This is a genomic window from Nocardia sp. CA-135953 (genome assembly GCF_050955735.1).
GTDB lineage: Bacteria > Actinomycetota > Actinomycetes > Mycobacteriales > Mycobacteriaceae > Nocardia.
Genome location: NZ_CP192082.1, coordinates 3,261,678 through 3,319,348 on the forward strand (window position 1 = coordinate 3,261,678; position 57,671 = coordinate 3,319,348).

Consider the following 57,671-nt stretch of genomic DNA (forward strand, 5'->3'; position numbering starts at 1 on the left):
CCGAGGGGCCGGTGCTGGTACTCGGGGGCCGCAGCGAGATCGGGCTCGAGGTGGCGCGACGGCTGGCGCCGGGGCGTGTGGCGATACTCGCGGCGCGACGCAGCGCGGAGTTGACGCAGGAGAGTGCGGCGGTTGCGGCAGCCGGGGCGACGGCAGTGCATACCGTCGAATTCGATGCGGACGATACAGCGAGTCATCCCGCGCTGCTGGAGAAGATCGCGGCTGAGCACGGAGGGATCGGGGTCGCTGTGGTCGCATTCGGAGTGCTCGGGGATCAGGCGCGGGCCGAACGGGATCCGGCACATGCGATCGCGGTCGTGCACACCGATTACGTCGCGCAGATCAGCGTGCTCACCATCCTCGCGAATATGCTCCGGGCGCAGGGCAGCGGGCATCTCGTCGTCTTCAGCTCGTTCGCGGGCGCGCGGGTGCGGCGAGCCAACTACGTCTACGGTTCGGCGAAGGCGGGTCTCGACGGATTCGCCGGCGGTCTCGCGGATGCGTTGCACGGCAGCGGTGTTCACCTGCTGCTGCTGCGTTGCGGGTTCGTCATCGGCCGGATGACCGTTGGCATGGACCCGGCACCGATGTCCAGCACCCCCGACCAGGTGGCGGATGCGGTCGTGCGCGGCCTGCATCGTCGCGCCGGTCGGGTGTGGGTCCCCGGCATTCTGCGTCCGCTCATCTTCGCGATCCGCCTACTGCCCCAACCCATCTGGCGTCGGATGCCGCGGTGAACGGCGGTGCGCGGTGGAGTGGGCCGCCGATCGCTGTCATCGGTATCGGTGCCGACGGGTGGAGCGGTCTCGGCGAGGTTGCGCGCGAAGCGGTCTCGGATGCCGAAGTGGTATTCGGATCGGTGCGGCAACTCGAGCTGATTCCACAGGATGTCGCTGTGGCGCGGCGGGAGTGGCCTTCGCCGTTGGTCCCTGCACTACCCAGTTTGTTCGCCGGCCACACCGGTCGGCAGGTATGTGTGCTGGCCAGTGGTGATCCGATGTTCTACGGCATCGGAGTGACGTTGGCGCGGCTGTTCGGCGCGGATCACCTGCGGGTATTTCCGCAGGCATCATCGGCATCGCTGGCATGTGCACGGCTGGGTTGGGCATTGGCGGAAACTCCGGTGGTCAGCGCGGTGGGGCGGCCGGTCGAGTCGGTGTTGCCCGAGTTGGCGGACCGGCGGCGGGTCCTGGTGCTGAGCGCGGACGAGCACACCCCGGGACAGCTCGCGGGACTGTTGCGGGACAATGGTTTCGGGGAGTCGGCATTGACCGTGCTCGAGCAGTTGGGCGGCCCGCGCGAAAGGGTCGCGCGCGATCGCGCGACGGGGTGGGAACTCGCGGCGGGGGACCCACTCAATATCGTCGCGATCGACTGCGTCGCCGACCCGAAGCATCTGCGGGCGACGCGTGTGCCCGGACTGGCGGATGAGTTCTTCGGCGGTGACGGTCAACTCACCAAATCCGAGGTCAGGGCACTGACACTGGCCGCGCTGGCACCCGCGCCCGGGGAATTGCTGTGGGACGTCGGCGGCGGTTCCGGCAGTATCGCGATCGAATGGTGCCGCACGCATCAGAGCTGTCGGGCGGTCAGCTTCGAGCGACTCGAACACCGGCGGCGGCAGATCGCCGACAACGCCGCCGCCCTTGGTGTTCCATACATCGGTGTTTTTGGAGAGATACGCACCGATGTCGAAAAATCTACCGAATTGTCACCTCCGGACGCAATATTTATCGGCGGCGGGCTCACTCAGGATGGCGTACTCGAGACATGCTGGTCGCATCTACGCCAGGGCGGCCGCTTGGTGGCGAATGCGGTGACAGCGGAATCCGAAGCATTGCTACTGAATTGGGCCGCTGCGCACGGCGGTGAACTGCGGAAGTTTCAGATTTACCGGGCCGAAGCCCTCGGCAAGTTCACGACCTGGCGTCCGCAATTGCCGGTCGCCCAGTGGGCAGTTGTGAAACGCGGCTCGGTCTGAAAACCTCGCGTCGCGGGTGAAGTGGACTGTAGGGTCGGTGCCCGAGATCCGGACGTTATCGCCGGATCCGCGTCCTATTGGGGAGATATATGAAGTACAAGAAGTTTGCCGCCACCGCGATTATGGCCATTGCGGCCACCGGTATCGCGGCGGGTACGTCCGGCGCCGCTCCGCTGGCACCCGCGCCTGTCGTGCAGAACCAGGCCGTGCCCGCCGTGCAAGGCGAGGACCACGGTGTGAACTACGCGGTGCAACTCGTCGACAAGTCGATCGTCGCGGCGGTCACCGGCGGCGCGTTCAGTCTGGATGCCGACCAGAAGTACGTCACGGTGAAGAACACCGAGGGTGCGGCCGTCACCTCGATTCCGCTGCAGGCGCAGGTCGGGGACCAACTGATCCTGATCGCGGCCACCATCGACCCTGCCGGCGGGCAGCTGACCCTGACCCCGCAAGTCGAGCCGACCGCCGCGATCAGCGCCGAGGCCATCTCCTCGCAGGAGTGGTTCTTCAGCGAACTGCAGCGTGCCTCGCTCGGTGCCGTGATCGGCGGCATCATCGGATTCTTCTTCTTCGGCATCGGTCTGCCGGTGGGTGCGTTGATCGGACTCCTCATCGCGGGTGGTCCGAACCTGATCAATGCGGGCATCGCCTACTTCAGCGGGCAGCCCTGAAAACTCTGATTCTGGGCGGCACTCGGGAAGCCAGGGAAATCGCCCACATCGCTTCCGGCGAGCGAGGATTCGATATCGTCTCCTCGCTCGCCGGTCGTGTTCGCGACCCGCTGCTGCCGGAGGGGCCGGTGCGGATCGGCGGCTTCGGCGGTGTCGAGGGTCTACGGAAGTGGTTGGCGGACAACGAAATCGCTGCCGTCATCGATGCCACACATCCGTTCGCGGGCACGATCAGTTCGAACGCGGCCGCTGCCGCAACGGATCTCGGTTTGCCGCTGGTGCATGTGCGGCGGCCGGGTTGGTCCGAACAGCCGGGTGATCGGTGGATCCGGGTGCCGGATCTCGACGCGGCCGCGCAGGCGATTTCGCAGCTGGGGGAGCGCGTCTTCCTGACCATCGGTCGCCAAGGTGTCGCCGCCTTCGCGGGCTTGACCGACCAGTGGTTCTTGATCCGTGCCATCGATCCGCCCACCGGCGCGCTGCCGCCCCATCACGAATTGCTGCTCGCGCGTGGGCCTTTCGCACCCGCGGACGAGCAGCGCCTGTTGACGCAACACCGGATCGACGTGCTGGTCACCAAGGACAGTGGCGGCGATCAGACCGCCGCCAAACTGGATGCCGCTCGCTCGGCGGGCCTTCCTGTGGTCGTCGTAGACCGCCCCGAGCCGCCGCCCGGCGCGGTGGTCGTGGAATCCGTCGACGCGGCGTGGAAGTGGTTGCGGGAGATCACATCCCGCTGATTCAGCGGCCGAGCAGTTCTGGCAGGCGGTCGAACCAGGCGAGTACGGTGCGCTCGTAGCCGATGCCGAATTCGAGGGTGGCGCGTTGATACGCGGACATGTCGGTGTGGTCGTCGGTGAGGTAGCGGTCGAGGCGCTGCTGGTGAATGTCCTTGTTGGCGGCAATGATTCGATCGAGATGGTCGGGATCGACGTGCTTGCCGAAGGATAGGGTCAGTAGTAGCGGGACCCGAATGGTCTCCGCGCCGGGGTCACGGGCGATCCATTCGAGGAATGCCTCGCGACCGGCGTCGGTGATCTGATACGGCGTGCGTTCGCGTGCCCCGATCTCACCTTTTTCGACGAGTCCGGCCGCGTCCATGGCGGCCAGTTCCCGGTAGACCTGGCTTTGGGTAATGGTCCAGAAATCGCCGATCCGGTCCTGGGCCTCGGTCGCCAGATCCCAGCCCGACATCGGACCGTCGTGCAGAAATCCGAGCAGCGACGCCGCCGTGGAATTCAGCGATTTGCGTTGTGTCGAGGTGTTCGCCAAGGTACTGCTCCTCTCACTCTCAACGTTCCATAGTGGAATGTTATACGACTCCTGCCCACACCTGTTGGGGCTCCCACGACGTGTCGCTGAGATTCGACTTGTCCTAAGACGTACGCATCTGCCGAACTCGCCTGTCGCGAGGTCAAGGAACGCATCCTGACCGGCGCGTTACCGATATGGGATCGGGCTGGTCGCCGGACTACAGGAGATCGAGCGGATTGCTCGCGACGACCTCGCTGGACTGACTGCGGTGTTCTACTCCGTCAGCTACTCGGCTTCGGTATTCCCGCGCTGCTGGCATTCCTGCATCAATCTATCAACCTGGAATACCCGATGTTCGCGGCCGCCGCTGTTGGGGCGGCCGGATGCTTGGCGCTCGTCGTCGGGAATTACCGCGCCTGAGAATTGTCGGGAATGCCGATCCGCATCCCCGACGAGGCCGCGGTCAGACGCTCTTCGGCCGGTAGTGCAGCTCGGTCACCCCGCACTCGAAGCCGGTGGCGGAGACGAGGTCGAGCCGGGTGGTGCCGCGGAAGACCGGCAGGCCCGCGCCGATCGCGGTCGGATTGACGAACAGGTGCAGGTCGTCGATGAGGTCCCCGGCGATCAGATTCGCGACGAGGGTGCCGCCGCCGTAGACGATGATGTCGCCCCCCGGTTGGGCCTCGAGGTTGTCGATTGTCTCGGCGAGGTCGCCGCCCGCGGCGACGGTATTCTCCCAGGGCGATTCGGTGAGGCTGTTGGAGATCACGACCTTGGGCGTGTTGTTCATCTTGTCGATGGCAACCTGGGGCTCGTGTTCCGGCTTGGAGGCCCAGTGCGGAATGAAGCCTTCGGCGAGTTTGCGGCCGAGCACGATGGTCTCGAATTCGGCGGAAATGGCGGTGACGCGGGCGGCGAGGTCATCGGACCACTGGAATGTGATCCAGTCCATCTCACCGTTCGGGCCGGGACATGTAGCCGTCGATGGTGGTCTGCACCTGGAGTTTGAGCTTGCGCATCGGGGTTGCCCTTCCGAAATCAACGCTGGTAGCGCCGCGAAGTGTAAACCTTGGTGCCCTGCTCGGACTCGATTACGGCGGTGGTGGAGGCACCGATGATCAGCAGCGTGCGCATATCGACCTCGGCCGGCTCGAGCTCGGCAAGGGTGACCACACGGATGGATTCGGTGGGCCCGCCGACATCGCGACCGAGCACCACCGGGGTGTCGGGCTTGCGATGCTCGAGCAGCACGTCACGCATCGCCGCGACCTGCCAGGTGCGCTGACTGGAGGCGGGGTTGTAGATCGCGATTGCCATATCGGCCGCCGCGACCGCCGAAAGTCGTTGTGCGACAATCTCCCACGGCTTGAGTCGATCCGAGAGCGAAATCATTGCGTAGTCGTGGCCGAGCGGCGCACCGACCCGGCTGGCGACCGCATTGGCCGCGGTGAGCCCGGGCAGCACGCGCACCGGCACCCCTTGCCACTGCGGATCGGTGGATTCCTCGAGTACCGCAGCGGCCATCGCGAAAACCCCGGGGTCGCCAGAGGACACGACAACCACCTTGGCCCCCTGTTTCGCTAGATCCAATGCCATGGCGGCACGTTCGGATTCCACCCGGTTATCGCTGGCATGCCTGTGCTGCCCGGGCCGCGACGGCACCCGATTGATATAGGTCGTGTAGCCGACCAGATCGGTGGCCTCGGCGAGTGCGCGTTCGACTTCGGGTGTGGTCCAGTCGGGTGAGCCCGGGCCGAGCCCGACCACCACGACCTCACCGAAATTACTCGAGGTTTCCTCGACTCGTGAGCTGTCGAAAGGAACTGTCTGCACAGTGCGGGATTCGCCGCCCGCAGCCTCGGGCGCTGGCCTGGAGAACTCGGTGTCACCCCGCGCGCCGATCATCTGCGACTGCCCCTGGCCCGGATTCGTAAGCGACAGTGGGGTTGTCGGCTGCGGGCCGGGAACGAGGGTGATGGCGAAGTACGGTACATCCGCATCCTCGACGTCGTCGGCGGCGAGTACGCGCTGGCGGGTGCTGCTCGCGCGTTCGATGTAGTAGGCGTCGGCGAGGCGGCCGGAGTCCGAGAGGGCTTGGCGCACACCGGGATAGGTGCGGCCGAGCTTCATGATGGCGGCGGCGTCGGTATCGCGGAGGCGGCGGGTGAGCTCGTCGGTGGGCATGGTGCCGGGCAGGACGGTCAGTACCTGCTCACCCTCGACGAGCGGGGTGCCGAGGGCCGCTGAGGCCGCGCTCACCGAGGTTATGCCGGGGATGATCTCGGCCTCGAACCGGTCGGCCAACCTGCGGTGCATATGCATGTACGAGCTGTAGAAGAGCGGATCGCCCGCGGCGAGCAGTGCGACGGACCGGCCCGCCCCCAGATGGGTTGCCAGGCGTTCGGCGGCCTGTTCGTAGAACTCGTCGATGGCGCCCTGATAGCCGCCGGGATGATCGGTCGTCTCGGTGGTCACCGGATAGATCAGGTGTTCCTCGAGTTGGCCCGCGCGCATATACGGCGCGGCGATGCCACGAGAGATGCTGCGACCGTGGCGTGCGCTGTGGAAGGCGATGACATCGGCCTCGGCTATCACCCGCGCCGCCTTCACCGTCACCAGCTCCGGATCACCGGGGCCGAGTCCGACGCCCCACAACTTGCCGTTGCTCACTCCTGTTCGCTCGCAATCGCATTCAGTGCCGACGCGGTAATGGCGCTGCCACCGCGCCGCCCACGCACCGTCAGATATTCGACCCCGCCGAATTCGATCAGCGCTTCCTTGGATTCGGCAGCGCCCACGAAGCCGACCGGAATGCCGAGGATGGCGGCGGGCCGCGGCGCCCCCGCATTGATCATGTCGAGCAGATGGAACAGTGCGGTCGGTGCGTTCCCGATGGCGACCACCGCGCCCTCGAGGCGATCGCGCCACAACTCCAGCGCCGCGGCCGACCGCGTATTGCCCATCGCCGCAGCCAGTTCCGGCACTCGCGGATCAGCGAGGGTGCAGGTCACGTCATTGTCGGCGGGCAACCGCTTGCGCGTCACGCCGGACGCGACCATCTGCGCATCACAGAGAATAGGAGCCCCCGCCCGCAGCGCGCCCCGCGCCGCCGCCACCACTCCGGGCGAAAACGCCACGTCCCCGGCCAGATCCACCTGCCCGCACCCGTGAATCATCCGCACCACGACCTGCGCCACATCCTGCGGAAACCCACTCAGATCCGCCTCCGCCCGAATCATCGCGAACGACCGCCGATAAATCTCGGCCCCATCACTGACATAACGAACGTCGGACATGCCCCCCACCATATGAGCCCTCCCTCCCCACGCCCGCCGCGGGTCGAGAATGCGAGTGGCGGCAAACATCGAGAGGACACCTAGCTGAATGCATTCTCGGCGGATCAGGTTCGGGGGCGTTCGAGGATTCGGGACATGACTATGGAGCTGCGGGTGCGGCCTACTCGGGTGTTTTCGCGGATGCGTTCTACGGTGGATTCGATTTCGGCCATGTCTGTTGCCATGACGTGGACGAGGGCGTCGGCTTCGCCCGCGATGGTCCAGACGCCGACTACCTGAGGGATCGGTTCGAGGCTGCGGCGGAGTTCGGCGGGGGTGATGTTGTCGCGGTAGTAGACCTCGACGTAGGCCTCGGTGGTCCAGCCGAGTGCGGCGGGATTGACCAGTGCGGTGAAGCCGGTGATCTGCCGGCTGGCGACCATCTTGTCGACGCGGCGCTTGACCGCGGGTGCGGACAGTCCGACCTTCGCGCCGATCTCTTGGAACGAGGCGCGCGCCGATTTGAGCAGATGCGCCAGAATCTGCCGGTCGATGTCGTCCACGCCACACCCACTCCCGATCAGCGCAATGATTCGCTGAATTGGCTCGATCATGCGCAATGAATCGTTGTTTCTAGCGCAATACTAGGCGAATTACCTTCGTGTCAGTGGAATGATCCGCGCCTACCTCCGGGAGACACGTTGACCTCTGTAGCCACCCTCCGTATCGAGCCTGCGCGGCAGCCGTCGCCACGTCAGTTCGTGATGTGCCGACCGGATCACTTCGACGTCTGCTACTCGATCAATCCGTGGATGAATCCGCAGGAACCTGTCGATCGGGCGCTGGCGCTATCACAGTGGGAGACGCTTCGCGCGACATTCGAGCACTACGGCCACCGCATCGACGTGGTGCCGGGGGAGCCGGGTCTGCCCGATATGGTTTTCGCCGCGAACAGTGGCCTGATCGTGGGTGATCGGGCGATGTCGGCGCGGTTCACCCATGCCGAGCGGGCCGCGGAAGGTCCGGCATATCACCGCTGGTTCGCGCAGTTGGGTCTGGTGGAATTGGTCGGGGCGCAGGAAACCAATGAGGGCGAAGGCGATTTCCTGCTCGTCGGTGCGCGCATGCTGGCCGCGACCGGGTTCCGGAGTTCGATCGCCGCGCACCGTGAGGTCGAGCGGTACTTCGATCTGCCGGTGGTCTCGCTCGAACTGGTCGATCCGCGTTTCTATCACCTGGATACGGCGCTGATGGCCCTCGATGACACGAACGTCGCGTATTTCGCGCCCGCCTTCAGTGCCGCGAGTCAGGCGATACTGGCCGAGCTCTATCCGGACGCCATCCTCGCCACCGATGCCGATGCGGTGGTTCTGGGACTGAACGGTGTCTCCGACGGGCTGAATGTCTTCATCAGCGGTCGCGCCGACAACCTGGCTTCGGAATTGCGTGCGCAGGGGTACAACCCGGTGGGCGTCGATCTGTCGGAGTTGTTGAAGGCCGGTGGTGGCGTGAAGTGCTGCACCTTGGAGATTCACGAGGATCCGCGGAGTGCACCGACCGCGGTTGCTTCCTAAGGGCGAGCACCGCTGTCAGAACAGGATCGTCGGTCTGTGGACTGCGGCGCGATATGGTGCGTCGGGATTCCCCGCGATCGCTCGCTGGGCAGTGTCAGCCGATGCGGTAACCGTTTTCGGTGGCGACGATGTCGGTGACCGGGCCGCGGGGGCGGCCGCAGCGGCGTTCGCAGCCGGACCAGTGTTGGCGGCCGGCGACTGCGACTTCGTCGGCTGAGCGGAGTGTCGGGCCGGGTTCTGTTGCGTGGCCGTCGGCATCGCTGTCCGCGGCGGGCTGGTCGGTGGGGAGTACGCGATCGGTGTGGACGGCGGCTGCGGCGTCTGCGCGGACGTCGGTGAGCGCCTGTGCGCACCCGGGTTGGCCCGCGCAGGCGCTGACCTGGAGCCAAGGGGAGTTGGCGTCGAAGATCAGGCCCATGGGGGCTAGTACGCGGACAACCTGTTCGGCGGGCCATTCCGCTAGGTCCGTGATTACCAGGCTGCGCCAAGGGGTGATGAAGATGGGGCGTTCGATGGCGGCGATGAATTCGGCGATGCGGGCGGGCAGGGCGCCGAGGCGAACGGCCGCGCCGAGGCTGACCAGGCCATTGTCCTGGTCGAGCCAGCCGATCGGAATATCATGGGCGGCACCGAATTCCAGGCTTTCAGAGCCCGGGGACAGGCCGAGGATATCGATTACTCGCCGCACGCCGTCATCGACTTCGTGCAGTCGCCATTGCCCCGAGCCGAGATCGAGGAAGGCGTGCGCGGCGGCGAGCATCACTTCGACCGCGTCGGCCGCGGATACCCGGATGCCGGAGTCACCACCGGCCAGCACGAGCGCGAATTCCGTTGCGCCCGTCGCGTGTACGCCGATATCGCCACCGAGGCCGCTGATATCGCCGCGACCGTCGTCGAGGGTGAACAGCACGCGGCCGGGCAGCTCGGCCAACCGCGGTGCGGCGCGCAAACCTGTGTCGAGCGCCGCAACGAGCGCATGGACGTCCGCCCGGCCCCCGATTCGACCCGACAGCGGTGACGCGACGATATTGCGCACCCGCTCATGCGTATCGCTCGGCAACAGCCCGGCATCCGCCAACCGCTCACTCAGCGCGGCCGCATCACGCACCTGCCGCAACTGCACATTGCCCCGCGAGGTCAGCTCGACATTCCCATCGCCGAGTTCGGCGGCCGCCTCGGCCAGCACCTGCAACTGCCCCGGATCCAACCGCCCACCGGGCAGGCGGATCCGAGCCAACGGGCCATCGGCCGCTTCATGCAGCCGCAGCACGCCGGGGCAGGAATCGGGATTCGTACGCGTCATGACCCATCCAGCCTACGACCGAGCCGCCGCGCGATCAGCGACGGCTGCAACGCGACGGCCGACGGGCCCACTTGTCGGAACATCATCGAGCCCAGGTCCGGGAGCCCGAAGCGCTAGCCCCGGTCATGAATGTCAGCCGACGAGACGGCGCTGACCCGCACTGCGGCGTGGGTGAAACCGTCTCGGATAACGCGGAAACCGACACCGAACCACCTCGGTGGCGATGGGGTAGGACGCCCGAAAAGGGTGGTGTCACCCAATCATCCGATTGGAAGGACACGCTGTAGCATCTGGTTGCTCGGCGGGCGATGAGGAAACCGGTGGAACTCCGGTGCGGTCGCGCCACTGTCGAAAGCCAGACCCTCTCCGGCGAGCACCGTAACCGATGGGCGCGTCACCCGAGGAAGGCTGCCACCTGTGATTTTGCTGCTGTCGACATCCGACACCGATCTATTGAGCGCGCGTGCGAGTGGTGCCGAATATCGGTGGGGGAATCCGGCTCGGCTGTTGGTCGACGACCTGCCCGCGCTGCTCGACGGCGTCGATCTGGTGATCGTGCGGATCCTCGGCGGCAAGCGCGCCTGGGAGGACGGGCTCGCGGCCGTGCGCGCGAGCGGGGTGCCGATGGTGGCGCTCGGCGGTGAGATCGCACCTGACGCCGAGCTGATGGAATGCTCGACGGTGCCCGGTGGTGTGGCCGCCGACGCGCACAACTACCTTGCCGCCGGCGGTGCGGAAAATCTCCGTCAGCTGTACAACTTCCTTTCGGATACGGTGCTGCTCACCGGCCACGGCTTCGAGCCGCCGGTGCAACTGCCGAGTTGGGGCGAGTTGGAGCGCACGCCGAGCACTGATCTGGGCACAACTGCCGAGCGCCCTCCGACAGTGGCCGTAATCTATTACCGCGCACAACATCTCGCCGGAAACACCGCCTACATCGATGCCCTCTGCACGGCAATCGAGAACGCCGGTGCGAAGGCCATGCCGCTGTACTGCGCGTCCCTGCGCACCGCCGAGCCGGAACTCCTCGACACTTTGCGCACCGCAGACGCACTGGTGGTAACCGTGCTCGCGGCGGGCGGCACCAAGCCCGCCAACGCATCGGCCGGTGGCGACGACGAGGCCTGGGATGTCGCCGCCCTCGCCGAACTCGATGTGCCCATCCTGCAGGGTTTGTGTCTCACCAGCGGCCGCGCCCAATGGGAGGCCAATGACGACGGGCTCTCCCCGCTGGATGTCGCCACCCAGGTGGCCGTCCCGGAATTCGACGGCCGCATCATCACGGTTCCGTTCTCCTTCAAGGAATTCGACGCCGACGGACTGTCCGCCTACGTGCCGGATCCCGAGCGCGCGGCTCGCGTCGCCGGTATCGCGGTCCGGCACGCACGGTTGCGCCACATCCCGGTCGAACGGCGACGCATCGCCATCATGATGTCGGCCTACCCGACCAAACACGCGCGCATCGGCAACGCCGTCGGCCTGGATACGCCTGCCAGCGCGATCCGCCTCCTCACCGAGATGCGCACTGCCGGTTACGATCTCGGCGACGAGAGCGAGGTACCAGGACTCAGCGAACGCGACGGAGACGCGCTGATTCACGCGCTGATCGCCGCGGGCGGTCAGGATCCGGACTGGCTCACCGCCGAACAGCTCGAAGGCAACCCGATCCGCATCAGCGCCGACCGGTACACCGGCTGGTTCGACACCCTGCCCGATGATCTGCGTGAAGCCGTGGTCGAGGCGTGGGGACCGCCACCCGGCGAACTCTACGTCGACCGCTCCGCCGATCCGAAGGGCGAAATCGTCATCGCCGCACTGCGTTTCGGCAATATCGTATTGATGGTGCAGCCGCCGCGCGGCTTCGGCGAGAACCCGGTCGCCATCTACCACGACCCGGACCTGCCGCCCAGTCACCACTATCTCGCCGCGTATCGATGGATCGCCGCGCCGGACGGTTTCGCCGCCGACGCCTTGGTGCATCTCGGCAAGCACGGCAATCTGGAATGGCTGCCCGGCAAGACCCTCGGCATGTCCGCCTCCTGCGGCACCGACGCCGCACTCGGTGAGCTGCCGCTGATCTATCCGTTCCTGGTCAACGACCCAGGCGAGGGGACCCAGGCCAAGCGGCGCGCCCACGCGACCCTCGTCGACCACCTCATTCCGCCCATGGCCCGCGCCGAAAGCTACGGCGATATCTCGCGTTTGGAACAGTTGCTCGACGAACACGCCAATATCTCGACCCTCGACCCGGCCAAACTGCCCGCCATCCGTCAGCAGATCTGGACGCTCATGCGCGCGGCCGAAATGGACCACGACCTCGGCCTCGCCGAGCGCCCTGACGAGGATGTCTTCGACGATATGCTGCTGCACGTCGACGGCTGGCTGTGCGAGATCAAGGATGTACAGATCCGCGACGGTCTGCACGTCCTCGGCCAGGCGCCAGTGGGGGAGACCGAACTCGACCTGGTCCTCGCCATGCTGCGCGCGCGCCAACTGTGGGGTGGCGAACGGAATGTGCCGGGTCTGCGGGAGGCTTTGGGGCTGAACGAATCCGGAACCGAAATGCGCGAACGAGTCGACGCAGTGGAGACCCAAGCGCGTGAGCTGCTGGCCGCACTGCAAGCTGCCGACTGGTCCGTAGACGCCGTCGACGGAATTGTCGATTCACTGGACGCCCCCGCCTCGACGTCTGCCGCGGTGCGAACTGTGCTGCGCTTCGCCGCGACCGAGGTCGTGCCCCGCCTGCGCCAGACCGGCATCGAGATCGACCGAATCCTGCACGCGCTCAACGGCGGTTTCATCCCGGCCGGGCCCAGCGGATCCCCATTGCGCGGCCTGATCAATGTCCTGCCGACCGGTCGGAACTTCTACTCGGTCGACCCGAAGGCCGTTCCGTCCAGACTGGCCTGGGAGACCGGGCAGGCCATGGCGGATTCGCTGCTCGATCGCTACAAGACCGATCACGGTGAGTATCCGCGCTCGGTCGGGCTGTCGGTGTGGGGCACCTCCGCCATGCGCACCTCCGGCGACGACATCGCGGAAGTCCTTGCGCTGCTGGGCGTCCGCCCGGTCTGGGACGAGGCGAGCCGCCGGGTCGCCACCTTGGAGGTGATACCGCTCGCGGAACTGGACCGTCCACGCATCGACGTGACGGTCCGCATCAGCGGCTTCTTCCGCGACGCTTTCCCGCATGTGCTCGCGCTGCTCGATGACGCGGTCCGCCTCGTCGCCGACCTCGACGAGCCCGCCGAGTCGAATTACGTTCGCGCCCACGCCCAGAACGACCTCGCCGAACACGGCGACAAGCGCCGCGCCACCACCCGCATCTTCGGCTCCAAACCCGGCACCTACGGCGCGGGCCTGCTGCAATTGATCGACTCCAAGAGTTGGCGCACCGACGACGACCTCGCGCAGGTGTACACCGCATGGGGCGGCTTCGCCTACGGTCGCGACCTCGACGGCGCACCCGCCGCCGACGATATGCGCACCGCGTACCGCCGGATCACGGTGGCCGCCAAGAACACCGACACCCGCGAACACGATATCGCCGACTCCGACGACTACTTCCAGTACCACGGCGGCATGGTCGCCACCGTGCGCGCGCTGACCGGCAAGAACCCCGAGGCCTACGTCGGCGACAGCACCCGCCCCGACGCCGTGCGCACCCGCTCGCTCTCGGAGGAGACCGCACGCGTCTTCCGTGCCCGAGTGGTGAATCCGCGCTGGCTCGAAGCGATGCGCCGCCATGGCTATAAGGGTGCATTCGAAATGGCCGCCACCGTCGACTACCTCTTCGGCTACGACGCCACGACCGATGTCGTGGCCGACTGGATGTACGAAAAGCTCGCGGAGAGTTACGTTTTCGATGACGTGAATCGAAAGTTCATGGAACAGTCCAACCCGTGGGCGCTGCACGGCATTGCCGAGCGTCTGCTGGAGGCGGCGCAACGGGAGTTGTGGGAGCATCCGGAGCAGGCAACACTGGACCGATTGCGTCAGATCTACCTGGAGACCGAGGGTGAACTGGAATAGCTGGAAAAGCAATACCCCAGTTCCTCGGGTATTTTCAATTATTTGATCTTGCAACGTAATTCGATTTCCTGATTCCCGCGACGCCGAGTGTGTCGAGGGCGCATGATGATTGATGTCCGATGTCCGTTTCTCGGGAACATCGATCGAATCGGCTGGATGATTGGAAATCATAATGAAGATCAAAAAGTTGGTAGCGACAACGGTTTTGACTGTTGCCGCGACAGGTATCACCGCGGCCACCGCCTACGGCTCGCCCGAAGTATCGTCGGAAACAGTTCTCAACGGCGTTGATCGCGGCGTCCAATACACGGCTGCGGTGGCGACGGACCGCTCCGACGCCACCATCACACTGGCGGCGGGCAAATTCGTCCTGACGCCCGATGCGGGCATCACGGTGCTCGCACCCGACGGCTCCGTGGTCGCCACCGTACCGACCACGCTGCAGACGGTGGCGGGTCAGCAGGTGCAGGTCACGCCCGAAGTCGATGCCACGGCAACGACATTGACGCTGACGCCGGTCAACGCGCCGCAATCGGCCCCGTTGCAGTTCATCGGTGATGCGGGCACCACAGTCGCCGGTGTGTTGATCGGATGCGCCGTCGGTGCGCTGATCGGGCTGCTGTTCTTCTTCGTCGGATTCTTGCCGGGATGCGTCATCGGGGGAATCATCGGCGGTATCGCCGGCGCCAATCAGTAATGAGGTAATTCGAGCTGTTCGAGTAAGTCTCGAACGGGTACTCCCGGCCGGGCGTTCCGTCGAATTCGCCCGGCCGGGGTTGCCGCTCACCGAAATTCAGGACACATCGCATTTCAATTCTCGCCCGCCGCTTTCCGAAAACGTTCGGCAGTTGCTCGGAGATGCGTGGCGAGTTCCGGAGCGTCCAGGACCTCGAAATCGACATCGAGCAGGCCGAGATACAACGTCAACGAATGGGGCGTGTCCGAACCGACCTGGATCACACAGTGGTTCGGGCCATCGGGTTCTACCGTCACGGCGGCGGGCAGACGCGTGCGCACGGCGGTAGCCGGGGCCGCTACCCGCACCGTGGCGCGGTAGCGCCACGTCGCGGCGCCTACGCCGCGCTGTATACGTTCGGCCACGTCGGTTTCCGGAACACTGCGCGGGGTGAAGCGCGCACCGTTCGGTGTCCGCGGCGTCATCCGGTCGACCCGGAACGTGCGCCAGTCCGCGCGCACGACATCCCACGCCACCAGATACCAGCGGCCGTTCCAATGCGCGAGCCGATGCGGCTCCACCTCACGCCGCGACGGCGATCGTTGCTCGATTGCGTCCGAATAGGTTTCGTAATCGAACCGCAGCCGCTCGCTCGCCCGGATCGCCGCGGCGACGGCGGTCAGCACTGCCGCATCCACATTCGTCTGACCCGGATGCGGCACATGCACGGTGGCGGCGGTCAGCGCACGCACCCGGTGCCGCAGCCGCGATGGCAGCACCTGCTCCAGCTTGGCCAGCGCCCGCACCGACGTCTCCTCGATCCCGGTCACCGCCCCATTGGCCGCGGTCGCCAACCCCACCGCCACCGCCACGGCCTCCTCGTCATCCAAAAGCAATGGCGGCAGCGAAGATCCGGCCCCCAGCCGATACCCACCCGCAACCCCCGGCGTCGCATCCACCGGATACCCGAGCCTGCGCAACCGCTCGATATCCGTACGAATAGTCCGCGTCGAAACCTCGAGCCGCTCAGCCAACGCGGGCCCGGTCCAATCCCGGTGCATCTGCAGCAACGACAACAACCGCAATAACCGCGCCGAAGTCTCCAACATCCTTTGATCATCTCAGCGATTGCGGAAGAAATTCTTCCGTAATCGCTCTGGCTGAGCTATCGGTCTGTTGGCTACCGGGCTCGGCGGGCGGTCCGCATCATGTGCTGCTCATGTCCGGGTCGATCCGGCGTAGCGCGGAGGCCAGCCACTCACTCTCGCGGTGCTCGGTTGGCATCGCGGCCAGCCCGTGTGTTGCCTCTTCGACTGCTTCGGCCGTTTGGCCGAGTAGGGCCAGCACACCGCCGCGTTGCACGGCTCCGAATCCGGTGCTCCACCAGTACATCGACGCCGGGGGTTCGATGCCGTCGGCTGCTTGCGCCACCGCGTCGGCCATGGCCAGTGCGTGCTGTGCTCCGCGCATCTCTCCTTGTGCGGCCAGTAGTTCAGCTCGCCGCATTCGCCCGTAGGCGCTGACGATGGGGTGCGCGCCCGGTACCGCCAAGGCGGCGTCGGACAGGGCGACGACCTCGCCATAGTTCCCCGCGCTCACCGACACGTAGCAGATTTTCAGTCGAATCCTGGTAATGCGGAAGCAAGTCTTCCGCAATGGGGTCGAGAGTGGTTCTCATGACGAAGACAGAGCCTATTCGCCCCTTCCGGATCGACATTCCGCAGGCCGAGCTCGACGAGTTGCGCGCGCGGCTCACGAGCGCGCGGTTGCCTCAATCGGTGCCAGGCACCGAATCCGATTGGGGCCGTGGCATTGCGCCGGATTATCTGCGGGAGCTGGCGCAGTATTGGCGGGACCGGTTCGATTGGCGGGCGCAGGAGGCCAAGCTCAATGCGTATGACCAGTTCACGACCGAGATCGATGGGCAGACCGTGCATTTCTTCCATGTGCGGTCGCCCGAGCCGGACGCGGTGCCGCTGCTGATCACGCACGGGTACCCGAGTTCGGTCGTCGAGTTCCTGGAGCTGATCGGGCCGTTGACCGATCCGCGTGCGCATGGTGGGGATCCGGCGGACGCGTTCCATGTCGTGATTCCGTCGCTGCCGGGTTTCGGGTTCTCCACGCCGCTCGCATCGACCGGATGGGAACTGGCGCGCACCACCGAGGCTTTCGCCGAGCTGATGGCTCGGCTCGGCTACGAGAAGTTCGTCGCTCAGGGTGGTGATATCGGTGCGGGTGTGACCGGGCGCTTGGCCGCCACGCATCCGGAGCGGGTCATCGCGACGCATGTGAACAGTGACCGGGGCTCACTCGGTCTGGTGGGCGAGCAGCTGCCGATGCCCGAGGGTTTGACCGAGGACGAACTGGCCGCCATCCAGGCCGCGCAGGCCAGGTGGAATCAGCAGAAGGGCTATCTGGTCCTGCAGTCCACTCAGCCCAGCGCCATTGCCGCCGCACTGACCGATTCGCCGATCGCGCAACTGGCGTGGATCGCGGAGAAGTTCCAGGTCTGGACCGATCCGTCTCGCGCAACCGGCGAGGCGGTCGATCGCGACCTGCTGCTGACCAATATCAGCATCTACTGGTTCACCCGCAGTGGCGCTTCGGCCGCGCAATTCCTCTGGGAGACAGCGCATTCCGGTATGGACTGGGTGGCGTCGTCGGGTGTGCCGCAAGGGTGGGCGGTATTCAATACCGATCCATTGATGCGTCGGGTGATGAATCCGGACGGGTATATCGAGCACTTCAGCGAATACACCGAGGGCGGTCATTTCGCCGCGCTGGAGCAGCCGCAACTCCTCGTGGACGATATCCGTACGTTCTTCCGCGCCTATCGCGGCTGATCAGGTGGAATGGGGCGGGCTTCGGCTCGCCCCATTACGTCGTCAGGCGTAGGCGCGAGTCTGTCCGCATACGGATGTCGCGGCTGTCGCCCCGGCCTACCGTTTCAGGTATGACTTGGAACGAAGTGAGCACGAGCAGTTTCGCCCTGCTGACCACCTACAAGAAGGACGGCACGCCAGTCGGCGCCCCCGTATGGGTGGCTCCGGACGGCGAGCGGATCGTGGTGTGGACCAATTCGAAGACCTGGAAGGTCAAGCGTATTCGCCGCAATCCGGCGGTGACCCTGCGGATATGCGACGGTCGTGGCCGCCCGAAGAGCGAAGAGCAGGTCGCTGGCAAGGCCGAGTTGCTGGACGCTGCGGGAACGCAGCGAGTGCGCGATCTCGTCTCGCGCAAATACGGGATCATCGGCACGGTGCTGATCCGTCTGCACAAGCTGTTCAAGGGCGCGGACGGATCCATCGGCATCGCGATTACACCGGCGTAGGTCAGGCCGATTCCGCGAGGCCCGCCGAGCGCCAGGTATCGGCGAGTTCCTGCAGCGGAATGTCCAGGGCGGCCGCCAGGGACACGATCGTGCCGAATGCGGGCGTCGGCAGCCGTCCGGTCTCGATCTTGCGTAGCGTCTCCGGTGAAATTCCGGCGGCCTGGGCGATAAGGGCCGGGTCGCGATCGGCGCGCGCGGCCCGCAGCCGGGCTCCGAGGCGGCGACCGGCCTCGACCTGGGCGGGAGTCAGCGGAAGTCGGACCATGTGCCCAGACTATGGACGGTATTTAAATACCGCAAGTTCAACCGTTGTACTTCACCCGGAACGGTCCGCCGACACTGTTGAACAGCAGATCCCCATTCGGAAAGAACTGGATCAGCGCGTACGCGCCGTTGCCGAGATTGCTCTGCCCGAAGATGGTACGGTGCACCGTCTTTCCGGATTTCCAGTCCAGACCCGTCACCTCCCAGCCGTCGGTATTGGTGTAGCCGTTGACGAAAACCACTCCGGATTTGCTGCTCTCCGTGGGCACCATGCTCGTGGAGACCACATCGGCGCGCGACCACACCGATGACCAGCTGTGGTTGGCCGGATCCCATTGGAACCGCTCGATACCCGACGGCGGCGCGAATACCGGGCCGCCGGCGAGTACATCGATGAGCCGGTCCGGCGCGCCTTGCGGCCGGGCATTGTTGACCACGAATGCGCCGTAGCCGTCCACCACGACCGACTGCTCGCTCTGGATGAATTCGGGCTGCGGATTCAGCCCGGCCGTCACCTGGATCTGGTCGGCGATCCGGTTGGACGTGGTGCCCGGCTTCGGTTGGAACCCGTCCGGAATGGCGTCGCGCCAGAAAGCGACCAGTTTCATCCGATCGGCGCCGTCGGTGATCACCACGAGCCGGTCGTCTTTGCCGTAGCCCATCAGAGTGGGTGTCGAGCCGGTGCCGATGCCGAACTTCACCGCGGGTGGCTGTTGTCCGAAATCGTAGGGTGATGCCCATGCGCCGTCGGTTGCGGCGGTCGAGAGTTTGGATCCGGTCCAGACGATCTTGCGCATGATCTTGTCCGAGGCGGCGTAGATCCCGCCCTTGTCGTCCACGGCCATCGCGTTGGAGACCACCTCGTCCGCGCCGAAATGGACCTGCTGCGGTTCGCCCTGCAGGCTGCGGTCGATGATCGACAGTCCGCGGGTGCTGAGCACGGCCAATTTGCCGTCATAGGTCATATTCAGGCCGACGATGGACTCGGGTTGACCGCTCAGACCAGGGCCGCTGCCGAGCCAGGGTTTGAAGTCGAGAGTGCGCAGAACCCGTACACCCGCTTCGGGATTGTTCGCATTCGTCAAGCCGAACACGACGATCTGCGCGTTCTGCGTGACGTAGTAGACCCGATTGTCCTTGTCCACCAGGCTGTAGACGCCATTGGCGATGCGCGTCCAATCGATGCCCCAGTCGTTGCGTACGGCGGCCTCCACCTGACCCGGGTCGGTGAAGTTCTGGCCGAGCACCTGGTCCAACGCTTGCGACGGTATCGGTTTCACGCCCGGTGCGTCCGCACGTGCGATTTCGTGGAACATGCCATTGCCGACCTGGACATAGACCACGCCCTGGGTGGAGGAGACCCACATGTGGTCCGGATCGGTGGCGGCGAGCGTCATTATGTTGACCGGTCCCGAGGTGATGCGCTGCTGCTGCTTCGGGTCGATATGGAATTCGCCCTGCGGCGTTTGGTACGGGAAGGTGTCGGACTGGCCGGGATCGATATGGGTGAGCCCATAGGTCGCGGCGGCGAGGTAGGGATTGCGGGCGGGGCCTGCGGCAGTGCCCGACTGGGTTTCCTTCTTCGCCGAACCGCCGCCGCAGGCGGGGATTGCCAGGGCCACGGCCAGCGCGACGGCGACGACGAGTGCCTTGTGGCGCGGGCGCATCGCTTGCTCCTCTACGTTCGCTATCGGGGGAGTCGATCGGGCGGAACGCATGCCGCTCGGAGCGGCGAACAACCAAACAAACCAGTGCTTTCGCGTTCGCGAACATAACACATCGCCTGGTCACGCGAGGTGATTGGTATTTTTATACCGATCGGCGCTATCCTCGGTATAAAAATACCGAGGTGGAGGTTCGGGCATGGTGGAGTTGAAGTCGCCGGGAGAGATCGAACGCATGCGGGTGGCGGGGCGCTTCGTCGCCGCGATCTTGGCGGAACTGCGTGCGCTGGCCCGGGTCGGAGTGAATCTGCTGGAGCTGGAACAGCATGTGCGACAGCGGATTCAGGAGCGCGGCGCGGTGTCGTGCTACTGGGACTATGCGCCGTCGTTCGGGCGCGGGCCATTTCGGAACACGATCTGCCTCTCGGTGAATGATGCTGTCCTGCACGGACTTCCGTTCGACTATGCGCTGCGCGACGGAGATGTCCTCAGCATGGATCTGGCGCTGGGCATCGATGGGTGGGTCGCCGATTCGGCCACCAGCATGATCGTCGGCACCGCCGATGCGGAGGATCTGCGGCTGATCAAGGCCACCGAGGATGCGCTGGCGGCTGCCGTCGCGGTTGCGTTGCCCGGCAACCGGATCGGCGACATCTCTGCCGCCATCGCGGCGGTCGCGCGGGCGAATAGCTTCCCGGTGAATACCGAATTCGGCGGGCACGGACTCGGGCGGACGATGCACGAGGATCCACATGTGCCGAATGTGGGACGCGCCGGTCGCGGGTATCCGCTGCGACCCGGTTTGACCATTGCGATCGAGCCGTGGTTCGCGCGCACCACCGACCGGATCTACACGGATCCGGATGGTTGGACGATCCGCTCGGCGGATGGCTCGCGGACCGCGCACTCCGAACACACGGTCGCGATCACCGCGGACGGACCGCAGGTTTTGACCGCCGCCGCCTGACCCGTCTCAATCCGTTTCGGCGCGCCGATCCGCGAGATCGGTGGCGGCACGTAACTCCGCCGCGACGTTCGCGCGCTCGGCTTTCGAAAGCGATATGCCCCTGAGTTCGGCGCGTACCTTCTCGGCCCGCTCGGAATCGCCGGTGGCGACGGCCAATTCGGCCAGCGCCGCAAGTGCCCGAGCCTTGTCGACGGCCGACGCTTCCGCGCCGTAGCGACGGAGACCGACATCGAGCACCGGATGCCGGACTGATGGCAGGGGCGCCCGCCGGTCCGATCGCGGATAGGCTGCCCACATGACGAACACGCTGGGTGCGATCGGCAAGGCCGACTATGTGCTGCTGACGACCTTCCGTAAGGACGGCACACCGGTCGGCACCGCCGTATGGGCCGCCGAGGACGACGGCAAGCTGTATGTATGGACCGAAACCAACAGTTGGAAGGTCAAGCGGCTGCGTAAGAATCCCGCCGTCACACTCCAACCGTGCAACCCGTCGGGCAAGCCACGCGGTGAGGTCATCGAAGGCATCGGCCGGGTGCTCGATGCCGCCGACACCGAACGGGTGCGCAAGCTGATCAAGAAGAAGTACTGGCTCCTCGGCCCGATTCTGGTCACCGCGAGCAGTATTCGCCGCGGCAAGTCCGGCACCATCGGCCTCGAGATCACCCCGGCCGCATAGTCAGGTCGCCTGGCTCACCGAGGACATGTGGAAGTCCGGGATGCGCAAGGGCGGCATGGCGGTTCGGGTGAACCAGTCCTTCCATTCCCGGGGGAGGGTGGTCTCGGTGGCGCCGGCCTCGGTGGTGCGGCGCAGCAGGTCGATCGGGCTTTCGTTGAAGCGGAAGTTGTTGACCGCCGCGGTGACTTCGCCGTTTTCGACCAGGTAGACGCCGTCGCGGGTGAGACCGGTGAGCAGCAAGGTCGCGGGATCGACCTCGCGGATGTACCAGAGCGTGGTCAGCAGTAGGCCGCGCTCGGTATTCGCGATCATCGTGTCGATACTCGCGCCCGAGCCGCCGGTCAGCAGTAGGTTATCGCCGGGAACCGTGGTGGGAGCGTCGAATTCGGCGGCGGTGGCACGCGGGTAGACCAGCGATTCGATGACCCCGTTACGCAGCCAGTCCACGCGCCGGGCGGCAAGACCGTTGTCGAAGACCGACAGCGATTCCGAGGACGACGAAGTCACCACGAACGGACGATATTCGAGTCCGCCCGCGCTCGGATCGGAGTAGAGCGTCAATGGAATGTCGCTGAGCCGCTCACCGATTCGAGTGCCGCCCGCCTTTGCGAAGGCGCTGTGTCCTTCGTGCGCGCCCCGGCCCTCCATGGACCAGGCCAGGTAGATCATCAGGTCCGCGACCGCCGAGGGCGGCAGCAGGGTTTCGTAGCGACCCGCGGGCAGCTCGACCCGGCGTTCGGACCAATCCAGCCGCCGCGACAATTCGGTCAGCAGTCCGGGTACGTCGACATCAGTGAAGTCCGCGCTGCCGACACCGACCCACGCGCTCGCGAGATCCGCACCCTCGCCGCGCTTTCCGTTGATCTCCACCGAGCCGGTGGGCTGTACGAAGCGGCGGCGAATACCGGTGGAGGTGCCGAGCCATGTCGTATGCATCTGGTGGTAGGCGAAACCATAGAGCCGATCGGCGCCGTCGAATCCACCCGCCAAGTCGCGTGCGAGGTCGGTAAAGACTTCGATCCCAGTGCTGCCCGATGCGGACGCCCACTCACTCCCAGCGTCGGGCAGATCATCCGAATCCGGAGTCAGCAGCGGCATCGCATCTTTCGCCGGTTCGGCGGTGCGGGCCGCCGCCTCGCTGGCGCGGACCACCTGCTCGATCTCGGCCGGGTCGACGCTGGTGGAGCTGATGCTGCCGACGCGCGCGGAGTTCGGGCCGTCGCGGAAGATCGAAATGACCGCCCAGTCCCGGGAAATCGAGGAACCATTGGTGGTCATCGAGTTGCCCGCCCAGCGCAGCGACGCCTCGTGCGCATCGGTGACGATGACCATCGCCTCGTCCGCATGCGAGAGCGCCAGCGCCTGCTCGACGACCGCACCAGCGGGCATCATCACCTCGATCACTGACCTGCCTCCGTCCGGGTGTTGAGAACGTTGATGCCGCGCACCAGGATCGACGGGCAGCCGTGGCTGACCGCGGCAACCTGGCCGGGTTGCGCCTTACCACAGTTGAACGCGCCGCCGAGGCGCCAAGTGGACGGTCCGCCGACCGACTCCATCGCACCCCAGAAGTCGGTGGTGGTGGCCTGATACGCGACATCGCGCAGCTGGCCGTCGAGCTGGCCGTCGCGAATGCGGAAGAACCGCTGGCCGGTGAACTGGAAGTTGTAGCGCTGCATATCGATCGACCACGACTTGTCGCCGACGATATAGATGCCGTTCTCGACCCGGGAGATGAGTTCGGCAGTAGTGGTGTCGTTTTCGGGATCCGGTTGCAGCGAGACATTGGCCATGCGCTGGATCGGTACATGGTGCGGTGAGTCGGCGTAGGAGCAGCCGTTGGAGCGTTCCAGGCCCAGGCGCGGGGCGAAGACACGGTCGAGCTGATAGCCGACCAGAACGCCGTCGCGCACCAGATCCCAGCGCTGTCCGGCGACGCCCTCGTCGTCATAGCCGACCGAGGCCAGACCGTGCACCTCGGTGCGGTCGCCGGTGACGTGCATGATCGGCGTTCCGTACTTCAGCGTGCCGAGCTTGTCCGGGGTTGCGAACGAGGTACCCGCATAGGCGGATTCGTAGCCGATGGCGCGGTCGTATTCGGTGGCGTGGCCGATGGATTCGTGGATGGTCAGCCACAGATTGGTCGGGTCGATCACCAGGTCGGTGGGTCCCGCGTCGACGCTGGGCGCCTTCACCTTCTCAGCCAGCCAATCCGGTATGTGCGCGAGTTCCTCGCTCCAGTCCCAGATTCCGTCCGCACCGGTGACGTACTCCCACCCGCGTCCGGCCGGTGCGGCGAGGGTACGCATGGTCTCGAAGACACCCGCCGCCGCGTCCACGGTGATCGCCTCCAACTGCGGGTGCAGGCGCACGCGCTGCTGAGTGATCGCGGAGCCTGCGGTATCGGCGTAGAAGGTCTGCTCCTTGACCTGCAGCATCGAGGCGGTGACGTGATCGACGCCGTCGGCGGCGGACAGGCGGCCGGAATAATCCTGCAGCACAGCGACCTTGTCGGCGGTCGGCACCGTGAACGGGTCCAGGTCGTAGGCCGAAACCCAGTGCGCATTGTCGTATCGCGGCTCGTCGGCGAGTTCGACGCGCTCACGATTGAGCGCGCGCAGGGTCGTCGCCACCGTGACCGCCCGCCGCGCCACCTCGGCCGCGGTCTCGGGAGTGAGCGCGGCATGCGAGGCGAAACCCCAGGTACCGTCGACGATCACGCGCACGGCGAAGCCGAGGTCGGTGGCATTGCTGATCGCCTCGACCCGGCCGTCGCGCAGCCGGATCGACTGGGTGACCAACCGGTGCACTCGCAGATCGGCATGCTGCGCGCCCGCCGCGCGTGCCGCCGACAGTGCGGCGTCGGCGAGCGTGTGCAGTGGTAACGCAAGGAACTCGGCGTCCATATCTTTGGAAGTCGCGATGCTCACCCGCTCCAACCTACAGCGTCTCGCTAAACGTGTTCTGCACTGGAATGCCACTCGGGTAACCCGTTTTCGTTGCCGCGCACCAGTGGGATGGTCGCGTATACCCGCCAGGCGCCATCGGAGGTGCGGCCGGCTTCCAGCGTGCCGCTGAGGACGGCGATGCGTTCGCGCATGCCGACCAGTCCCATACCGCCGCCGACGATCGGGCTCGCGGCCTGCTCCTGCACCGGAACTCCGCCGGTATCGGTGACTTCGATGACCACATCGGTTTCGCGGCGCTGCACCCGCACCCAGGCCTTGGGATGCGAACCCGCGTGCCGCAGCGTGTTGGTCAGTGATTCGGCCACGATGCGGTGCATGCCGAGACTCACCTCGGGGGCGATATCGTCGAGTTCACCGGTCATTTCGAGTTCGACCGCGAGCCCGGTATCGCGCATCATCTCGACCACCTTCGCCAGGCCCGCGGTTCCGTGCTGCGGCAACTGATCCGGGGCGTGCTCGATACGCAGCAGGGCCACGGTTCGGCGCAATTCCCGCAGGGCCTCGCGGCCGGTGCTCGCGATCGTGGACAATGCACGCTCGGCCGCGTCCGGATCGCGCCGCAGCGCGTACTTCGCGCCGTCGGCCTGCACGATGATCACGCTCACCGCGTGGGCGACGACGTCGTGCAATTCGCGGGCGATACGGGTGCGTTCGGCGGAGACGGCATCGTGCGCGCGACGTTCCCGGTCGTAGTCGGCGACCGCGAGCCGTGCCGCCACCTCTTGGTCGTAGGCGTGGCGCGCGCCGATGAACTCGGCCAGTGTCCAGCACAGCGCATAGAACATCGCGGTGAAGATCAGATCCGAACCGGCCGGCTTGTGCAGCAACAGAAATGAGCTGGTGCAGTCGGCGATAAGGCCGAGCGCGTACCAAACTCCTTCTTTGCGACCGACATACGCGACCAGCGTGTACAACATGATGCCGAGCCCGAACAGCGCGATATGGTCGGCCTTGTCCTCGGATGCGTAGCTCACCAGCGTCGAGGCGATCGAGAGTCCGAGCACCGCGGCCGACATCGCCCGCGGATAGAGCCGGCGAAACGCGACCGGTACCGGCAACAACACTCCGATTCCCAGATATGGCAACTTGCTGTCGGAATTGCCGACCCCGAGAATCTCGAGCAGCAGCAGGGCGGCGGCCAGCATCGAATCCGAAACGAGGGGCTTGCCGCGAAGCCACAGACTGAACCGGCGCACGAATATCAGCCTAGGTGCGGGCGGCCCCGATCCAACCATCTGGTTGGCTGGCCGGGTGGATTTTGCAGACTGGGCGGCCTTGTTGACAGCCGCGACCGCCGCGGGCTGGGTGGATGCGGTGGTCGGCGGCGGCGGATTGATCATCCTGCCGACACTGTTCCTCGTCGCACCAGGCATCACGCCACAAACCGCACTCGGCACCAACAAGCTCGCCGCCGTCGCGGGCACCAGCGCATCGGTGATGACATTCGCGCGCAAAGTTCCCATACAGTGGCGCACGCTGCTGCCCGCGGCGGCGATCGCGGCGGTCACCGCGGCGACCGGTGCGGCGGCGGTGTCGCTCATCGATCGCGATCTGTTCATCCCGGTCGTGCTGGTCGTGCTGGTCGGCGTCGCCGTCTTCGTCACGCTGCGCCCATCGATCGGCATCACCCTGGCCACGCACCCGCCTACCCGGCGCAAGTTCGTGCTCGTGATCGCCCTGGCTGCCGGATTGATCGGCTTCTACGACGGACTGCTCGGCCCCGGCACGGGCACCTTCCTGATCATCACTTTCGCCACCCTGCTCGGCACCGAATTCGTGCGCGCGGCCGCGATGGCGAAGGTGATCAACTGCGGGTCCAATTTCGGTGCGCTGCTCTACTTCGGTGTCACCGGCCACATCATGTTCGCGCTGGGCGCGGCCATGGCGGTCGGCAATGTGTCGGGCGCGATCATCGGCTCGCACACGGCATTACGCAAGGGCGCGGAGTTCGTACGTGTCGTACTGCTGGTCGTCGTCATCGGCATGGTGATCCGTTTGGGCTGGCAGCGATTCGGCTGAGGCGATCAGTGCACGGGTCCGACATGCATCTTGGAATTCGAGGCGAGCCAGGGCTGCAGCACCCGTGACGTCGTTTCGTGGATCTGGCGATGCAACCGCTCGCCGTCCACGCCCGCCACCGGACTCTGGAACAGCACCGTCAACGCACCGGAAACCGCGCCTACCACGGCACCGACCAACGCGGCGGCGCCGACATCGTCCAATTCGGCGGGAAATGCCATATGCAACTGTCGCGCGATCTCGCGCTGCGCGACCAACTGCGCATGCGCGGCCCGCCCGCTCACCGCGGGCACGGTGCGCGAAACCTGTGCGCGCAGTGCGGCAATGCGCGCACTCAGATCATCGACGAGGTGTTCGCCCGGATTATCGCCCGCCGCCCGCAACCCGCGCAGCAGCACTTCCACGGGCCGCTCGCCGGGCCGACGGCTCGCGATGGCAGCCACCGCGGCGCGCACCCGCTCGTCCTGTTCCGGGAAGAGCAAATCTTCCTTGCTGGCAAAGTAGTTGAAGAAAGTCCGGGTGCCGACCTCGGCCGCGGCGGCGATATCGGCCACCGTGGTTTCCTCATAGCCTCTGTTCTCGAAAAGCTCGACGGCTGCCTCGAGGAGGGCACGGCGGGTACGTTCTCGTTTGCGATCGCGGAGGGCGGATGGCGGCACGCGGGCACAGTACGGCATAACCCGACTTGGGTACGGTAACCACGACTTTCGCGCGCGCCATGCGGCCGAACCGTGATCAAGTTCGGGTCACGGGCGACTGCTCCCGGCGGGCTGCATCGATCACCGAATCCAGCAAACCCGGGAACCGCGCATCGAGATCGTTACGGCGTAACGACTGCAAGGTTTCCCTTACGGACGGCCGCTGCCGGATGATCCCGACATCGCGCAGCACCCGATAGTGGTGCGTCACATTGGATTTGGGCACACCGTCAACGATCGAACCGCAGGTGTGCTACTGCCCACGAGTGCCATGCAAGATCGCATCCGCTGCGGCCGTGCACACGGTGCGGAAAACACGCTGGACGGGACCGATAGATTAGGGACGTGCCGATTACCGTTCTCGTTGTCGACGATCAAGAACTCATGCGTATGGGATTGAAAATGGTGCTCGGTGCGCACCCGGACATCGAGGTGATCGGAGAGGCCGAGAACGGCGCCGCCGCGATATCCCGGGCCAAGGAGTTGCGGCCGGATGTGGTGCTGATGGATGTGCGGATGCCGGTCGTCGACGGGGTATCCGCCACGCAGCGCATCGTCGAGGCCGGTGACGGCTGCAAGGTGCTCGTGATGACGACCTTCGACCTCGACGAACACGCATTGGGCGCGCTGCGAGCGGGTGCGAGCGGATTCCTGTTGAAGGACACGCCGCCCGAGGATCTGGTCTCGGCGATCCGCAGTGTGGCAGGCGGTGATGCAGTGGTTTCGCCCAAGGTGACCAAGCGACTGCTGGACCGGCTCATCGCCGACGACCCGGGTGGTGTGCAGGATCCGGCGGTACTCGAGGTGCTGACCGCGCGTGAGCGTGAGGTGCTCGAGCAGATCGCGGCGGGGCGGTCCAATGCCGAGATCGCCGAGCAGTTGTACCTGTCCGAGGCCACCGTGAAGACGCACGTCGGGCGGGTGCTGACGAAACTCGGTCTGCGCGACCGGGTTCAAGCGGTCGTGCTGGCCTACGAGACCGGGTTGGTGCGACCCGGCGGGTGAGATCTCAGCGACCTATCAGGCTGGATCGGGAGAAAATTCGGGCCGTGCGACGTTGAACCGGGTAGATCGTCCGAAAGGATCGCCATGCCCGCCGTACTGTTCGTGCTCTACGTCGTCGTCGAGATCGCCGCGCTGATCGGCGTCGGCCAGCTCATCGGTGTGATGCCGACCATCCTTCTGCTCATCGCCGGGTCCGCCGCGGGCATGCTGCTCATCGGCTCCCAAGGCCGTCGCGTCTTCGAACAATTCCGACGCGCCGGACGCGGGGAGATCAACCCGGGCACCGCGGTCGCGGACGGCGCGCTCGTCGCTGCGGGCGGGTTCCTGATGTTCATCCCGGGCCTGGTCACCTCGTTCTTCGGGCTGCTCCTGCTGCTGCCACCGACCCGCTTCCTGGTCCGTCCGCTGGTCGCCGCGTTCGCCGCGCGCCGCTTCAGCCGTCTGGCCGCCGCGATGCCATATCGCGGCGTGATCATCGACGGTGACGATGTGGTCGACGGCGCGGTCGTCAGCGAGTGGTACGACGACCCCCGGCCCTCGACTCGCCCGGCTCTTCCGTAGCGATTGCTTGCAGGTCTCGCCAAAGGGTCAGCCGGCTGATCGGGTTCACCTCTGGCCGCTTCCGCAAACCGTGCCATCTATCACCCTCGTGCCCTTTTCGTCAGACGGATCAAAGGACTAGGGTGGCCGGATGGCGACCGAAGAGCTCACCGTCACGGTGAGTGAGGAGCTGGCAGCGGCGGTGCGGCAGGCCGCGGCGGCTGCGGGACAGTCGATTTCCGGATTCACGGCCGCGGCACTGCGGCTGGAACTGATCGCGGTGGAGGCGGGTATGCGAGCCGCACCCGGCGGTGCGCCGCCGAGATACGCGGAGGTCATGGCAGTGCTGGCACAACCCGCGGACGTTTCGCCACCGACCATCTAGCGCGGCCTGCAAGCAGCCGCTACGCAGCGGAGGCTGTCCGACTCGACGGACTGAAATACCCATGCGGCAGACTGGTGTCTCGTGAGTACCCAGTTGCTGATCGGCGGTCGTTTCTACAGTTCGAGTTCACCCGACGCGACGGCAATGGCCGTGACCGATGGCACCGTGGTGTGGCTGGGCGCCGAGCAACCGGGACGCGCGCTGCATCCGGATGCGGAGATCATCGACCTCGATGGTGCTTTCGTGGCACCGGCATTCGTCGATCCGCACGTGCATGTGACGGCGCTGGGCTTGAAACTGACCGGCCTCGATCTGTCGGTGGCGCATTCACTCGAACACTGCCTGGAGCTGCTGCGCGCGTTCGCGGCGGCGCATCCCGACGGCGCGATTCTCGGTGACGGCTGGGACGAGACCGGATGGCCGGAACGTCGGCCGCCGACGGTCGAGGAGCTCGACGCGGCGGTGCAGCCGGGGCGGCGGGTCTATCTGTCACGGGTGGACGCGCATTCGGCGGTGGTGTCGTCGGGGTTATCGACTGCGGAAGTCACTGCCGCGGTAGGTTTCACCCCCGGTGCGCCCCTGCGCGCCGACGCGCACCATCTGGTGCGCACCGCGGTTCTCTCGGGATTGGATCGCGCACAACGGGATCGGGCACGCAAGGCCGCACTGGATACGGCGGCCGCGCACGGTGTCGTGGCGGTGCACGAATGCGGGGGACCGGAGATCGCCGGGCGCGCCGATATTCGTGAGTTGATCGACTTCGAGCACGGCGTGGAAGTCCGGACCTATTGGGGTGAGGCGGTGCGCACCGCGGACGAGGCGCGGGCACTGGTCGCCGAACTCGGGGTGCACGCGCTCGGCGGCGATCTGTTCGTGGACGGCTCGATCGGCTCGCACAGCGCCCGTTTGCGCGCGTCTTACGCCGATGACGCCGGAACTGGTCTCGGCTACCTCGACGCCGAGACGATCGCCGCACATGTTCGTGCCTGCACCGAGGCGGGCATTCAGGCCGGATTCCACGTTATCGGCGATGCTGCGATGGATGCTGTCGTCGCCGGATTCGGACGGGTGGTCGACGAACTCGGCGGCCCGGCCGTCGCATCCCGCGCACACCGCGTCGAGCATGCGGAGATGATCGATGCCGATCAGATCGCGAAACTGGCCGCGTGGGGCGTAATCGCCAGTGTCCAACCGGGTTTCGACGCGACCTGGGGCGGCCCGGACGGCATGTACGTCGCTCGTCTCGGCTCCGAACGCGCCGCCACCCTGAATCCCTTCGCGGCCATGGCCGTGGCGGGCATCGCCCTCGCCATCGGCTCGGACGCACCGGTTACCGCACTCGATCCCTGGTCGGCGGTCCGCGCCGCGGTCAACCACCGCACCCCCGGCCACGGTCTCTCCCCTCGTGCTGCCTTTGCCGCTGCCACCCGGGGGGCCTGGCGCGCGGGCGGCATCCGCGACGGCGTCGCCGGCACCTTGGTCCCAGGGGCGCCCGCCTCCTACGCGATCTGGGACGCCGCCGACCTCGTCGTCGCAGCAGCCGCCGATACCGTCCAGCGCTGGTCCACCGATCCGCGCTCTCGAGTCCCCGGCCTACCCCCGCTCGACCCCGACGCGTCCCTGCCCACCTGCCTGCGCACCGTCCACCGCGGAGTCACCATCCATGAAGCCTGAAACACCCGGCGCGGTTCTGCGCCGCGTGGCCGTCGCGCTCGGTCGGTATCCGGTGCTGAGTCGGTCGGTCGCGGCGGTGCTGTCGGGGTTGTTGATTTTCGGGAGTTTTCCGCCGCGGCCGTTCTGGTTTCTCGCGCCTATCGGGATCGTGGTGCTGACGCTGACCATACGCGGCGCTGCGCGGATGCGTGGGGGGTTCGGGTACGGGTTCCTGGCGGGGCTGGCGTTCTTCGTGCCGCTGTTGCCGTGGACCGGGATCTACGTCGGACCGGTGCCGTGGCTCGCGTTGTCGACGGTGTGTGCCTTATATATAGGACTGTTCGGGCTACTGGCGCGTTTGTTGTTTTCGCTGCCGGGGTGGCCGGTCTGGGTGGCGTTGACGTGGACGGCCACCGAGTGGCTGCGATCGAGCTTCCCGTTCGGCGGATTCCCGTGGGGGCGTTTGGCGTTCGGCCAGGCCGACGGGTGGTACCTCTCGCTGGCCATGGTAGGGGGCGCGCCGCTCATCGGATTCGCGGTGGCGCTCACCGGAACCGCGGCGGCGGCAGTACTGGTGTATGTGTGGAACCGCGTGACGATCGTGCCGACAGACGATCGGCCGCCCGCCGAGTCGGGTCGTACCACCACGACCCGCATCGGAATTATCGCCGCGGCGGCGACTTTGGTTACTATCCCGGTCACCGGAGCGATCCTCCGGACCGCGCTGCCCGGTCCGGAGGAAGGCGACCGAACGATCACGGTCGCTGCCATCCAGGGCAGCGTGCCGCGGCTCGGGCTGGACTTCAATGCCCAGCGACGCGCTGTACTCGACAACCATGTCCGGCGCACCGAGGAATTGGCTCGAGCCGTCGCGCAGGGGCAGGCGCGCAAGCCGGACGTGGTGATCTGGCCGGAGAACTCATCGGATATCGACCCGCTGCGCAATGCCGACGCGGCCGCGGAGATCACCGAGGCGTCCGAGCAGATCGGCGCGCCGATACTCGTCGGCGCGGTACTGGTGAACGGCGATCGCACGACGACGAACTCGGTCATCGTCTGGAACGGTGCGGCCGGTCCGGGGGAGCGGCACGACAAGAAGATCATCCAGCCGTTCGGTGAATACCTGCCGATGCGCAGCTTCTTCCGCCTGTTCTCCGAGTACGCCGACCGCGCCGGATACTTCGTTCCGGGCCACGGCGACGGCACCGTCCGCGCCGATCCGTTCGAGCGACCTGCAAGCAGTCGCGACGGCGGCATCGATATCGGCGTCGCGACCTGCTACGAGGTCGCCTTCGACCGCGCTTTCCGCGATTCCATGCACGCGGGCGCGCAATTGCTGACCGTGCCCACCAACAACGCCACCTTCGGCGACAGCGAGATGACCTATCAGCAGCTGGCCATGTCCCGGGTCCGTGCCGTCGAACACGGCCGCGCCCTCGTGGTCGCCGCCACCTCCGGTGTCAGCGCCATCATCACCGCGGACGGCGCAGTCCAGCAGCAGACACCCAAGTTCGTTCCCGCCGCGCTGGTCGCCGAACTGCCGTTGCGGAGCAATACGACGCTCGCGACCCGATTCGGCGCCGAAGCGGAACTGCTCTCGGTTATCCTGTCCGGTGCTGCCGTCGTGGTGGCGGTTATCCGGCGGCGAAAGACCCGCGGTAGGTATGTGAACGACCAGGCCACCATGGACCAGCCGGTCGGCTGAGCTCGCCAGATCGGTTGAGCGCGATGAATAGGGCGTTCCCCTAACCAAACAACCGGTATGTTTCGGGGCTTCGAAACCATCGTTCGGTCTGCCCTGAGCGTTAGCGTGCAGTTCGCCAGATCGCAACAGATCTGGCGTTAGGTGCAATTTTCCGGTGTTTCTGCCGCTAAATCCGCAAATTTGGAGAGTTTGCGGGAATGTTGCTCATGAAAGTGCCTTACTGCCAACGTCGTTCGAAGTGAAACAAATCCGCAACGCTGGCCATCCGTTGCATTCGATGCTCCGAATCTATGGGCGTGGATCACGTCCTACGGCTGGCGCGTGCGCGCCTGCGGTGGCGGTGCTCGGGAGTTGTGCATCAACAGCGGCAGAAGGAGTGATTGATGAAGTCATTGGCCACGGATCGCGTCGACCAATGCTCTTCCGGTGAATTCTCGGCACAACCATTCACACTGTCGCCGGCGCAAACAGCCCTCTGGTACGCCCAACGTATCCGCCCGGATGTCCCGCTGACCATTGCGCAGTATGTCGAGATCCACGGCGACTTGGACGTCGGACGCCTGCTGTACTCGATCGAACGATTCGGTGTCGAAACGCAGGTCGGACATGTGCGTCTGATCGAGATCGACAGTGTCCCGCATCAGGTGATCGACCACAGCCGCCGCCCCGGCTGGGGCCGGATCGATCTGCGCGACGAGCCTGATCCGCACGCTGCCGCGCTGCGCTGGATGAATGAGCACGCCAGCTCGCCGATCGACTTCGAACGGGATCCGCTCACCACGAACATAGTGTTGCGGACCGGCGAGTCCGACTACATCTGGTACGCACGCGGCCATCACATCGTGATCGACGGCTACGGCGCGATGAACGCACTCACCCGCACCGCGGAGATCTATACGGCGGTGGAGAATCGCACCGAACCGGAGGCATCCCGAGCTACACCGCTGGCGAAAATCTATGCGGACGAATCCACATACCGCGACTCCGGCCGGTTCCGCAACGACCGCGACTATTGGCTCGAGCAATTAGCAGGCGCGGGTGGACCGATGACTCTGTCCAACGTGAACGGCCTCACCGCCGCCCCGGATGCGGGGCGGCGGCGTGCTTGCGCGGTCCTCGACGAACGCGCCGAGGCAGCCATGAACGCGGCCACGGCCGAACTCGAGACCCAGAGCTCTACGATGTTCGTCGCCGCGCTGGCCGCCTATGTGCGCTCGGTGACCGGCAATCCCGACGTGGTGCTGAGCCTGCCGGTATCGGCGCGGACCACGGTCGCGCTGCGCCGCGCCGCCGGCGTGGTATCGAATGTGGTGCCGATCCGGGTGCGCTTCGATGCCGATACCACCGTCCGCGATGTGGTGCGCGCGGCCGAATTGCAGATCACCGGCGCGCTGCGGCACCAGCTCTACCGGCACGACGACATCCGCCGCGACTGCGGCTACTCCCGCGATGCGCGCGGATTCTTCGGCCCGATGGTCAACATCATGCTGTTCCACGACGAGCTGAAGTTCGGCAGTCTGCTCGGCTCGCTGCATGTGCTCGCCACCGGCCCGGTCGAGGACCTATCCATCAATCTGTACAACGGCGAGGGCGGTCGCATCCATGTCGACTTCGAGGCCAATCCGCGGCTCTACGCGGAGTCCGAGGTCACGGCGCACCACGGCCGGTTCCTGAACTTCCTGACCCGGTTCCTCGCCGCCGATCCCGATATGCACGCCGAGAGTCTGATCGCCATCACCGATGACGAGCGCGAGCGCGTGCTGCACACCTGGAATGCCACCGAGACCGCGCCGCAGCAGGGGACCTTGTCCGGCCTGTTCGCCGATCGCGCGATGATCTGCCCGGATGCGGCCGCGCTCGAATTCGGTGACGAGACACTGACTTACCGTGAACTCGACGAGCGTGCCAACCAGTTGGCCCGACTGCTCATCGCACGTGGCGCGGGGCCCGAGCAGGTTGTCGGGCTGTACCTGCGGCGCAGCCTCGAACTCGTCGTGGGCATCTACGCGATCATCAAGGCGGGCGCGGCGTACCTGCCGCTGGATTCCGATCATCCGGTAGAGCGGATCGAACAGATCCTCGAACGGGCCGATCCGGTCTGTGTATTGACCACGGCCCGAGACGAACTCGCGCTGCCCGCGGGCGCGGACACGGTCGCGATCGATACCGCAGACCTCACGGATTTCGACGCCCACCCGATCGCCGACACCGACCGCCTCGCTCCACTGCGTGCCGAGCATCTCGCGTACGTGATCTTCACCTCGGGATCGACCGGAAAACCCAAGGGCGTCGGCGTAACTCACGCCGCGATCGTCAACCGGCTGCGCTGGATGCAGCACGAATATCCGCTGGACGGCACCGACGCGGTGCTGCAGAAGACCCCGGACACCTTCGACGTCTCGATCTGGGAATTCTTCTGGCCCCTACAGATCGGAGCGCGACTCGTCGTCGCGGCGCCCGACGGACACCGCGATCCCGGCTACCTCGCCCGGACGATCGCCGAAAAGTCCATCACTGTAGCCCATTTCGTGCCGTCCATGCTTTCGGTATTCGTCTCCGATACCGATGTACGCGGCTGCACCACGCTGCGCCGGGTGTTCTGCAGCGGTGAGGCGTTGCCCGCGGCCACCGTCCGTGATTTCCACGCCGCCCTGCCCGGGCCGGAACTGCACAATCTGTACGGGCCGACCGAGGCCGCCGTCGATGTCACCTACTGGCCGTGCCCGGCCGACCCGGATACCGTGCCGATCGGCTCGCCGGTGTGGAACACCCAGACCTACGTCTTGGACGCACGCCTGCGGCCGGTGCCTCCGGGGGTCGTCGGCGAGCTGTATCTCGCGGGTGTCCAACTGGCGCGCGGCTACCTCGGCCAACCTCGGTTGACCGCTGATCGTTTCGTGGCCAACCCGTTCACTCCGGGCGCCCGGATGTACCGCACCGGCGATCTGGCGCGCTGGCAGGGCGAGCCGGATCTCGGCGGCCACAAGGGTAATTCGGCGCGAGGGATCCTCGAATACCTGGGTCGCAGCGACTTCCAGGTGAAGATCCGCGGTCTGCGCATCGAACTCGGTGAGATCGAGGCGGCGCTGCTGGCCGACGAGCGGGTCGCCCGCGCGGTCTGCGTCGCCCATCACGGCCGCACCGGCGACGAACTCGTAGCCTATGTCGTTGCCACCCCGGCCTTTTCGGACCACTTGGACAGCACCGCGTTGCTGAATGCCTTGCGTCGCACGCTGCCCAGCTACATGGTGCCTGCAGTGCTGATGGTGCTCGCCGAACTACCGTTGAGCGCGAACGGCAAGATCGACCGCAAGGCGCTGCCCGAACCCGATGCCACCCGCCCGTCCGGCCATCTCACGTCCGAGCCCCGCACCGAGGTGGAGCGGGTACTTGCCGGTGTCTTCGGCGAAGTCCTCGGCATCGACGGAATCGGTGTCGAGGACGGCTTTTTCGATCTCGGCGGCAATTCGCTGATCGCCGCCCGCGCGGTCGCGCGGATCAATGCCGCCCTCGGTACCGGGCTGACTATCCGCGACCTGTTCGAGGCCTCGACCATCGCCGCGTTGATCGAGCGCTTCGCCGCCCACAACCCGGACGCATCCTCCCCGAAGCTGGTACCTGTCGAACGGCCGCAACGGATTCCGTTGTCGCTGGCTCAGCAGCGGCTGTGGATCCTCAATCGCTTCGCCGAACACGCCGCCGCCTACAACATGCCGCTTGCCGTCGAGATCGATGGACCCATCGATCTCGTGGCGCTGCGTGCCGGACTCATCGATGTAATCGAGCGGCACGAATCCCTGCGCACCACCTTCCCGGATGCACCGGAAGGTCCGTACCAGCTCGTGCATCCGGCCACCGATATCCCGCTCACGCTGGACCCGATCGACGCGACCGGCGCCGATGTGCGGGAATTGGCCGAGGAGTTCGCCGGATACGGCTTCGATCTGCGCAGTCAGGCCCCGATCCGGGTGGCCCTGTGGACCACCGGAGCGGATCGGCACGTATTCCTCATCGTGCTGCACCACATCTGCGGCGACGGCTGGTCGATCGCACCGCTGGCCAGGGATCTGATGGCCGCGGTGGCCATGCGTGCGAAGGGCATCGCACCGCAGTGGACTCCGCTGCCGGTGCAGTACGCTGATTTCTCCCTGTGGCAGCGCGAACTGCTCGGCGACGAAGCCGATCCGGCGAGTGCGCTGAGCCGTCAGCTCGCCTACTGGCGCGCGGCCCTCACTGGTCTGCCGGATCAGCTCGACCTGCCGCTGGATCGTCCGCGTCCGCTGCGTCGCTCGATCGAGGGCGGGCGGGTCGAGTTCACTATTGCACCCGAGATCCGCCGCGCCGCAGGCGAACTCGCGGCCAGCCAGGGTGTCAGCATGTTCATGGTGCTGCACGCCGTACTGGCCACGCTGCTCGCGCGGCTGTGCACGAGCACCGATATCGCCATCGGCACCCCGATCGCGGGCCGTTCGGATCCGGCGCTCGACGATCTGGTCGGCATGTTCGTCAACACGCTGGTGTTGCGGACCGAGGTCGATCCGGCCGCCGGATTCGACCAGATGCTCGATGTGGTTCGCGAAACCGATCTGAACGCCTTCGCCAATGCGGATGTGCCGTTCGAGCGGCTGGTCGAACTCGTCAATCCGGAGCGCTCCGCCGCCAGGCATCCGCTGTTCCAGGTGATGCTGTCGTATGACCGCGCACCGGATCTGAACATCGATCTGCCCGGGGTGCGGGCGCAGGTGCTGCCGATCGCCGCCGATATCGCCAAATTCGATCTGCAGCTGGAACTGCACGACGGTATCGCCGATGGCCCGCTGCACGCCGAATTCGGCTATGCCACCGATGTTTTCGACAAGCGCACGGTCGAATCGCTCGCCCGCCGGTTCATCGCCGTGCTCAATGCCGTCGTCGCCGAGCCGAATCGACCGGTCGGCGATCTGCAGATCCTGGACCGGCGCGAGGCGGCGAAGCTCGCGCCGATCGCCGGTGCTCCGGGTGAGCCCTCGATCACCTTGGCGCAGCTGTTCACCGACATCGCCGAGCGGCTGCCGGATGCGACCGCCGTGCGGTACGAGGGCGTCGACACCAGCTACCGCGAACTCGACGAAATGTCGAATCGCCTGGCGCGCACGCTGATCGAACACGGCGCCGGACCCGAGGTCGTAGTGGCGATCGCATTGCCGCGCAGCCTCGATTCCATCGCGGCCATCTGGGCCGTGGCGAAAACCGGTGCGGCATATGTGCCGATCGATCCGAGCTACCCGGCCGAGCGGATCGGGCATATGATCGCCGATTCCGGTGCCATGCTCGGGCTGACCGTGCCGGAATCCCTGGCCACCATGCCCGCCTGGCCCGCCGCAGGCGGTAAGCACCGCAAGCACTATGTCGATTGGCTGGTACTCGGCTCGGATGAACTGGCCACCGAATCCGCTCGCTACTCAACCGATCCCGTCACCGATGCGGACCGCCACTATCCGATGCGCACCGGGTATCCGGCCTACCTGATCTACACCTCGGGTTCCACCGGAAAGCCCAAGGCAGTCGTCGTCACCCACGCCGGTATCGCATCGCTGGCACAGGAGCAGATGCATCTGTTCGGTGTCACGGATTCGGCACGCACGCTGCACTTCTCCTCGCCCAGCTTCGACGCGTCGGTGCTGGAGATCCTGCTCGGGTTCGCGGCGGGCGCCACCATCGTCGTCGCACCCGCGGGCATGTACGGCGGTACGGAACTCGCCGATCTGCTGCGCACGGAGCGGGTCACCCATGCATTCATCACGCCGGCCGCGCTGGCCACCGTGCCGGAGGAGGGGCTCGACGAGCTCGAGGCCGTCATCGTCGGCGGTGAGGCGTGCTCGGAGGAACTCGTCGAACGATGGTCGGCCGGGCACCGTATCCACAATATGTACGGCCCTTCCGAGGCGACCGTCGCCGCCACCGCCAGCGGTCCGATGCAGGCGGGTCGCCCGGTGCCGCTCGGCAGACCGGTGCGCGGTATGCGACTGTTCGTGCTGGACGGTCGACTGCATCCGGTGCCACCGGGCACTCCGGGCGAGCTCTACCTGTCCGGCCCGGGGCTGGCCCGCGGCTACCTGGACCGATACGGCCTTACCGCACAGGGCTTCCCGGCCAACCCGCACGGTCGGCGCGGTGAAAGGATGTACCGCACCGGCGATCTCGTGGTCTCGGATCCCACCGGACAGCTGCGCTTCCTCGGCCGCGCCGACGACCAGATCAAGATTCGCGGCTTCCGCATCGAACTACGCGAAATCGACCATGTGTTGCGCGCCCATCCGGGTGTGCGCGCCGCGCTCACCGTCGTGCACACCGACGAACACGGCCAGCCTCGCCTGGTCGCCTATGTGACCGCGGACGAACCGATCGAGGCCGCCGCTATCGCCGATACCGCGCGTCAGCGGCTGCCCGGCTACATGGTGCCTGCCTCGATCGCCGTACTCGACGAGATGCCGGTCACCCAGGCCGGCAAGCTGGACCGAAAGGCCCTGCCCGCACCGGTTTTCGCGGCCGCGGGTACCTCGCGAGCGCCGAGCACGTTGCTGGAGCAGCGCGTCGCCGCCGCGTTCGGTGAAATCCTCGGCCATCCGATGACGGGCGCGGAGGACAGCTTCTTCGAGGTGGGCGGCAACTCGCTGCTCGCCACCCGCCTCGCCGCCGCACTGCACGCGGAATTCGGCGTCGACCTGCCGGTGCGGCTGATCTTCGAGGCGCCGACGGTGGCCGGTGTCGCGGAACGGATAACGGAAGCGCCCCGGACGCAACGGGTGGCGCTGGCTGTGCATACCCCACGTCCGGGACGCATTCCATTGTCGCTGCCCCAGCAGCGACTGTGGTTCCTCAATCGATTCTCACCCGAATCGAGCGCCTATAACATCGCATTCGTCATTCGGATCGACGGCGATCTGGATGCGGCGGCCCTGCGCTCGGCGCTGACCGATCTGGTCGAGCGGCACGAGATACTGCGCACGGTGTTCCCGGAGGATAATCTCGGCGCCCGGCAGTCGGTGCTGCCGACCGCCAAGGCCATGCCGGTGGTCGAGCCGGTGGCGACCGATGAAGGCGCCGCCGAGCAGACACTGCGCGTTATGGCCCGCGCCGGATTCGATCTCACCAAGGACATTCCGCTGCGGATCAGCTTGCTGCGCACCGACTCTCGGCGTCATCTGCTCGGCATCGTGTTGCATCACATCGCCGCCGACGGTTGGTCGCTCGGCCCGCTGACCCGGGATCTGGCCGCTGCTTACGTGGCAAGGCGTGCAGGTGGTGCACCCGATTGGACACCACTTCCGGTGCAGTACGCCGATTTCGGGCTGTGGCAGCGCGCCTACCTCGGTGACGAGGCCGATCCGGAAAGTCTCGCAGCCGAGCAACTCGCGTACTGGCGCAGCGCACTGGCGGATCTGCACGACGAGCTGCCGCTGCCCTACGATCGGCTGCGGCCGGCCGCGCCGACGCAGGAGGCGGGTTCGCTGCGCTTCAGCGTGCCCGAGCCGGTGCAGCGGGCACTTGCCGAACTTGCGCGCGAACAGGGCGTCAGCATGTTCATGGTGCTGCGCTCGGCCCTCGCGGTCATGCTGCGGTTCATTACCGGCGGTCGGGATATCGTGATCGGCACGCCGGTCGCGGGGCGCACCGATACCAAACTCGACGAGCTGGTCGGCATGTTCGTCAACACGCTGGTGCTGCGCTCGGATGTCGACCCGGATATTCCGTTCGCGACGCTGCTGCGCGCGGATCGCGATAACGAGCTGGCCGCCATGGCGCACACGGATATCCCCTTCGAGCGCATCGTCAACGAGTTGGGCAGCGACGGGCGCGGCAGCGGTCGCCATCCGCTGTTCCAGGTGGCGCTGACGGTGCAGGACGGTCCGGTTCCCGCGCTCGAACTGCCCGGCCTCGCCTTGCATGCCGAGGAATTGGATATCGCGCTGGCCAAATTCGATCTGGAACTGCGGGTCGGTACCGTCGCCCGCGGCGCCGGACCGGACGCGTCGGCGCGTATCTTCGAATTCGCCTATGCCGCAGAGCTTTTCGATGCAGCGACGGTCAAAACGATGGCCGATCGGTTCCAGGCGGTGTTGGCGGCCGTTGCCGCGGCACCCCAGGTGCTGGTCCGCGATATCGACGTGCGCACCGAATTCGAGCGACGACAACTCACCCCGGCCAGCGGCGGCGCGACCACGCCCCAGTGCACGCTGGCCGCCTACTTCACCGCCACCGCGCATATGCATCCGCAGCGCACGGCGATCCGCTCGAATGGCACCTCGCTGACCTACACCGCGGTCGACGCGCGCTCGAATCGGCTGGCACGGGCGCTGATCGAGCGCGGGCTCGGTCCGGGTGACCGAGTGGCACTCGGCCTGACCCGATCGATCGACTCGGTCATCACGATGCTCGCGGTCACCAAGTCCGGTGCCGCATTCGTGCCGGTGGATCCGAACTATCCGGCCGACCGCGTGCGGCACATGCTGGTCGACTCCGGGTGCGAAGTGGGCGTCACGCTGGCCGAGCACGCCGATCGGCTGCCCGCGACCGCGGCCACCGACTGGCTGCTGCTCGACGCGCCTGAATTCATCGAGGAACTGGACGAATTCGACGACTGCCTGGTCGACGACTACGAACGCCATCGTCCCATCGAGATCGCCGATCTGGCCTATGTGATCTACACCTCGGGTTCGACCGGCAAACCCAAGGGCGTGGGCGTCACGCACAGCGGGCTGTCGAACTTCGGCGACGAACTCCGCGAGCGGATGCGGGTCGACAAGGATTCGCGCACGCTGCACTTCTCCTCCCCGAGCTTCGACGCGGCGATTCTGGATCTGCTGCTCGCGATCGGCTCCGGCGCGACCATGGTGATCGTCCCGACCGATATCTACGGCGGCGATGAACTGGCCGCGCTGATGGAGCGCGAGCGTGTCACCCACACGTTCATCACACCGGCCGCATTGGCCACCATCGATCGGGAGCGGTGGTCATTGCCGTGCCTGCGTGGGCTCATGGTGGGTGGCGAGGCCCTGAGTCCAGGGTTGGTGACCCGCTGGGCCCCGGGACGGCAGATGCACAACGTCTACGGGCCGACCGAGACCACCATCGTCACCACGATCTCGGCGCCGCTGGCGATCGGCGAACCGATCACCATCGGAACCCCGGTGCGTGGTGCGCGGGCGCTGGTACTCGATGAGCGGCTGCGTCCGGTGCCGGTCGGGGTTCCCGGCGATCTATACCTCAGCGGATTCGGTGTCTCGCGTGGGTATCTCGACAGGTTCGAACTCACCACTACACGATTCGTCGCCGACCCTTTCGGACCGGCGGGGTCGCGGATGTACCGCAGTGGTGATGTGGTGCGCTGGAATGCCGCGGGCGAGATCGTCTACCTCGGACGCAGTGACCATCAGGTCAAAGTGCGCGGATTCCGCATCGAACTCGGCGAGATCACCAACGCGCTCGCCGCACATGAGCACGTGCGGTTCGCGCACACCGAGGTGCGCCATATCGCGGGCGCGGATCGGATCGTCTCGTTCATCCAGCCCACCGAGGACACCGCACCGGATATCGATGCGGTGCGCGCCCATGTCGCCGAACACCTTCCCGCGCACATGGTTCCGGCGAGTATCGCCGTGCTGGACAGGATCCCGCTGACCCCGACGGGGAAATTGGATGTCGCCGCACTGCCCGAACCGCAGCTGACGTTGCGCACGGCCCAGCGGGCACCAGCGAACGACGCCGAGCGGCTGGTGGCCGAGGTGATGGGCGAGTTGGTCGGTGTCGAGGGTGTGAGCGCCGAGGACAGCTTCTTCGATATCGGCGGAAATTCGCTGCTGGCAACCCAACTCGTGGCCCGGTTGGCCGCGGTGACGAATACCCGGCTCGAGGTGCGCACGGTCTTTACCAGGCCGACGGTCGCCGAAATCGCGACGCTGCTCGATGCCGGATCCGGTGCCGACGCTCGGCCGGAGTTGGTGCGCCGCGATCGGCCGGAGCGGATTCCGTTGTCGGCGGCCCAGTATCGACTGTGGTTCCTGAACCGGTTCAACCAGGTCGGAGACGGCACGGGTGAGGCCAGCGGGGCCTACAACGTCCCGGTGGTGCTGCGCATGCGCGGCGAGCTGGATGCCGATGCGCTGATGCGGGCATTGCACGCCGTACAGCAGCGGCACGAGACGCTGCGGACAGTATTCCCGGAGGTCGATGGGGTTCCCACGCAGCGCGTTCTCGATCCGGCGGATGCGGCCGTCTCGATGTTCGTCACGACCCTGCCGCAGTCCGAAATATCAGATGCGGTACAAAATTTCGCGACTCCGGGATTCGATCTCGCCTCGACCGTACCGCTGCGGGCCGCGCTGATCACGGTCGACCGCAACGGATCCACCGACGCGAAATCAGGGGCGTCGACCGAGCACGTGCTGGTGCTCGTCGTCCACCACATCGCGATGGACGGCTGGTCGCTGGCACCCCTGGCCGCCGATGTGGCCACGGCCTATGCGGCAGCATGCGAGGCGAAGACGCCCGACTGGCCGGAATCGGAGATCCAGTACGCCGATTACGCACTCTGGCAACAGGACACGCTCGGCACCGAGGACGATCCCGATTCGCTGGTCCATCGCCAGCTCGACTACTGGCGCGAGACTCTGAACGGAATTCCGGTGCTGCTGAACCTGCCAGCGGACCGGCCGCGCCCGCCCGCGCCGAGCTATCGCGGGGGCATCGTGGAGTGCCCGATCGACGCATTGACCCATCGAGAACTGCGCACGATCGCCACCAGCAATAACGTCAGCATGTTCATGCTGCTCCACGCCGCGCTCGCGGTACTGCTGCATCGGATGACCGCGACCGACGACATCACCGTCGGCACGCCGATCGCCGGTCGCGGTGGCCATCCGGAGCTGGATCGCATGGTCGGTATGTTCGTCAACACGTTGGTACTGCGCACCCGGATCGATCCGGACGCCAGGTTCACCGACCTGCTACACGCCGTGCGCGATATCGATCTGGATGCGTTCGCGCATGCGGACCTGCCGTTCGAGCGACTCGTCGAGGTACTGAATCCGGCCCGCTCGCAGGCCCATCACCCGATGTTCCAGGTGATGCTCTCGGTGCAGAACCACCCGGTGCGGGTGCTCGACCTCCCCCGGCTGCGCATCGAGTCGGAGGATATCGACACCGGTATCGCGAAGTTCGATCTGCAGTTCACGCTGACCGAATCACACACCGGCACAAGGGAACCCGGCGGAATCAACCTGTCCGTCAACTACGCGAGCGATCTGTTCGACGAGCAGACCGCACAGCGGCTCGGCAGGCGACTGGTCCGGCTGCTCGCCGGTGTCGCAGCGAATCCGACCACCGCCGTGGGTGATCTGGAACTGCTCGATCCCGCCGAATGGTCCGGGTTGGCTCCCGTGCGCGGGGCGGAGGCGGACCGGCCGGCCACCTTCCCCGAGGTGTTCGAGAACGCGGCGAATGTCGATCGCAAGGCCATCGCACTGTGCTCGGGCGATACCCAGGTGAGCTACGACGCGCTCGACCGGTGGACCAACCGGCTGGCGCGGGTGCTCATCGAACGTGGGGTCGGCCCGGAAACGCTGGTGGCGCTGGGGATTCCGCGCTCGGTCGAATCGGTGGCGACGATGCTCGCGGTGGCCAAGGCGGGTGCGGCATTCGTGCCGGTCGACCCGCTGTATCCGGCGCAGCGGATCTCCCATATGCTCACCGATTCCGGTGCGGCACTGGGCATCACGCTGGCCGAGCACCGCGACCAGATGCCGGGCGACGCCGAGTGGATCGTGCTCGATGATGCCGAATTCCGTGGGCGGGTGCTGGATACGTCCGACGCGCCGATCAGGACGGGCGAGCGGATCAGGGCGCTGCGGGTGGACAATCCGGCATACGTCATCTACACCTCCGGCTCGACCGGCACACCGAAGGGGGTCGTGGTCACCCACGGTGGCCTGTCGAACTTCGCCGCGGAGACCGCCGAGCGGTTCGAGGTGCACCCCGGTTGCCGGGTCCTGCATTTCGCGACGCCGAGCTTCGACGCCGCCATGCTCGACCTGCTGCTCGCCCTCGGTGGTGCGGCGACGCTGGTGATCACGCCATCGGGTGTGGTCGGCGGCGCCGAACTGGGCAGGGTATTCATCGACGAGGGGATAACGCACGCGTTCATCACCACCTCGGCACTCGGCACGGTCGATCCGACCGGCGTCACCGAACTGGCGCATGTGCTGGTGGGCGGTGAGGCGCTGCCGCCGGAGCTGGTCACACGCTGGGCGCCCGGCCGCAATCTGTACAACGTGTACGGGCCGACCGAGACCACCATTGTCACGGTGATCTCCCAGCCCATGGCACCGGGCGAGCCGATCACGATCGGCGGGCCGATCCGCGGCGTCAATGCCACCATCGTCGATGGACGGCTGCATCCCGCGCCGGTCGGGGTGACCGGTGAACTGCACCTGGCGGGTAGTGCGCTGGCACGGGGCTACCTGAACCGTCCGGGGCTGACGGCGCAGCGGTTCATTGCGAACCCCTACGGCAAGCCGGGGGAAAGGATGTATCGCACCGGCGATCTCGTGCGCTGGTTCGGGCACGGCTCCGACTCGGCCCGCGAAATCGAATACCTCGGCCGCACCGACCATCAGGTGAAGATCCGCGGATTCCGCATCGAACTCGGCGAGATCGACGCCGCGCTCGCGCGGCACGACGCGGTCGAGTTCTCGACGACCATCGGTTATCGGACCCCAGCCGGTGCGACGGCATTGGTGTCGTATGTGAAGCCGTGCGAGGGAAATACGCTGAACGCGGCCGAGCTCACCGAACATCTCGCGGCGCGGGTGCCGAATTACATGGTGCCCCAATCGATCATGCTGATCGACCAGGTTCCGCTCAGCCCGGTCGGCAAGCTCGACCGCGATGCGCTGCCGGAACCGGTCTTCAGCGCGAGCGAAGGCTATCGGGCGCCGACCACCCCGACCGAGGTGCAGCTGTGTGCGGCCTTCGCGACGGTGCTCGGTGTCGAAACGGTGGGTGTCGACGACGGATTCTTCGAACTCGGCGGCAACTCGTTGCTGGCCACGAAGGTCGTGGCGGAGCTGCGCGCCAATGGGATCGATCTCCCGGTGCAGCTGATGTTCGGCGACTCCACCCCGGCTGCCATCGCGACCCGGCTGGACGGAGCCGGTCACCCCGGCGCGGCGATCGCCGCGACACTGGAGCCGGTACTGCCGATCCGGGCCCGCAGTACCACGAGCCGGGCCCCGCTGTTCTGCATCCATCCCGCGATCGGGCTGTCCTGGTGCTACTCGGGTCTGCTCGCGCATCTGGCTGCGGACCGCCCGGTGTACGGATTGCAGGCACCGCATGTCGCGGGCGAGGACGGGTTCGATTCGATCGGCGAGGCCGCGGAAAACTATGTGGCGCATATCAAGTCGGTCCAGCCCGAAGGGCCCTACCACCTGCTCGGCTGGTCGCTGGGCGGCCTGATCGCGCACGAGGTGGCGGTTCAGTTGCAGGAGGCGGGCGAACAGGTCGCGCTGCTGTCGATGATGGACAGCTACCAGCTCACCGACGAATGGCTCGAGCATGCGATCCCCACGGTGGCCGAGATCATCGGCGAATTCGGCAATGACGCCGATGATGTCGAACTCGACCCGCGCATGACTCTGCGCGACGCGGCCGAACTGCTGAGCTCGCGATCCGGCCCGTTCGCCGCCCTGACCGTCGAACACCTGGAGCGCCTCTACGCGGGCTACACCAATGGCACTGTCCTGGCCCACGGCTTCCGCCCCAGGACGTTCAACGGTGATCTGCTCTTCTTCACCGCGGCCGATGACGAGATCAACCACACCGACCCGACCCGCCGCGCCGCGGCATGGGCGCCCTTCGTCACCGGCAGCATTCACAACCACGACCTACCTTGCAAACACTCGGCCATGACGACACCGGAATCACTCGCCGTCATCGGTCCGGTGCTCGACGAGCACCTGGAAGGCGCACCGAGGCAGGAGGCACGGTTGTGAGAGAGCGTTTCGAACAATCCATCGACACAGCACCCGCACGCATCGACGAAACCTGGTGTTACCGAGGCGGATTCGCGCGAGATATCGCCGACGACCGCGCGGGCCGGGACGCCGGTGCCGAGGGGCGGAACAGGAGCGAGTCGTGAACGAATGCGATGAATCGACCGGCTGTGAGCAATCGGTAGCAGGCCCGGCGAGAGTGCGGGCGCCGGGGGCCAGGGCTCGGCAGGTTGTGTCGTGAGTCTGGCGGTGGAGGTGCGCGGCCTGGTCAAGACTTACGGCCGGGTGCGGGTGCTGGACGAGGTCGACCTACAGATTCCGGCGGGCACGGTGATGGCACTGCTCGGGCCCAATGGCGCGGGCAAAACGACCACGGTGCGTATCGTGACCACGCTGCTGCGGCCTTGCGCCGGATCGGTGCGGGTGGCGGGTATCGACGTCTTGCGCGATCCGGCGACCGCGCGGCGGCGCATCGGGCTGTCCGGTCAGTACGCGGCGGTCGACGCCAACCTGACCGGCTACGAGAATCTGCGCATGGTGGCACGGCTGTACGGAATGTCGCAGCAGCAGGCCGCATCTCGTGCGACGGAGTTGCTGAGCACCTTCGGTCTGGACCATGCGGCGCACCGTCGTGCCGGTACGTATTCCGGCGGTATGGCGCGGCGGCTCGACCTCGCCGGTGCATTGGTGGCTCGGCCCGCGGTGGTGGTGCTCGACGAGCCGACCACCGGCCTGGATCCGCGTGGCCGTCTCGATATGTGGCGCGTCATCGGCGATCTCGTCGACGACGGCACCACGGTGCTGCTCACCACCCAGTATCTGGAAGAGGCCGATCGGCTCGCCGACCGCATCACCGTCATCGATCGCGGACGGGTCATCGCCAATGGTTCGGCCGATGAGCTGAAGACCTCCATCGGCGGCGACAGGCTCACCGTCACGCTGGCCCCGGGCCAGGACGTGCTGCCCGCGCTGACGATCCTCGCGCAGGTCGGTATCGGTGAGCCGACCCACGATCTGGGCGCGGACGAGGTCTCCATCGTGGTCGCCGACGGCTCCCGCACCATGGTCGAAGCGCTGCGCAGGCTCGACGACGCCGGCGTGTGCGTGGTCGACGCCGGCGTGCACCGGCCCAGCCTCGACGACGTCTTCCTGTCTCTCACCGGTACCTCCGCGCACGCACTCGAGCCGGAAATCGACGATGTACAAGAGGAGATCTTGTCTTGATGAGCACCGCAGTCGCGCGCACCGAAGCGGAATCGACCGCGAAACCCGAAACCCCACCGGAGATTCGGCAGCCACACGCCCGGGTCATCCGGGACAGCGCCATCGTGGCGTACCGGAATCTGCTGACCATCCTGCGGGTCCCGACCCTACTGGTGACCGCGACGATCCAGCCGCTGATGTTCGTTTTCCTGTTCGCCTACATCTTCGGTGCCTCACTCGGCGGCGGCCAGTACCGCGAGTTCCTGCTCGCCGGAATCTTCACCCAGACAGTCGCTTTCAACGCCGCCTTCACCACGGTCGGCTTGGCGGGTGATCTGGAGAAGGGAATCATCGACCGCATGCGGACGCTGCCGATGTCGCGGCTGGCAGTGCTGATGGGGCGCACACTCTCGGATCTGGCGGTGAATATCCTGAGCCTGGCCGTCATGGTCGGTTGCGGGTACATCGTCGGCTGGCGGATCAACGGCGGGATCATCGATGCCGTACTGGCTTTCGCGATAATTCTGCTGTTCGCGTTCGCCATGTCCTGGGTCGGGGCCATCACCGGTCTGTTTTCACCCACCGTCGAAGTCGCCCAGAGCGCGGGCCTGATCTGGCTGTTCCCGTTGACGTTCATCTCCTCGGCCTTCATCTCCGCGGAGTCGCTGCCCGGTCCGCTGCGCGCCTTCGCCGAATGGAACCCCATCACCGCGGTCTCCGCCGCCGGACGCAAGCTCTTCGACAACGGCGCGCCCCCGAGCTTCGGCACCCCGACCGGTTGGCCCGCCGACCACTGCATCCTCTACGCGGTGGGGTGTTCCCTGGCCATCCTGGTGGTGGTCGTGCCGTTGGCTCTGCTGCGCTACCGCAAGGTCGCTAGTAAGTAGTGCTTGTCGCTCGGATCACCGCATGAGAAAGGCCGCCTGCACCAGTCGGTGCAAGCGGCCTTCTTTCGCGTGATGGTACCTAGACCCGACGCCGCGTCTTCAGCAGATCCAGCCGCTCCTTCAGCAGCTCCTCCAGCTCTTCCTTGCTGCGACGCTCCAGCAGCATGTCCCAGTGGGTGCGCGGCGGCTTGACCTTCTTGGTCTCCTGGGTGGTGCCCTCCATGAGGGTGCCCTCCTGGCCGTTGCGGCACAGCCAGGTCGGGGGGATCTCGGCGTCGTCGGCGAAGGGGACGTCGAATTCCTCGCCGTTATCGGTCCGGTACCGAGCAATCCGTCGCGGGGCCAGGTCGTGGTCGCGATCGGTTTCGTAGCTCACCGCTCCGAGCCGACTGCCCCGGAGTACGCGATCTGCCATGGTGTGCCTCTCCCTGTGTGCTCGAGTCTTGTTGCGCCGCGACCGCGTCCGTCATCGGTCAGTGCCGGATGAAACGCGCGACGCTCGCTGGACCTTAGATGTAACGATCGTGCCTGCGCCAATAGTTCCCCATCGGCGTACTGGCGAACCGCTCCATTGTAGTCGGTGCCCCGGCCACCCTCCGCCACGCCCACGCCGCGCCGCTGAACCGGGGTCGGAAGTGCCATTCGGTCGGCACAACCGTTAGGGTTCTGCGTCATGTCGCGCCGCGTGCTGTCCTGCTGCCTGTGGTGTGGGCGGGAGATCGTCGAATCGGAGGCCGGACGTCGTCGCCGGTACTGCCGTCAGTCCTGTCGCCAACGCGCCTACGAACACCGCAACAGCTTGAAGGGAACCGGAATTCCGGCGGATTCGGTGGTACTGAGCGCCCAGGAGACGGCCGATCTGGCCGACCGCTGGTTCGCCGCCCGCTGCGCCGCCGAGGATGTCGCCACCGCCATCGGTGAGGGCGCCGACACCGAAGAGTTGAAGGCGTTGAGCGCGACACTGTTGTCCCTCACCCGCGAGGCAGAACGGCTGCGGTGAGCGTCGACCGCTAGCCGAGCCTGCGCTCTTCGACCGACGTGCTCAGGTTCGTCCCATTGAGATCCAGGTAGAGCAGTCGCTCGGTGATCGACACCGTGACCGTGTTGCGGCGTTCGATCGCGGCTACCGCGGCATCGATGAAGTCGCGGTCGAAGCTGTACAGCGGGATCGCTTCGGCCCGGTGGACCCGTTTACCGGTGAGCTGTGCGAGCACCTTGGCCGGGTCGCGATGGGTGTAGATGGCAACGCGCTCAGCCGATTTGCTGCCGCGGTGCACGCGATCGGCATCGGGTGCACCGACCTCGATCCAGGCGGTGAGCCGTCCGGTCAGATCGCGCACCAGCACCGCGGGCTCGTCGGTGGACGACACTCCGCTGTCGCTGAAGGCGATGCCTTCCTCGTACTCGAGGCAGTAGGCGAGCAATCGCGTCAGCATGAACTCGGCGGTTTCGGAGGGGTGGCGCGCAACCCGCAACTCCAACTCCTGATACACACCACGGTCGACATCGGCGAGTTGGACGGCGAAGTTGTGCAGTGTTGCGCTGAGGGCCATAGGAGCAGGAGCTTAGTGAACGCCGCTACTGGCCGCGAACAGTCGCGCGGCACTTGGGTCGTTGCGGCCGTTGGCGCGCGCCTGCCATCACGCGGAGCGGCGGCGGGCTCGTTTACTCCGGGGCGAAGCCGACGGCGATGCCGCGCGCGCCGAGCCAGGGCATCGGATCGATCGGTGCGCCCGCGCTCGAGTGGATTTCGTAGTGCAGGTGCGGACCGGTGGAGAAGCCACGGTTGCCGACGGTGGCGATGACATCGCCCGCGCGCACCCGCTGACCGACGGCGGCGAGAATGTCGTTCACATGGCCGTAGATGCCGATGGTGCCGCTGCGCGAGGCCCGGCTGGTGATGATGCGTCCGGACGGCAATCGGCGGTTGTACTTCCTGGATCCGCGCGGACTTGGCGATGCGCGCGACTATCTGGAACAGTTCTGGCCCAGCGCGCTGGCGGCCTACGCCGCGGCTTTGAGCAATGCCCGCTCCGAGGGCAACACCTGAATGCTCGTGGTCAACCCACGCGGCGATATGCCGTTCGCCCGCGATTGTTTCCGCTGGCCGGCCATGCCCGCTTGGCGAGCTGCTTGTCGACCGCGCTGATCACCTCGGTGACACCGATTCGCAGTAAACCGGGGTCGGGCGTATCGGCTGTGGGATCGCCGAACTGACCGGCCCACAGCACCGCATGCCTGCCGAGGAGATGCGGTGGGGGCCCGCCCCAGCGCGGCGGTGTCGGCCCGAACAGCAATACGGTCCGGGTTCCGAAGGCGGTGGCCAGATGTGCGACGCCGGTATCACCGCAGATCACGAGCGCGGCCTCGGCGACGGTGGCGGCGAGTTCGATGAGGTTCTGCTCGCCCGCGAGCACCCGGCCACCGGGTAGGCCCGCACGGGCGGCGATATTCAGCGCGATATCGCGCTCGGACTCGTCACCGGTGAGGACCACTTCGCGACCGAGTACCAGCAGATGCCGTACGACCGCGGCGAACCGGTCGGGCGGCCAGCGGCGGGCCGGTGCGCCCGCTCCCACGTGCACCACGACGCAATTGCGCCGACTGGTGGTCGCGACCGGTGGGACCAGCCCCAGATTACGGCGATCGGCCACGATGCCGTCGGATTCGAGCAGATGGCACCAGCGCTCGACGTGATGCATATCCGTCGCCCATTCCGGGCCATCCAGCTCCGGAAAGGCGGGATTGCGGTAGGAGAGGATGCGTCCGGGATCGGTCTTGGTGAGCGCGACGATGCTCTCGGCGCTCGGGCCGTGCAGATTCACCGCCAGTCCGGGTTCGGGAGCGTCCCAGCGCAGGTCACCGAGGTCGGAGGTGGGGAGCATGGAGTCGACGGAGGCAATGAGGTCGACGATCGGCTTCAGGCGATGCGGAGCGGCGAGGATGATCTGATCGTGCGGTTTCGCCCGTCGCAGCGCGCGCAACGCGGGAACCGCGGTGAGCAGATCACCGAGGCCACGTGCCTGCAGCACGAGAACAACCGCCACCCTCTTCTCCTAGCCACCCGAGACTCGCGAACCGACCCACCCGCTTCACCCCATGGATGCACACGACGAGAGTCACTTAGGGATGACTACCCGAGCCCTCTCGGCCATAAACGTGAGCGAGTAGCTCGCTATCGAGCCCACTGTCCGAGTCGGAGGACTAACCTCGGCGGTGGCGGCCACTACCACCAAGGAGCGTTCCCATGACCTCCCGACTCAACCCGTACATCAGTTTTTCCGACTCGGCGCGCACCGCGTTGGAGTTCTATCGAGATGTGTTCGACGGCACGCTGACCATGCAGACTTTTGGGGATATGGGGGATAAGGACGCGCCAGGCGCGGACTTGATCATGCACGGCATGCTGGAAACGCCGAGCGGGTTCACGCTGATGGCGTCGGACACCCCGCCAGGTATGGAGTACAAACCAGGGAGCAGCATTTCGATCAGTCTCAGCGGTGACGCCCCCGATGAACTGCGCGGCTATTGGGACCAGCTGTCTGCCGGTGGCACCGTGACCGTGCCGTTGGAGAAGCAGATGTGGGGCGACGAATTCGGCATGTGCCTGGATCGTTTCGGTATCGCGTGGATGGTAAATATCGCGACACCCGCCTAGGATGCGGCGCTTGACCCGTTCGGGCAAATGTTCAGAAAACCGCTGGCGCGAGGCATAGCATCACGCTATGACGACAAACAGCGTGCTAGAGGGTCCTCTGCAACGGGTTGCGCGTAGTGCGTGGCAAACGGTGCTGGTCACCGGCATCCTGTCGGTGATCCTCGGTGTGATGATCCTGGTCTGGCCCGATGTGACCTTGGTGGCCGCAGGCATCATCTTCGGCATCTATCTGGTGGTGAGTGGCTTCCTGCAATTGGTGGCCGCATTCGGCACGCACACCAGCACCGGAATCCGGGTGCTCGCGTTCATCAGCGGTGTGGTGTCGATCATCATCGGTATCTTCTGCTTCCGTGACGAGTTGGAATCGATACTTTTGCTCGGCCTGTGGATCGGTATCGGCTGGCTGTTCCGCGGTGTCGCGCTGCTGATGGCGGCGATCTCCGAGCCTGCGCTGCCGGGGCGGGGCTGGGAGGCCTTCTTCGGAATCATCACCGCGATCGGAGGTGTGGTGCTGATCGTGTGGCCGGTCGCGTCGGTGGCGACGCTGGCGTTGGTCGCGGGGTGGTGGCTGGTCATTCTGGGCATCATGGAGATCGTCACCTCGTTCGGTGTCCGCAAGGATGCGAAGAAGCTCGCCGAGATCTGAGATCTCCGATTCCTGCGGCCGTCGCTACTGCGTCGGCCGCAGGCGTATTTCCGGTGGGGGACTTATGCTTTCGCTGTGGCGGCGCGGCTCGGGGCCTTTTCGATTTATGCCACGATATAGGGATGCCCAAGACGCTGCCCGCGCTGGATGTGTCCGCGCCGATCTGTTGCGCGCCGGTGGCGGCGGCCCCGGTCGATGATCGGGTCGCGCTTGAAGTGGCGTTGCGGTTGAAGGCACTGGCGGATCCGGTGCGCGTGAAATTGATGTCGCTGCTGTTGGCCGAGCGGGACGGCACGGTCAATACCCGCGAGCTGGCCGCCGCGGTAGCGCTGGCGGAGTCGACGGTGAGCCACCATCTGGGCCAATTGCGCGCCGCCGGTCTGGTGGAATCGGTGCGTCAGGGCATGACCGTGCAGCATGCGGCACGCCGGGATGCGTTGTCCGCCTTGTGTTTCGTACTCGACCCGGAGTGCTGTCGGTAGCAAGATGCCGCGCGATTCGGCTGCGGTGGCCGATCGGGTGGCGGTCTCCGGGCGGAATCATCGGGCGATTCGTTCCGGTGGCTCGTTCGCGACGATCGACGACATGTGCAGTGCCGCAATAGATTCGGGGGACAGTCCGAGGCGATCCCGCAGGATGGATTCGGTATGTTCGCCGAGTCGAGGTGCGGGGCGGGCGGGAATGTGCGCACCGTTGACCGAGATCGGGGAACCGGGGGCGTGGTATTCGCCGATCTCGGGTTGACGTAGCAGGGTGAACAGGGGATTCTCGGTGACGCGCGGGTCGGTCGCGAGTTCGTCGAAACTGCGGTAGCGCTCCCAGAGCACCGATGTTTTCGCCAGGGCGGTGCCGATGTCCTCGGCGGGGCGGTCGCGGAACCACGGGGTGAACAGTCCGGTCAGTACGTCGCGATGACGGTAGCGCGTGCCCTCATCGGTGAAGTCCGCCGACAGCGCGGTGGCCAGCGCGTCGACCGCCGCGGTGCTGCCGGTCAGCTCGGTGAGATCACGAAAATGCCTGGGGGTCAGGGCGACAACCATGAAGGAGACATCGTCGGCGCTGGTGAAGTGCTGGCCGTACTGGCCGTAGATGGCATTGCCCGAGCGCGGGCGCTGCCGCCCGCACAGTGCGGCCTCGGTGAGGAAGCCGAGGTTGCCCACCATGGCCAGCGCGACATCTTCGAGCGGCAGGGTGATCCGGCTGCCCTGTCCGGTCGCGTCACGGTGGCGTAGCGCCGCGGTGATCGCCAGCGCCGCGTACACACCACAGACCAGATCCCACGCGGGCAGAACATGATTGATCGGGCCCTCGTGATCGGCAGGTCCGGTGACGAGCGGAATTCCGGTGGCCGCGTTGACGGTGTAGTCGACAGCGGCCGAACCATCGGCGCGGCCAAGTATTTCCAGCTGGATCAGGTCGGGCCGCGTGGCGGTGAGCGTGTCGTAGTCGAGCCAATCCCGTCCGGCGGCGTTGGTGAGCAGGATACCGCCGCCGTGGCCGCCGCCGGTGATCAGGCGGGTGACGAGCAACTGTCCGGCCGGTGCGCGCAAATCGGCTGTGACGGAGCGCTTTCCCTTGTTGAGTCCGGTCCAGTAGATGCTCTCGCCGTCGTCGGTGAGCGGCCATCGGCGGTAGTCGGCCGCGCCGCCGATCGGATCGACGCGGATGACCTCTGCGCCCAGCTGCGCCAGCGTCATACCCGCCAGCGGTGCGGCGACGAAGCTGGAGATCTCCACGATGGTCACACCGGCCAGCGGCTGCGCCGCCGAGGTCGCGGGATTCGGCATTTACATCATCCTCTCGCCGGCTACAACGGTGTCATACCGCTGACGAGCCAGTGGTCGTCGTGCTTTTCGACGGTGACAGTCACATGGTTTGGAACTGGTGGTCGGCGCGGGTATGGCGGTGCTGATGGTTACCTGGTCGATGAACATCAGCACCGTCAAACTCGCCGAGTTTCCGGCGAGTTCAGGTGGCCGCGCGAAGCTGAGTGGCTACTTCGCCGCAGCGGCCTCGGCGGGACGGCGCGCGGCGCGCGACTTCGCCGCCGATGCCTTCTTGGCAGGTGCCTTTTTCGCGGGCGCCTTCTTGGCGGGTGCTTTCTTCGCCTTCGCGCCCGATCCCGATTCGAGCAACCGGCTCGCCTGTTCGAGAATGCAGTCGAGGCCGTACTCGAAATTTCGATCGTCCGGCGCCCCGCTGTGCAGGCCCTTCGAACCCGCCTCTGCCAGTAGTGGTGTGGTGTCGGGCGACATGGCGAGGCGGTCGTAATGCGCGCCCGCCCCGGACTCCGATTCCTCGTTCTTGTCGGAGAGGCGTTGCAGCACAACCGATCCGCGCACATGCAGCTGAACAGCGGAGTAGGTCGCGACGGCGGCGTCGAGCGACAGTCCGGCTTCGACCAGATTGGCGATGATCTCCTCGGTCTGCCGTGTGCCCAGTTGCGCGGCTGCCGGGCTCAGCGCCGACCTGATGAGTATCAGATCGCAGAGAATGGGATTGCCGTTGAAGGTCTCCCGCATTGTGCGGGCATGGTTGCGCAGCGATTCGCGCCAGTCACTCGCGACGACGAAAGGCGTGACGAAGGTGGCGTACTGACGCAGCGCGCGGTCGGTCATGGCATTGAGCAGTTCGTCCTTCTTGCGGAAGTACCAGTAGATACTCGTCACGCCGACGTCGAGATGTTTGGCCAGCATCGGCATGCTCAGATTGTCCAGCGACACCTGATCCGCGAGCTCGAACGCACCGTCGAGGATGTCCCCGGGATTGAGGGACCCGCGCTCACGCCGCGGCCGTTTCTCCGCAGCTGCCCGCTTAGCCATATGTGCGTCCACCTCCGTGAAGTCCGTTCCGACGCAATCGTTTCCCGGGCTCGGGAAACAGACAGCAGCAGCTATCGTAGCTATAACCGTAAATCCTACTGCGATGGCTTCTGTCGGCGCGTCGCAGCCCGCGTGGCGGCACGGGCATCGTGCGGTATCGCGCCACAGATACTGACGTAGCTACAGCGTGCGACGGAGGTGGTAGCGCAATGGATTTGGGATCGACCGCCGCCGCAGCTGTGGTCGTGGGCGGTAGCCGGGGCATGGGCCTTGCCGCCGATCGCTGCTACCCACGGCGGGCAGCTCTCGCACGGCCGCACCTACGACATGGGCCTGGTCCGCGAGGCCGTCCGCCAACTCCGGGGTCGAGCCGGAGCCAGACAGATTCCCGACGCCCGGGTCGGTGTGGTCACCAGCGATGGGCTGACGCCCAGCGGCGTACTGCTGCTGCGAGCGGACGAGTGACAGCCCAGGTATGCACGGGTCGCTGATCTTTCGGTTTCAGGCGGCTCTTTCGGTTTCAGGCGGCCGCGTGCGGAATGCGTGTCTGCACAGTTTGGATCACGTGGACGCACAGCTCGCCGGACTCGTCGGTGATTTGCACACCCACCACCACAGCGGTGCGGCTGACGCGCACCGGCGCCGCGACCGCTTGCGCCGCTCCGCGGACCGGGCGCAGGAAATGCGTCGTCGAATCGGTCGTCGCGGGCAGCGCCCCCGGAGTGGAATTGAGAACCGCGCAGACCGCGGCAGCCGCATCGGCCAACCCCATCAGGGCACCGCCGTGCAGGCCACCCCCTGCTGTAGACAACTCGACAGTGTGGGTCAGGCGGGCGGTGACCGCGGCGGGTGTGAGTTCGGTGAACTCCACGCCGAGAGTGCGGACGAACGGAGCGAGTCGGTAGACGTCTTCGGAGGTGATGGTCATGGTTGGCCTCTCATGGTTGTAGAGACTTCACTCTACAGCGACGTCTGGAGAGTAGTCTCTACACCGTGGTGAGATTCGTGCACGACACGGCGACGATCCTCGACGCCGCTGCGCGGCTGCTGGCTTCGCAGGGTCCGGCCGGGGTCACGATGTCCGGGGTGATCCGGGAATCCGGTGCACCGAGCGGATCGGTCTACCATCGCTTCGCCGATCGGCCATCGTTGCTGGCTGCCCTGTGGAACAGGGCCATCGAGCACCTGCACCGCGATGCCTATGTCCTGTTCGACCAGGACAATCCGATCGAGTCCGCCGCCGCGATCACAGGCCATGTCGTGCGGTGGTGCCGGAGCAGCCCGCTCGACGCGCAGGTCCTGCTCGCGGGTGTCCACCAATTCGCTCCCCAGAGCTGGCCCGCCACCGCGCGTGCGGAGCGCGCCGCCGAAACAGCCCAGTGGGATGCCGCGATCCGCGGAATCGTCCACTCGTTACGCGCCGAAACCGGATTGTCCACGGCAACAATCGTTCTCACCATCATCGACCTGCCATACGCCGCGGTGCGGCGATATCTCGCAGCCGACCGGCCGATACCGACAGAACTCGACGTCCAGGTACCCACCATGGTGCGCACGCTGCTGAACAGCATGCCTGCCGCAGAAGAGGACACAGCCGCCGTTTGACAGGGCTCTTGGCGAACCGACACCAAGGGCCGCGGCGGTGAACCGATCCAGTACCGGGTGCGGCCGCGTCTGGCTCAGCGAAGACCTACGTGTCAGTCGCTGGATGGCAATGCTTTGGCCTGCGCGAGTTCCAATGGAACGTCGTGCACCGTGAGCGTGCCGGATCCCGGTCGAG

The 57,671-nt window shown here is 66.2% G+C and carries 49 protein-coding genes and 1 pseudogene (1 of these 50 only partly in view); 27 read left to right on the plus strand and 23 right to left on the minus strand.

Annotation, left to right across the window (positions count from 1 at the left end):
• The 4 genes from ACQPXH_RS14945 to ACQPXH_RS14960 form a co-directional block, all read left to right on the plus strand.
• Positions 1 to 737, plus strand: the 3' portion of a protein-coding gene (locus tag ACQPXH_RS14945) for an SDR family NAD(P)-dependent oxidoreductase (protein ID WP_433602935.1). Its footprint begins 19 nt before the window's first position; 737 of the gene's 756 nt are visible here — the last part of the coding sequence; its start codon lies off the left edge, out of view; the stop codon is at positions 735 to 737.
• Entirely contained in the window at positions 734 to 1,981 is a 1,248-nt protein-coding gene (gene cbiE / locus ACQPXH_RS14950) for a precorrin-6y C5,15-methyltransferase (decarboxylating) subunit CbiE (RefSeq protein WP_433602936.1), read from the plus strand. The genes ACQPXH_RS14945 and cbiE overlap by 4 nt, the downstream gene beginning before the upstream one ends.
• Positions 1,982 to 2,070: 89 nt before the next feature.
• Positions 2,071 to 2,652 carry a hypothetical protein gene (locus ACQPXH_RS14955; protein ID WP_433602937.1) on the plus strand — a complete coding sequence of 194 codons (582 nt, stop codon included), beginning with the start codon at positions 2,071 to 2,073 and terminating at the stop codon, positions 2,650 to 2,652.
• Positions 2,649 to 3,392 carry a cobalt-precorrin-6A reductase gene (locus ACQPXH_RS14960; protein ID WP_433603462.1) on the plus strand — a complete coding sequence of 248 codons (744 nt, stop codon included), beginning with the start codon at positions 2,649 to 2,651 and terminating at the stop codon, positions 3,390 to 3,392. Before ACQPXH_RS14955 ends, ACQPXH_RS14960 begins: the two co-directional genes overlap by 4 nt.
• A gap of 1 nt (position 3,393) precedes the next feature.
• Here the strand turns inward: ACQPXH_RS14960 and ACQPXH_RS14965 are convergent, their stop codons facing one another.
• From ACQPXH_RS14965 to ACQPXH_RS14985, 5 genes are all read right to left on the minus strand, one after another.
• Positions 3,394 to 3,924, minus strand: a complete 531-nt coding sequence (locus tag ACQPXH_RS14965) for a PadR family transcriptional regulator (RefSeq protein ID WP_433602938.1) — start codon at positions 3,922 to 3,924, stop codon at positions 3,394 to 3,396.
• 445 nt (positions 3,925 to 4,369) lie between these two features.
• Positions 4,370 to 4,858, minus strand: a complete 489-nt coding sequence (locus tag ACQPXH_RS14970) for a dihydrofolate reductase family protein (RefSeq protein WP_433602939.1) — start codon at positions 4,856 to 4,858, stop codon at positions 4,370 to 4,372.
• An 86-nt stretch (positions 4,859 to 4,944) separates the two neighbouring features.
• The gene (cobJ, locus tag ACQPXH_RS14975; protein WP_433602940.1) at positions 4,945 to 6,576 is read right to left on the minus strand and encodes a precorrin-3B C(17)-methyltransferase; all 1,632 of its coding nucleotides are present in this window, start codon (positions 6,574 to 6,576) and stop codon (positions 4,945 to 4,947) included.
• Positions 6,573 to 7,202 (minus strand): precorrin-8X methylmutase, encoded by a 630-nt coding sequence (locus ACQPXH_RS14980; RefSeq protein WP_433602941.1) that lies wholly within the window; start codon positions 7,200 to 7,202, stop codon positions 6,573 to 6,575. The genes cobJ and ACQPXH_RS14980 overlap by 4 nt, the downstream gene beginning before the upstream one ends.
• Before the next feature lie 104 nt (positions 7,203 to 7,306).
• Positions 7,307 to 7,744: an Lrp/AsnC family transcriptional regulator gene (locus ACQPXH_RS14985; protein ID WP_040691444.1), complete on the minus strand. Its 438-nt coding sequence runs from the start codon at positions 7,742 to 7,744 to the stop codon at positions 7,307 to 7,309.
• 138 nt (positions 7,745 to 7,882) lie between these two features.
• Between ACQPXH_RS14985 and ddaH the strand changes: the two genes are divergently transcribed.
• Positions 7,883 to 8,755, plus strand: coding sequence for a dimethylargininase (ddaH, locus tag ACQPXH_RS14990; RefSeq protein WP_433602942.1), 873 nt, complete (start codon positions 7,883 to 7,885; stop codon positions 8,753 to 8,755).
• Positions 8,756 to 8,849: 94 nt separating this feature from the next.
• On the opposite strand, the gene cobG is transcribed toward ddaH, so the two are convergent.
• Positions 8,850 to 10,058, minus strand: coding sequence for a precorrin-3B synthase (gene cobG / locus ACQPXH_RS14995; RefSeq protein WP_433602943.1), 1,209 nt, complete (start codon positions 10,056 to 10,058; stop codon positions 8,850 to 8,852).
• Positions 10,059 to 10,475: 417 nt separating this feature from the next.
• Between cobG and cobN the strand changes: the two genes are divergently transcribed.
• A complete protein-coding gene (cobN, locus tag ACQPXH_RS15000; protein WP_433602944.1) occupies positions 10,476 to 14,090 on the plus strand; it encodes a cobaltochelatase subunit CobN in 3,615 nt (1,204 codons plus the stop codon).
• Between the two features lie 172 nt (positions 14,091 to 14,262).
• Positions 14,263 to 14,787, plus strand: a complete 525-nt coding sequence (locus ACQPXH_RS15005; RefSeq protein WP_433602945.1) for a hypothetical protein — start codon at positions 14,263 to 14,265, stop codon at positions 14,785 to 14,787.
• 113 nt (positions 14,788 to 14,900) lie between these two features.
• Here the strand turns inward: ACQPXH_RS15005 and ACQPXH_RS15010 are convergent, their stop codons facing one another.
• Together ACQPXH_RS15010 and ACQPXH_RS15015 are read right to left on the minus strand one after the other, a co-directional pair.
• On the minus strand, positions 14,901 to 15,875 hold the full coding sequence (locus ACQPXH_RS15010) for a helix-turn-helix transcriptional regulator (protein ID WP_433602946.1): 975 nt from the start codon (positions 15,873 to 15,875) through the stop codon (positions 14,901 to 14,903).
• A gap of 97 nt (positions 15,876 to 15,972) precedes the next feature.
• On the minus strand, positions 15,973 to 16,371 hold the full coding sequence (locus tag ACQPXH_RS15015; protein ID WP_433602947.1) for a hypothetical protein: 399 nt from the start codon (positions 16,369 to 16,371) through the stop codon (positions 15,973 to 15,975).
• 71 nt (positions 16,372 to 16,442) lie between these two features.
• Between ACQPXH_RS15015 and ACQPXH_RS15020 the strand changes: the two genes are divergently transcribed.
• Both ACQPXH_RS15020 and ACQPXH_RS15025 read left to right on the plus strand, forming a co-directional pair.
• Positions 16,443 to 17,609, plus strand: coding sequence for an epoxide hydrolase family protein (locus ACQPXH_RS15020; protein ID WP_433602948.1), 1,167 nt, complete (start codon positions 16,443 to 16,445; stop codon positions 17,607 to 17,609).
• 110 nt (positions 17,610 to 17,719) lie between these two features.
• The gene (locus tag ACQPXH_RS15025) at positions 17,720 to 18,097 is read left to right on the plus strand and encodes a PPOX class F420-dependent oxidoreductase (RefSeq protein ID WP_433602949.1); all 378 of its coding nucleotides are present in this window, start codon (positions 17,720 to 17,722) and stop codon (positions 18,095 to 18,097) included.
• Between the two features lies 1 nt (position 18,098).
• On the opposite strand, the gene ACQPXH_RS15030 is transcribed toward ACQPXH_RS15025, so the two are convergent.
• Both ACQPXH_RS15030 and ACQPXH_RS15035 read right to left on the minus strand, forming a co-directional pair.
• The gene (locus ACQPXH_RS15030; protein WP_433602950.1) at positions 18,099 to 18,362 is read right to left on the minus strand and encodes a helix-turn-helix domain-containing protein; all 264 of its coding nucleotides are present in this window, start codon (positions 18,360 to 18,362) and stop codon (positions 18,099 to 18,101) included.
• 37 nt (positions 18,363 to 18,399) lie between these two features.
• A complete protein-coding gene (locus ACQPXH_RS15035) occupies positions 18,400 to 20,028 on the minus strand; it encodes a hypothetical protein (protein WP_433602951.1) in 1,629 nt (542 codons plus the stop codon).
• Between the two features lie 196 nt (positions 20,029 to 20,224).
• On the opposite strand from ACQPXH_RS15035, the gene map reads away from it, so the two are divergent.
• Positions 20,225 to 20,992 (plus strand): type I methionyl aminopeptidase, encoded by a 768-nt coding sequence (gene map / locus ACQPXH_RS15040; protein ID WP_433602952.1) that lies wholly within the window; start codon positions 20,225 to 20,227, stop codon positions 20,990 to 20,992.
• 6 nt (positions 20,993 to 20,998) lie between these two features.
• Here map and ACQPXH_RS15045 read toward each other — a convergent pair whose 3' ends face one another.
• Positions 20,999 to 21,289 (minus strand): hypothetical protein, encoded by a 291-nt coding sequence (locus tag ACQPXH_RS15045; protein ID WP_433602953.1) that lies wholly within the window; start codon positions 21,287 to 21,289, stop codon positions 20,999 to 21,001.
• Between ACQPXH_RS15045 and ACQPXH_RS15050 the strand changes: the two genes are divergently transcribed.
• On the plus strand, positions 21,288 to 21,671 hold the full coding sequence (locus ACQPXH_RS15050; RefSeq protein ID WP_433602954.1) for a PPOX class F420-dependent oxidoreductase: 384 nt from the start codon (positions 21,288 to 21,290) through the stop codon (positions 21,669 to 21,671). The genes ACQPXH_RS15045 and ACQPXH_RS15050 overlap by 2 nt on opposite strands.
• Here the strand turns inward: ACQPXH_RS15050 and ACQPXH_RS15055 are convergent, their stop codons facing one another.
• From ACQPXH_RS15055 to ACQPXH_RS15065, 3 genes are read right to left on the minus strand one after another with little or no spacing between them, the layout of a single operon-like run.
• Positions 21,672 to 23,063: a metallopeptidase TldD-related protein gene (locus ACQPXH_RS15055; RefSeq protein WP_433603463.1), complete on the minus strand. Its 1,392-nt coding sequence runs from the start codon at positions 23,061 to 23,063 to the stop codon at positions 21,672 to 21,674.
• 8 nt (positions 23,064 to 23,071) lie between these two features.
• Entirely contained in the window at positions 23,072 to 24,577 is a 1,506-nt protein-coding gene (locus tag ACQPXH_RS15060) for a TldD/PmbA family protein (RefSeq protein ID WP_433603464.1), read from the minus strand.
• A 47-nt stretch (positions 24,578 to 24,624) separates the two neighbouring features.
• Entirely contained in the window at positions 24,625 to 25,836 is a 1,212-nt protein-coding gene (locus ACQPXH_RS15065; protein WP_433602955.1) for a sensor histidine kinase, read from the minus strand.
• A 55-nt stretch (positions 25,837 to 25,891) separates the two neighbouring features.
• Here ACQPXH_RS15065 and ACQPXH_RS15070 point away from each other — a divergent pair, with 55 nt between their 5' ends.
• Positions 25,892 to 26,659: a TSUP family transporter gene (locus ACQPXH_RS15070; RefSeq protein ID WP_433602956.1), complete on the plus strand. Its 768-nt coding sequence runs from the start codon at positions 25,892 to 25,894 to the stop codon at positions 26,657 to 26,659.
• A 5-nt stretch (positions 26,660 to 26,664) separates the two neighbouring features.
• Here the strand turns inward: ACQPXH_RS15070 and ACQPXH_RS15075 are convergent, their stop codons facing one another.
• Both ACQPXH_RS15075 and ACQPXH_RS15080 read right to left on the minus strand, forming a co-directional pair.
• Positions 26,665 to 27,318: a TetR/AcrR family transcriptional regulator gene (locus ACQPXH_RS15075; RefSeq protein WP_433602957.1), complete on the minus strand. Its 654-nt coding sequence runs from the start codon at positions 27,316 to 27,318 to the stop codon at positions 26,665 to 26,667.
• Between the two features lie 76 nt (positions 27,319 to 27,394).
• The gene (locus ACQPXH_RS15080; protein WP_433602958.1) at positions 27,395 to 27,583 is read right to left on the minus strand and encodes a hypothetical protein; all 189 of its coding nucleotides are present in this window, start codon (positions 27,581 to 27,583) and stop codon (positions 27,395 to 27,397) included.
• A 119-nt stretch (positions 27,584 to 27,702) separates the two neighbouring features.
• On the opposite strand from ACQPXH_RS15080, the gene ACQPXH_RS15085 reads away from it, so the two are divergent.
• The 8 genes from ACQPXH_RS15085 to ACQPXH_RS15120 all read left to right on the plus strand — a co-directional run bounded on the left by ACQPXH_RS15085 (position 27,703) and on the right by ACQPXH_RS15120 (position 48,765).
• Complete coding sequence (locus ACQPXH_RS15085) at positions 27,703 to 28,362, plus strand: response regulator (protein ID WP_433602959.1); 660 nt, start codon at positions 27,703 to 27,705, stop codon at positions 28,360 to 28,362.
• A gap of 84 nt (positions 28,363 to 28,446) precedes the next feature.
• Positions 28,447 to 28,923, plus strand: a complete 477-nt coding sequence (locus ACQPXH_RS15090) for an FxsA family protein (protein WP_433602960.1) — start codon at positions 28,447 to 28,449, stop codon at positions 28,921 to 28,923.
• A 130-nt stretch (positions 28,924 to 29,053) separates the two neighbouring features.
• Complete coding sequence (locus ACQPXH_RS15095) at positions 29,054 to 29,287, plus strand: hypothetical protein (protein WP_433520479.1); 234 nt, start codon at positions 29,054 to 29,056, stop codon at positions 29,285 to 29,287.
• Between the two features lie 81 nt (positions 29,288 to 29,368).
• Positions 29,369 to 30,961 (plus strand): amidohydrolase, encoded by a 1,593-nt coding sequence (locus ACQPXH_RS15100; protein WP_433602961.1) that lies wholly within the window; start codon positions 29,369 to 29,371, stop codon positions 30,959 to 30,961.
• Positions 30,951 to 32,645: an apolipoprotein N-acyltransferase gene (gene lnt, locus ACQPXH_RS15105; RefSeq protein ID WP_433602962.1), complete on the plus strand. Its 1,695-nt coding sequence runs from the start codon at positions 30,951 to 30,953 to the stop codon at positions 32,643 to 32,645. Before ACQPXH_RS15100 ends, lnt begins: the two co-directional genes overlap by 11 nt.
• A 383-nt stretch (positions 32,646 to 33,028) precedes the next feature.
• The gene (locus tag ACQPXH_RS15110) at positions 33,029 to 46,675 is read left to right on the plus strand and encodes an amino acid adenylation domain-containing protein (protein ID WP_433602963.1); all 13,647 of its coding nucleotides are present in this window, start codon (positions 33,029 to 33,031) and stop codon (positions 46,673 to 46,675) included.
• Between the two features lie 237 nt (positions 46,676 to 46,912).
• The gene (locus ACQPXH_RS15115; protein ID WP_433602964.1) at positions 46,913 to 47,899 is read left to right on the plus strand and encodes an ATP-binding cassette domain-containing protein; all 987 of its coding nucleotides are present in this window, start codon (positions 46,913 to 46,915) and stop codon (positions 47,897 to 47,899) included.
• Positions 47,899 to 48,765 carry an ABC transporter permease gene (locus ACQPXH_RS15120; protein ID WP_433602965.1) on the plus strand — a complete coding sequence of 289 codons (867 nt, stop codon included), beginning with the start codon at positions 47,899 to 47,901 and terminating at the stop codon, positions 48,763 to 48,765. The genes ACQPXH_RS15115 and ACQPXH_RS15120 overlap by 1 nt, the downstream gene beginning before the upstream one ends.
• A 79-nt stretch (positions 48,766 to 48,844) precedes the next feature.
• On the opposite strand, the gene ACQPXH_RS15125 is transcribed toward ACQPXH_RS15120, so the two are convergent.
• Positions 48,845 to 49,180, minus strand: a complete 336-nt coding sequence (locus ACQPXH_RS15125) for an RNA polymerase-binding protein RbpA (RefSeq protein WP_040691372.1) — start codon at positions 49,178 to 49,180, stop codon at positions 48,845 to 48,847.
• A gap of 258 nt (positions 49,181 to 49,438) precedes the next feature.
• On the opposite strand from ACQPXH_RS15125, the gene ACQPXH_RS15130 reads away from it, so the two are divergent.
• Positions 49,439 to 49,765, plus strand: a complete 327-nt coding sequence (locus ACQPXH_RS15130; RefSeq protein ID WP_433602966.1) for a hypothetical protein — start codon at positions 49,439 to 49,441, stop codon at positions 49,763 to 49,765.
• A gap of 10 nt (positions 49,766 to 49,775) precedes the next feature.
• On the opposite strand, the gene ACQPXH_RS15135 is transcribed toward ACQPXH_RS15130, so the two are convergent.
• The gene (locus ACQPXH_RS15135; RefSeq protein WP_433602967.1) at positions 49,776 to 50,318 is read right to left on the minus strand and encodes a YaeQ family protein; all 543 of its coding nucleotides are present in this window, start codon (positions 50,316 to 50,318) and stop codon (positions 49,776 to 49,778) included.
• A gap of 112 nt (positions 50,319 to 50,430) precedes the next feature.
• A complete protein-coding gene (locus ACQPXH_RS15140) occupies positions 50,431 to 50,619 on the minus strand; it encodes a M23 family metallopeptidase (protein ID WP_433602968.1) in 189 nt (62 codons plus the stop codon).
• 10 nt (positions 50,620 to 50,629) lie between these two features.
• Here ACQPXH_RS15140 and ACQPXH_RS15145 point away from each other — a divergent pair, with 10 nt between their 5' ends.
• Entirely contained in the window at positions 50,630 to 50,815 is a 186-nt protein-coding gene (locus ACQPXH_RS15145) for a hypothetical protein (protein WP_433602969.1), read from the plus strand.
• Positions 50,816 to 50,825: 10 nt separating this feature from the next.
• On the opposite strand, the gene ACQPXH_RS15150 is transcribed toward ACQPXH_RS15145, so the two are convergent.
• Positions 50,826 to 51,812 (minus strand): glycosyltransferase family 9 protein, encoded by a 987-nt coding sequence (locus ACQPXH_RS15150; RefSeq protein WP_433602970.1) that lies wholly within the window; start codon positions 51,810 to 51,812, stop codon positions 50,826 to 50,828.
• A gap of 200 nt (positions 51,813 to 52,012) precedes the next feature.
• On the opposite strand from ACQPXH_RS15150, the gene ACQPXH_RS15155 reads away from it, so the two are divergent.
• From ACQPXH_RS15155 to ACQPXH_RS15165, 3 genes are all read left to right on the plus strand, one after another.
• Positions 52,013 to 52,423: a VOC family protein gene (locus ACQPXH_RS15155; protein WP_433602971.1), complete on the plus strand. Its 411-nt coding sequence runs from the start codon at positions 52,013 to 52,015 to the stop codon at positions 52,421 to 52,423.
• Positions 52,424 to 52,490: 67 nt separating this feature from the next.
• A complete protein-coding gene (locus ACQPXH_RS15160; RefSeq protein WP_433602972.1) occupies positions 52,491 to 53,069 on the plus strand; it encodes an HdeD family acid-resistance protein in 579 nt (192 codons plus the stop codon).
• Positions 53,070 to 53,191: 122 nt separating this feature from the next.
• Positions 53,192 to 53,551: an Rv2640c family ArsR-like transcriptional regulator gene (locus ACQPXH_RS15165; RefSeq protein WP_327098699.1), complete on the plus strand. Its 360-nt coding sequence runs from the start codon at positions 53,192 to 53,194 to the stop codon at positions 53,549 to 53,551.
• Positions 53,552 to 53,608: 57 nt separating this feature from the next.
• On the opposite strand, the gene ACQPXH_RS15170 is transcribed toward ACQPXH_RS15165, so the two are convergent.
• Together ACQPXH_RS15170 and ACQPXH_RS15175 are read right to left on the minus strand one after the other, a co-directional pair.
• Entirely contained in the window at positions 53,609 to 54,856 is a 1,248-nt protein-coding gene (locus tag ACQPXH_RS15170) for a CoA transferase (protein WP_433602973.1), read from the minus strand.
• Between the two features lie 207 nt (positions 54,857 to 55,063).
• Complete coding sequence (locus ACQPXH_RS15175) at positions 55,064 to 55,891, minus strand: TetR/AcrR family transcriptional regulator (protein WP_433602974.1); 828 nt, start codon at positions 55,889 to 55,891, stop codon at positions 55,064 to 55,066.
• A gap of 288 nt (positions 55,892 to 56,179) precedes the next feature.
• On the opposite strand from ACQPXH_RS15175, the pseudogene ACQPXH_RS15180 reads away from it, so the two are divergent.
• Positions 56,180 to 56,356: pseudogene (locus ACQPXH_RS15180) on the plus strand (thiolase C-terminal domain-containing protein); the annotation flags it as partial.
• Positions 56,357 to 56,411: 55 nt separating this feature from the next.
• Here ACQPXH_RS15180 and ACQPXH_RS15185 read toward each other — a convergent pair.
• Positions 56,412 to 56,819: a hotdog fold thioesterase gene (locus ACQPXH_RS15185; protein ID WP_433602975.1), complete on the minus strand. Its 408-nt coding sequence runs from the start codon at positions 56,817 to 56,819 to the stop codon at positions 56,412 to 56,414.
• Positions 56,820 to 56,884: 65 nt separating this feature from the next.
• Between ACQPXH_RS15185 and ACQPXH_RS15190 the strand changes: the two genes are divergently transcribed.
• Positions 56,885 to 57,496, plus strand: coding sequence for a TetR/AcrR family transcriptional regulator (locus tag ACQPXH_RS15190; protein ID WP_433602976.1), 612 nt, complete (start codon positions 56,885 to 56,887; stop codon positions 57,494 to 57,496).
• Positions 57,497 to 57,671 lie beyond the last annotated feature (175 nt).

Bases quoted from the DNA above. Each gene is read 5' to 3' on its own strand.
- ACQPXH_RS14955 (WP_433602937.1), top strand. From the start codon at position 2,071: ATGAAGTACAAGAAGTTTGCCGCCACCGCGATTATGGCCATTGCGGCC.
- ACQPXH_RS14970 (WP_433602939.1), bottom strand. From the start codon at position 4,858: ATGGACTGGATCACATTCCAGTGGTCCGATGACCTCGCCGCCCGCGTC.
- ACQPXH_RS14980 (WP_433602941.1), bottom strand. From the start codon at position 7,202: ATGTCCGACGTTCGTTATGTCAGTGATGGGGCCGAGATTTATCGGCGG.
- cobG (WP_433602943.1), bottom strand. From the start codon at position 10,058: ATGACGCGTACGAATCCCGATTCCTGCCCCGGCGTGCTGCGGCTGCAT.
- ACQPXH_RS15005 (WP_433602945.1), top strand. From the start codon at position 14,263: ATGAAGATCAAAAAGTTGGTAGCGACAACGGTTTTGACTGTTGCCGCG.
- ACQPXH_RS15010 (WP_433602946.1), bottom strand. From the start codon at position 15,875: ATGTTGGAGACTTCGGCGCGGTTATTGCGGTTGTTGTCGTTGCTGCAG.
- ACQPXH_RS15020 (WP_433602948.1), top strand. From the start codon at position 16,443: ATGACGAAGACAGAGCCTATTCGCCCCTTCCGGATCGACATTCCGCAG.
- ACQPXH_RS15025 (WP_433602949.1), top strand. From the start codon at position 17,720: ATGACTTGGAACGAAGTGAGCACGAGCAGTTTCGCCCTGCTGACCACC.
- ACQPXH_RS15030 (WP_433602950.1), bottom strand. From the start codon at position 18,362: ATGGTCCGACTTCCGCTGACTCCCGCCCAGGTCGAGGCCGGTCGCCGC.
- ACQPXH_RS15035 (WP_433602951.1), bottom strand. From the start codon at position 20,028: ATGCGCCCGCGCCACAAGGCACTCGTCGTCGCCGTCGCGCTGGCCGTG.
- map (WP_433602952.1), top strand. From the start codon at position 20,225: ATGGTGGAGTTGAAGTCGCCGGGAGAGATCGAACGCATGCGGGTGGCG.
- ACQPXH_RS15050 (WP_433602954.1), top strand. From the start codon at position 21,288: ATGACGAACACGCTGGGTGCGATCGGCAAGGCCGACTATGTGCTGCTG.
- ACQPXH_RS15045 (WP_433602953.1), bottom strand. From the start codon at position 21,289: ATGTGGGCAGCCTATCCGCGATCGGACCGGCGGGCGCCCCTGCCATCA.
- ACQPXH_RS15055 (WP_433603463.1), bottom strand. From the start codon at position 23,063: ATGATGCCCGCTGGTGCGGTCGTCGAGCAGGCGCTGGCGCTCTCGCAT.
- ACQPXH_RS15060 (WP_433603464.1), bottom strand. From the start codon at position 24,577: ATGGACGCCGAGTTCCTTGCGTTACCACTGCACACGCTCGCCGACGCC.
- ACQPXH_RS15090 (WP_433602960.1), top strand. From the start codon at position 28,447: ATGCCCGCCGTACTGTTCGTGCTCTACGTCGTCGTCGAGATCGCCGCG.
- ACQPXH_RS15095 (WP_433520479.1), top strand. From the start codon at position 29,054: ATGGCGACCGAAGAGCTCACCGTCACGGTGAGTGAGGAGCTGGCAGCG.
- lnt (WP_433602962.1), top strand. From the start codon at position 30,951: ATGAAGCCTGAAACACCCGGCGCGGTTCTGCGCCGCGTGGCCGTCGCG.
- ACQPXH_RS15110 (WP_433602963.1), top strand. From the start codon at position 33,029: ATGAAGTCATTGGCCACGGATCGCGTCGACCAATGCTCTTCCGGTGAA.
- ACQPXH_RS15120 (WP_433602965.1), top strand. From the start codon at position 47,899: ATGAGCACCGCAGTCGCGCGCACCGAAGCGGAATCGACCGCGAAACCC.
- ACQPXH_RS15125 (WP_040691372.1), bottom strand. From the start codon at position 49,180: ATGGCAGATCGCGTACTCCGGGGCAGTCGGCTCGGAGCGGTGAGCTAC.
- ACQPXH_RS15130 (WP_433602966.1), top strand. From the start codon at position 49,439: ATGTCGCGCCGCGTGCTGTCCTGCTGCCTGTGGTGTGGGCGGGAGATC.
- ACQPXH_RS15135 (WP_433602967.1), bottom strand. From the start codon at position 50,318: ATGGCCCTCAGCGCAACACTGCACAACTTCGCCGTCCAACTCGCCGAT.
- ACQPXH_RS15145 (WP_433602969.1), top strand. From the start codon at position 50,630: ATGCCGATGGTGCCGCTGCGCGAGGCCCGGCTGGTGATGATGCGTCCG.
- ACQPXH_RS15155 (WP_433602971.1), top strand. From the start codon at position 52,013: ATGACCTCCCGACTCAACCCGTACATCAGTTTTTCCGACTCGGCGCGC.
- ACQPXH_RS15160 (WP_433602972.1), top strand. From the start codon at position 52,491: ATGACGACAAACAGCGTGCTAGAGGGTCCTCTGCAACGGGTTGCGCGT.
- ACQPXH_RS15165 (WP_327098699.1), top strand. From the start codon at position 53,192: ATGCCCAAGACGCTGCCCGCGCTGGATGTGTCCGCGCCGATCTGTTGC.
- ACQPXH_RS15170 (WP_433602973.1), bottom strand. From the start codon at position 54,856: ATGCCGAATCCCGCGACCTCGGCGGCGCAGCCGCTGGCCGGTGTGACC.
- ACQPXH_RS15175 (WP_433602974.1), bottom strand. From the start codon at position 55,891: ATGGCTAAGCGGGCAGCTGCGGAGAAACGGCCGCGGCGTGAGCGCGGG.
- ACQPXH_RS15185 (WP_433602975.1), bottom strand. From the start codon at position 56,819: ATGACCATCACCTCCGAAGACGTCTACCGACTCGCTCCGTTCGTCCGC.